This window comes from Sphaerospermopsis aphanizomenoides BCCUSP55, assembly GCF_001586785.1.
Classification (GTDB): Bacteria; Cyanobacteriota; Cyanobacteriia; order Cyanobacteriales; family Nostocaceae; genus Sphaerospermopsis_A; species Sphaerospermopsis_A aphanizomenoides_A.
In genome coordinates this window covers 1-57,671 of sequence record NZ_LUFH02000015.1, presented here as the reverse complement: position 1 = coordinate 57,671, position 57,671 = coordinate 1, and the positions used below count along the sequence as shown (strand labels likewise).

57 protein-coding genes are annotated in these 57,671 nt (G+C 37.2%); 26 read left to right on the top strand and 31 right to left on the bottom strand.

Annotated features, from left to right (window positions below; translation table 11 throughout):
* Positions 1–289: 289 nt before the first annotated feature.
* Complete coding sequence (locus A0J48_RS05980; RefSeq protein ID WP_200321253.1) at positions 290–997, bottom strand: rhomboid family intramembrane serine protease; 708 nt, start codon at positions 995–997, stop codon at positions 290–292.
* A gap of 257 nt (positions 998–1,254) precedes the next feature.
* Here A0J48_RS05980 and A0J48_RS05975 point away from each other — a divergent pair, with 257 nt between their 5' ends.
* Positions 1,255–1,788 carry a CAP family protein gene (locus tag A0J48_RS05975; protein WP_200321252.1) on the top strand — a complete coding sequence of 178 codons (534 nt, stop codon included), beginning with the start codon at positions 1,255–1,257 and terminating at the stop codon, positions 1,786–1,788.
* Positions 1,789–1,910: 122 nt separating this feature from the next.
* Positions 1,911–3,203, top strand: a complete 1,293-nt coding sequence (locus tag A0J48_RS05970; protein ID WP_200321251.1) for a recombinase family protein — start codon at positions 1,911–1,913, stop codon at positions 3,201–3,203.
* A 28-nt stretch (positions 3,204–3,231) separates the two neighbouring features.
* Here A0J48_RS05970 and A0J48_RS05965 read toward each other — a convergent pair whose 3' ends face one another.
* Positions 3,232–4,752 carry a hypothetical protein gene (locus A0J48_RS05965; protein WP_200321250.1) on the bottom strand — a complete coding sequence of 507 codons (1,521 nt, stop codon included), beginning with the start codon at positions 4,750–4,752 and terminating at the stop codon, positions 3,232–3,234.
* A 370-nt stretch (positions 4,753–5,122) separates the two neighbouring features.
* Between A0J48_RS05965 and A0J48_RS05960 the strand changes: the two genes are divergently transcribed.
* Positions 5,123–6,727, top strand: coding sequence for an ArnT family glycosyltransferase (locus A0J48_RS05960; RefSeq protein ID WP_200321249.1), 1,605 nt, complete (start codon positions 5,123–5,125; stop codon positions 6,725–6,727).
* Between the two features lie 318 nt (positions 6,728–7,045).
* Here A0J48_RS05960 and A0J48_RS05955 read toward each other — a convergent pair whose 3' ends face one another.
* The gene (locus A0J48_RS05955; protein ID WP_200321248.1) at positions 7,046–7,417 is read right to left on the bottom strand and encodes a hypothetical protein; all 372 of its coding nucleotides are present in this window, start codon (positions 7,415–7,417) and stop codon (positions 7,046–7,048) included.
* 420 nt (positions 7,418–7,837) lie between these two features.
* On the opposite strand from A0J48_RS05955, the gene A0J48_RS05950 reads away from it, so the two are divergent.
* On the top strand, positions 7,838–9,742 hold the full coding sequence (locus A0J48_RS05950) for a chloride channel protein (RefSeq protein ID WP_200321270.1): 1,905 nt from the start codon (positions 7,838–7,840) through the stop codon (positions 9,740–9,742).
* A gap of 121 nt (positions 9,743–9,863) precedes the next feature.
* Here A0J48_RS05950 and A0J48_RS05945 read toward each other — a convergent pair whose 3' ends face one another.
* Positions 9,864–10,280, bottom strand: coding sequence for an AbrB family transcriptional regulator (locus A0J48_RS05945; RefSeq protein WP_200321247.1), 417 nt, complete (start codon positions 10,278–10,280; stop codon positions 9,864–9,866).
* Positions 10,281–10,752: 472 nt separating this feature from the next.
* Between A0J48_RS05945 and A0J48_RS05940 the strand changes: the two genes are divergently transcribed.
* The 3 genes from A0J48_RS05940 (at position 10,753) to pyrR (ending at position 12,971) form a co-directional block, all read left to right on the top strand.
* The gene (locus tag A0J48_RS05940) at positions 10,753–11,196 is read left to right on the top strand and encodes an Rrf2 family transcriptional regulator (RefSeq protein ID WP_200321246.1); all 444 of its coding nucleotides are present in this window, start codon (positions 10,753–10,755) and stop codon (positions 11,194–11,196) included.
* A 160-nt stretch (positions 11,197–11,356) separates the two neighbouring features.
* Positions 11,357–12,319 (top strand): adenosylcobinamide-phosphate synthase CbiB, encoded by a 963-nt coding sequence (cbiB, locus tag A0J48_RS05935; RefSeq protein ID WP_200321245.1) that lies wholly within the window; start codon positions 11,357–11,359, stop codon positions 12,317–12,319.
* 115 nt (positions 12,320–12,434) lie between these two features.
* Positions 12,435–12,971, top strand: a complete 537-nt coding sequence (gene pyrR / locus A0J48_RS05930) for a bifunctional pyr operon transcriptional regulator/uracil phosphoribosyltransferase PyrR (protein ID WP_200321244.1) — start codon at positions 12,435–12,437, stop codon at positions 12,969–12,971.
* 67 nt (positions 12,972–13,038) lie between these two features.
* On the opposite strand, the gene A0J48_RS05925 is transcribed toward pyrR, so the two are convergent.
* Positions 13,039–14,952, bottom strand: coding sequence for a hybrid sensor histidine kinase/response regulator (locus A0J48_RS05925; RefSeq protein WP_200321243.1), 1,914 nt, complete (start codon positions 14,950–14,952; stop codon positions 13,039–13,041).
* Between the two features lie 457 nt (positions 14,953–15,409).
* Positions 15,410–17,830, bottom strand: a complete 2,421-nt coding sequence (locus A0J48_RS05920; RefSeq protein WP_200321242.1) for a hybrid sensor histidine kinase/response regulator — start codon at positions 17,828–17,830, stop codon at positions 15,410–15,412.
* Positions 17,831–18,097: 267 nt separating this feature from the next.
* On the opposite strand from A0J48_RS05920, the gene A0J48_RS05915 reads away from it, so the two are divergent.
* From A0J48_RS05915 to A0J48_RS05905, 4 genes are all read left to right on the top strand, one after another.
* Complete coding sequence (locus A0J48_RS05915; RefSeq protein WP_200321241.1) at positions 18,098–18,574, top strand: molybdenum cofactor biosynthesis protein MoaE; 477 nt, start codon at positions 18,098–18,100, stop codon at positions 18,572–18,574.
* A 286-nt stretch (positions 18,575–18,860) separates the two neighbouring features.
* Complete coding sequence (locus A0J48_RS26790) at positions 18,861–19,226, top strand: hypothetical protein (RefSeq protein ID WP_234300745.1); 366 nt, start codon at positions 18,861–18,863, stop codon at positions 19,224–19,226.
* Between the two features lie 333 nt (positions 19,227–19,559).
* A complete protein-coding gene (locus A0J48_RS26785; RefSeq protein WP_234300744.1) occupies positions 19,560–20,399 on the top strand; it encodes a hypothetical protein in 840 nt (279 codons plus the stop codon).
* Between the two features lie 181 nt (positions 20,400–20,580).
* Entirely contained in the window at positions 20,581–20,901 is a 321-nt protein-coding gene (locus A0J48_RS05905; protein ID WP_200321240.1) for a hypothetical protein, read from the top strand.
* A gap of 53 nt (positions 20,902–20,954) precedes the next feature.
* Here A0J48_RS05905 and A0J48_RS05900 read toward each other — a convergent pair whose 3' ends face one another.
* The 3 genes from A0J48_RS05900 to A0J48_RS05890 form a co-directional block, all read right to left on the bottom strand.
* Complete coding sequence (locus tag A0J48_RS05900) at positions 20,955–21,251, bottom strand: DUF2103 domain-containing protein (protein ID WP_200321239.1); 297 nt, start codon at positions 21,249–21,251, stop codon at positions 20,955–20,957.
* A 2-nt stretch (positions 21,252–21,253) separates the two neighbouring features.
* Positions 21,254–21,577, bottom strand: coding sequence for an ATP-dependent Clp protease adapter ClpS (gene clpS / locus A0J48_RS05895; protein ID WP_200321238.1), 324 nt, complete (start codon positions 21,575–21,577; stop codon positions 21,254–21,256).
* Positions 21,578–21,987: 410 nt separating this feature from the next.
* Positions 21,988–24,009: an FAD-dependent oxidoreductase gene (locus A0J48_RS05890; RefSeq protein WP_200321237.1), complete on the bottom strand. Its 2,022-nt coding sequence runs from the start codon at positions 24,007–24,009 to the stop codon at positions 21,988–21,990.
* Between the two features lie 132 nt (positions 24,010–24,141).
* Here A0J48_RS05890 and A0J48_RS05885 point away from each other — a divergent pair, with 132 nt between their 5' ends.
* Entirely contained in the window at positions 24,142–24,366 is a 225-nt protein-coding gene (locus A0J48_RS05885; RefSeq protein ID WP_200321236.1) for a helix-turn-helix domain-containing protein, read from the top strand.
* Positions 24,359–25,240: a hypothetical protein gene (locus A0J48_RS05880; RefSeq protein ID WP_200321234.1), complete on the top strand. Its 882-nt coding sequence runs from the start codon at positions 24,359–24,361 to the stop codon at positions 25,238–25,240. Before A0J48_RS05885 ends, A0J48_RS05880 begins: the two co-directional genes overlap by 8 nt.
* Here the strand turns inward: A0J48_RS05880 and A0J48_RS05875 are convergent, their stop codons facing one another.
* Positions 25,241–26,173, bottom strand: coding sequence for a DNA-methyltransferase (locus A0J48_RS05875; RefSeq protein WP_200321232.1), 933 nt, complete (start codon positions 26,171–26,173; stop codon positions 25,241–25,243). It lies immediately after the preceding gene.
* A gap of 81 nt (positions 26,174–26,254) precedes the next feature.
* Complete coding sequence (locus A0J48_RS05870) at positions 26,255–26,395, bottom strand: hypothetical protein (RefSeq protein ID WP_200321230.1); 141 nt, start codon at positions 26,393–26,395, stop codon at positions 26,255–26,257.
* A 59-nt stretch (positions 26,396–26,454) separates the two neighbouring features.
* On the opposite strand from A0J48_RS05870, the gene A0J48_RS05865 reads away from it, so the two are divergent.
* Both A0J48_RS05865 and A0J48_RS05860 read left to right on the top strand, forming a co-directional pair.
* Positions 26,455–26,706, top strand: a complete 252-nt coding sequence (locus A0J48_RS05865; RefSeq protein WP_200321228.1) for a hypothetical protein — start codon at positions 26,455–26,457, stop codon at positions 26,704–26,706.
* A gap of 197 nt (positions 26,707–26,903) precedes the next feature.
* The gene (locus A0J48_RS05860; protein WP_200321227.1) at positions 26,904–29,324 is read left to right on the top strand and encodes a tetratricopeptide repeat protein; all 2,421 of its coding nucleotides are present in this window, start codon (positions 26,904–26,906) and stop codon (positions 29,322–29,324) included.
* Positions 29,325–29,432: 108 nt separating this feature from the next.
* Here A0J48_RS05860 and A0J48_RS05855 read toward each other — a convergent pair whose 3' ends face one another.
* From A0J48_RS05855 to A0J48_RS27380, 3 genes are all read right to left on the bottom strand, one after another.
* A complete protein-coding gene (locus tag A0J48_RS05855; protein WP_200321225.1) occupies positions 29,433–30,065 on the bottom strand; it encodes a hypothetical protein in 633 nt (210 codons plus the stop codon).
* A gap of 454 nt (positions 30,066–30,519) precedes the next feature.
* Positions 30,520–30,846 carry a YbjQ family protein gene (locus A0J48_RS05850; protein ID WP_200321223.1) on the bottom strand — a complete coding sequence of 109 codons (327 nt, stop codon included), beginning with the start codon at positions 30,844–30,846 and terminating at the stop codon, positions 30,520–30,522.
* Between the two features lie 173 nt (positions 30,847–31,019).
* Complete coding sequence (locus A0J48_RS27380) at positions 31,020–31,151, bottom strand: hypothetical protein (RefSeq protein ID WP_267910280.1); 132 nt, start codon at positions 31,149–31,151, stop codon at positions 31,020–31,022.
* A gap of 112 nt (positions 31,152–31,263) precedes the next feature.
* On the opposite strand from A0J48_RS27380, the gene A0J48_RS05845 reads away from it, so the two are divergent.
* The gene (locus A0J48_RS05845) at positions 31,264–31,947 is read left to right on the top strand and encodes a tetratricopeptide repeat protein (RefSeq protein WP_200321221.1); all 684 of its coding nucleotides are present in this window, start codon (positions 31,264–31,266) and stop codon (positions 31,945–31,947) included.
* 139 nt (positions 31,948–32,086) lie between these two features.
* On the opposite strand, the gene A0J48_RS05840 is transcribed toward A0J48_RS05845, so the two are convergent.
* The 7 genes from A0J48_RS05840 to A0J48_RS05810 all read right to left on the bottom strand — a co-directional run bounded on the left by A0J48_RS05840 (position 32,087) and on the right by A0J48_RS05810 (position 39,873).
* Complete coding sequence (locus A0J48_RS05840) at positions 32,087–33,760, bottom strand: NAD+ synthase (RefSeq protein WP_200321219.1); 1,674 nt, start codon at positions 33,758–33,760, stop codon at positions 32,087–32,089.
* Positions 33,761–33,821: 61 nt separating this feature from the next.
* Positions 33,822–34,184 (bottom strand): four helix bundle protein, encoded by a 363-nt coding sequence (locus A0J48_RS05835; protein ID WP_200321218.1) that lies wholly within the window; start codon positions 34,182–34,184, stop codon positions 33,822–33,824.
* 76 nt (positions 34,185–34,260) lie between these two features.
* A complete protein-coding gene (locus A0J48_RS05830) occupies positions 34,261–35,007 on the bottom strand; it encodes an NUDIX hydrolase (RefSeq protein ID WP_200321216.1) in 747 nt (248 codons plus the stop codon).
* The gene (locus tag A0J48_RS05825) at positions 35,008–35,571 is read right to left on the bottom strand and encodes a nicotinate-nucleotide adenylyltransferase (protein ID WP_200321214.1); all 564 of its coding nucleotides are present in this window, start codon (positions 35,569–35,571) and stop codon (positions 35,008–35,010) included.
* A 205-nt stretch (positions 35,572–35,776) separates the two neighbouring features.
* Positions 35,777–37,153, bottom strand: a complete 1,377-nt coding sequence (locus A0J48_RS05820) for a nicotinate phosphoribosyltransferase (protein ID WP_200321212.1) — start codon at positions 37,151–37,153, stop codon at positions 35,777–35,779.
* Positions 37,154–37,486: 333 nt separating this feature from the next.
* On the bottom strand, positions 37,487–39,241 hold the full coding sequence (locus A0J48_RS05815; protein WP_200321210.1) for a PAS domain-containing hybrid sensor histidine kinase/response regulator: 1,755 nt from the start codon (positions 39,239–39,241) through the stop codon (positions 37,487–37,489).
* Between the two features lie 26 nt (positions 39,242–39,267).
* Positions 39,268–39,873, bottom strand: a complete 606-nt coding sequence (locus A0J48_RS05810) for a cysteine hydrolase family protein (protein WP_200321208.1) — start codon at positions 39,871–39,873, stop codon at positions 39,268–39,270.
* Between the two features lie 888 nt (positions 39,874–40,761).
* Here A0J48_RS05810 and A0J48_RS05805 point away from each other — a divergent pair.
* Positions 40,762–40,914, top strand: coding sequence for a nicotinate phosphoribosyltransferase (locus A0J48_RS05805; RefSeq protein ID WP_200321206.1), 153 nt, complete (start codon positions 40,762–40,764; stop codon positions 40,912–40,914).
* A 221-nt stretch (positions 40,915–41,135) separates the two neighbouring features.
* On the opposite strand, the gene A0J48_RS05800 is transcribed toward A0J48_RS05805, so the two are convergent.
* Together A0J48_RS05800 and A0J48_RS05795 are read right to left on the bottom strand one after the other, a co-directional pair.
* Positions 41,136–42,551: an LCP family protein gene (locus A0J48_RS05800; RefSeq protein ID WP_200321204.1), complete on the bottom strand. Its 1,416-nt coding sequence runs from the start codon at positions 42,549–42,551 to the stop codon at positions 41,136–41,138.
* Positions 42,552–42,943: 392 nt separating this feature from the next.
* On the bottom strand, positions 42,944–43,306 hold the full coding sequence (locus A0J48_RS05795; RefSeq protein WP_411841119.1) for a hypothetical protein: 363 nt from the start codon (positions 43,304–43,306) through the stop codon (positions 42,944–42,946).
* 136 nt (positions 43,307–43,442) lie between these two features.
* On the opposite strand from A0J48_RS05795, the gene A0J48_RS05790 reads away from it, so the two are divergent.
* A complete protein-coding gene (locus tag A0J48_RS05790) occupies positions 43,443–44,615 on the top strand; it encodes an AI-2E family transporter (protein WP_200321200.1) in 1,173 nt (390 codons plus the stop codon).
* A 121-nt stretch (positions 44,616–44,736) separates the two neighbouring features.
* Here the strand turns inward: A0J48_RS05790 and A0J48_RS05785 are convergent, their stop codons facing one another.
* A complete protein-coding gene (locus A0J48_RS05785) occupies positions 44,737–44,943 on the bottom strand; it encodes a proteinase inhibitor I4 serpin (RefSeq protein ID WP_200321198.1) in 207 nt (68 codons plus the stop codon).
* 229 nt (positions 44,944–45,172) lie between these two features.
* Here A0J48_RS05785 and A0J48_RS05780 point away from each other — a divergent pair, with 229 nt between their 5' ends.
* Complete coding sequence (locus A0J48_RS05780) at positions 45,173–45,427, top strand: DUF4212 domain-containing protein (RefSeq protein WP_200321196.1); 255 nt, start codon at positions 45,173–45,175, stop codon at positions 45,425–45,427.
* Between the two features lie 9 nt (positions 45,428–45,436).
* Positions 45,437–47,092 carry a sodium:solute symporter family protein gene (locus A0J48_RS05775; RefSeq protein ID WP_200321194.1) on the top strand — a complete coding sequence of 552 codons (1,656 nt, stop codon included), beginning with the start codon at positions 45,437–45,439 and terminating at the stop codon, positions 47,090–47,092.
* Between the two features lie 50 nt (positions 47,093–47,142).
* Here the strand turns inward: A0J48_RS05775 and A0J48_RS05770 are convergent, their stop codons facing one another.
* From A0J48_RS05770 to A0J48_RS05760, 3 genes are all read right to left on the bottom strand, one after another.
* Positions 47,143–47,985 (bottom strand): tetratricopeptide repeat protein, encoded by an 843-nt coding sequence (locus A0J48_RS05770; protein WP_200321192.1) that lies wholly within the window; start codon positions 47,983–47,985, stop codon positions 47,143–47,145.
* Between the two features lie 339 nt (positions 47,986–48,324).
* Positions 48,325–49,248: a ribonuclease D gene (locus tag A0J48_RS05765; protein WP_200321190.1), complete on the bottom strand. Its 924-nt coding sequence runs from the start codon at positions 49,246–49,248 to the stop codon at positions 48,325–48,327.
* Between the two features lie 390 nt (positions 49,249–49,638).
* Positions 49,639–51,231 carry a S8 family serine peptidase gene (locus A0J48_RS05760; RefSeq protein WP_234300742.1) on the bottom strand — a complete coding sequence of 531 codons (1,593 nt, stop codon included), beginning with the start codon at positions 51,229–51,231 and terminating at the stop codon, positions 49,639–49,641.
* A gap of 121 nt (positions 51,232–51,352) precedes the next feature.
* Here A0J48_RS05760 and rpe point away from each other — a divergent pair, with 121 nt between their 5' ends.
* The 6 genes from rpe (at position 51,353) to A0J48_RS05730 (ending at position 55,008) form a co-directional block, all read left to right on the top strand.
* Positions 51,353–52,060: a ribulose-phosphate 3-epimerase gene (gene rpe / locus A0J48_RS05755; RefSeq protein WP_200321186.1), complete on the top strand. Its 708-nt coding sequence runs from the start codon at positions 51,353–51,355 to the stop codon at positions 52,058–52,060.
* 221 nt (positions 52,061–52,281) lie between these two features.
* On the top strand, positions 52,282–52,857 hold the full coding sequence (locus A0J48_RS05750; protein ID WP_200321184.1) for a Uma2 family endonuclease: 576 nt from the start codon (positions 52,282–52,284) through the stop codon (positions 52,855–52,857).
* Positions 52,858–53,442: 585 nt separating this feature from the next.
* Complete coding sequence (locus tag A0J48_RS05745; protein WP_200321182.1) at positions 53,443–53,727, top strand: hypothetical protein; 285 nt, start codon at positions 53,443–53,445, stop codon at positions 53,725–53,727.
* Positions 53,728–53,904: 177 nt separating this feature from the next.
* Positions 53,905–54,129 (top strand): addiction module protein, encoded by a 225-nt coding sequence (locus tag A0J48_RS05740; RefSeq protein WP_200321180.1) that lies wholly within the window; start codon positions 53,905–53,907, stop codon positions 54,127–54,129.
* A complete protein-coding gene (locus A0J48_RS05735; protein ID WP_200321178.1) occupies positions 54,129–54,419 on the top strand; it encodes a type II toxin-antitoxin system RelE/ParE family toxin in 291 nt (96 codons plus the stop codon). The genes A0J48_RS05740 and A0J48_RS05735 overlap by 1 nt, the downstream gene beginning before the upstream one ends.
* A 133-nt stretch (positions 54,420–54,552) precedes the next feature.
* Complete coding sequence (locus tag A0J48_RS05730; protein WP_200321176.1) at positions 54,553–55,008, top strand: DUF29 domain-containing protein; 456 nt, start codon at positions 54,553–54,555, stop codon at positions 55,006–55,008.
* Positions 55,009–55,068: 60 nt separating this feature from the next.
* Here A0J48_RS05730 and A0J48_RS05725 read toward each other — a convergent pair whose 3' ends face one another.
* From A0J48_RS05725 to A0J48_RS05710, 4 genes are all read right to left on the bottom strand, one after another.
* Positions 55,069–55,590, bottom strand: a complete 522-nt coding sequence (locus tag A0J48_RS05725; RefSeq protein ID WP_200321174.1) for a hypothetical protein — start codon at positions 55,588–55,590, stop codon at positions 55,069–55,071.
* A 55-nt stretch (positions 55,591–55,645) separates the two neighbouring features.
* Positions 55,646–56,086 carry a hypothetical protein gene (locus A0J48_RS05720; RefSeq protein ID WP_200321172.1) on the bottom strand — a complete coding sequence of 147 codons (441 nt, stop codon included), beginning with the start codon at positions 56,084–56,086 and terminating at the stop codon, positions 55,646–55,648.
* 70 nt (positions 56,087–56,156) lie between these two features.
* Positions 56,157–56,339 carry a CsbD family protein gene (locus A0J48_RS05715; RefSeq protein ID WP_200321170.1) on the bottom strand — a complete coding sequence of 61 codons (183 nt, stop codon included), beginning with the start codon at positions 56,337–56,339 and terminating at the stop codon, positions 56,157–56,159.
* A gap of 826 nt (positions 56,340–57,165) precedes the next feature.
* Positions 57,166–57,519 (bottom strand): hypothetical protein, encoded by a 354-nt coding sequence (locus tag A0J48_RS05710; RefSeq protein WP_200321168.1) that lies wholly within the window; start codon positions 57,517–57,519, stop codon positions 57,166–57,168.
* Positions 57,520–57,671: the final 152 nt, after the last annotated feature.

The window sequence follows — 57,671 nt, the reverse complement described above, 5'->3', positions numbered from 1 at the left end:
CCTTCACAGGATGGGGATTTAAAGTATTTTAGATTTTGGATTTTGGATTTTGGATTTTGGATTTTGGATTTTGGATTTATTTTCTAGATAAATTGTGCCATATATAGGAATAATATTTGATTTTTGAACAAAAATCCGTACATCTAAATATTCTAAAACCCTTTTGCGTCTTGACTTTAGGCTTTCCCTCCTACCTCCTGCTATATTTTCTAGGATTTATAGCCGTAGACAAGGCGGTTAGGACATTAATCAAAACTAAAACTTAGACACTCAAAGGCTTTTACCACTGTCACCTGTCACCTGCTATATCATTAAACAAACCCAATAAAGGCCCAAGAATTGCCCCAAAGATAAAACCACCCGCATGAGCCCAGTAAGCAATACCCCCGTTTTCCATACCAATGTTAGTAGGTGCGTCTAAACTAGCAATTCCGTAAAAAGCTTGTTGGATAAACCAAAATCCTAAAAAGAAATATGCAGGAACACGAAAAGTAGGGAAGAAAATACCTAAAGGTAGTACAGCGAGAATTTCTGCTTGGGGAAACCGGAGAATATATGCACCCATCACACCCGCAATAGCACCACTGGCACCCAAAGAAGGAACATTGGAATACTGAGCAAAATACCATTGGGTTAATGAAGCCAAAACACCGCAAGATAAATAAAACAGTAAATATTTAAAATGTCCTAATTTATCTTCCACATTGTTACCAAAAATCCACAGAAACAACATATTACCAGCTAGGTGCAGTAAACCACCGTGGAGAAATTGGGCAGTAATTAAAGTAGCCCATTCTGGTACTGGTTGGTTGACAGAAATACCTGCAAAACTTAAAGAAAGTTCCCTGGGTACTACAGCTGCCAAATGTAAAAACCCATTTAATGCTTGGGGAGGAAGACTTGTTTCATATAGAAAAGCCAGAATATTCGCAGCGATGAGTCCATAAGTAACATAAGGTGTAATTTCTGTAGGATTATTGTCTTTAATGGGAACCACAGACTTTTTCCTGATTTTTGCACAACTTACTTTACAGTAACGAATTTGTCAGAATTCAGCTAATATACCAGGGAATAGGGAATAGGGAACAGGGAACAGGGTTTGCAGTCTATTATTTTCTGGCTTTTTTCTCAAAGTTTATTAGTGCCGTTTGACTGAATTGGCAATTGTTAGAATCATCGTGATGCTCTCCTAGTGATTGAGCCAATACGTTTTTTATTTTTTCTAACTTTCTCTGTCTCAACTCCTTGTTAATCATGGCACATTTATTATCTAAAATTACCTATGCTGTATTCACAACAGCAGCTATAGCTATAGCAACGTCTTTACCTCAAACGTCACAAGTCTCAGCGCAAAATGCAACCGGGGCTGCGGAAATTCTCAATGCTCACAATAAATACCGTCAGGAAGTCAATGTTCCTCCGCTGAAATGGTCTAATACTTTAGCGAGTAATGCCCAAAAGTGGGCTAATTACCTGGCTTCTCGTGGTGGAGCATTACAACATAGCCAGAATAGCGGCGAAGGCGAAAATTTGTGGGCTGGGACTGCGGGATATTTCAGTTACACACAAATGGTTGATAGTTGGGGTAAAGAGAAGCAATATTTTGTGAATGGGACTTTTCCTAATGTCAGTTCTACAGGCAACTGGTATGATGTGGGTCACTATACTCAAATAATTTGGCGAAATACTACTGCTGTGGGCTGTGGTGTTGCTCGTGGTGGTGGTAAGGATATCTTGGTGTGTCGTTACAGTCCGCCAGGTAACTATCGAGGACAAAAAGTATATTAAAGCTAGTTGCTAGTTGTGGAGGCAGATGATGAAGGATGTGGGGAAAAAAATTAAAAATTAAAAATTAAAAATTCAAAAACTCTGCCTCTTAACTAGTAACTAACTTTATCAATAAATGACTGATGAAAATTATTGCTTACAGTTACACTGATCCTCTGTTAGAAACTGCTCCCGATGAAAATAGTTGGGGATGGGAGATAGATCGAGTGTATGAAGATTTAGGTAAGCGATCGCAATTACAACAACTACTAACTGATTGTGAAACAAAACCTGCAAATTACTTACTGATTCGCAGATTAGAAGAATTGGGTGATACATTAGAACAAGTGAGCGATCGCCTCAACCAATTAGAAGCGATGGGGGTAATGGTAATTGCGACGGAACAAGCATACACTTCAGAATCTGCTAAATTCCGCGCCCAATTACTGAGTTTACTGCAAGAAATTCAACGTCAACAGCGCAGTCGTCGCATCCGTCAAGGACACGCTAAAAATCGCCTGGAAGCTTCACCACCACCGGGTAAAATCCCTTACGGCTACCGCAGAGGTAAAGGAAAATATACTATTGATCGCGCTACATCACCTATAGTCAAAGATTTTTTTGATAACTTTTTACTGTATGGTTCTCTGCGTGGTTCAGTTCGTTATATAGCCAAAAAATACGGTAAAAAAATCTCTGTCACCACCGGAAGACGCTGGTTAACAAATCCCGTTTATCGTGGAGATACCGCTTATCAAAATGGGGAAATCATTTCTGATACTCATCTGGGTATAATTTCTAGGGAAGAAGCAGCGCAAGTTGACCGACTTTTACGCCGCAATAGCCGTTTACCATCTCGTACCGCTAGTGCGCCCCGTTCTTTAGCTGGTTTGGTTGTCTGTAGCCAGTGTCAGTCGCGGATGATAGTCACTCGTGTTACTCGGCGTTACCAAGACAAGGAGTATTTGTATTTACGCGCCACAGGCTGTCCCCAAAGTCCAAAATGTAGTGCTATTTCCTACTCAGAAGTTTTAGAAAAGACAATTGCAATTGTTTGTCGGGACTTACCTTTAGCAGTTGAGGGGATGAATTTTCCCCAATTAGATGCCATAAAAAATAGTTTAATTAATGCGATCGCACGTCAGCAAGAAATACTGCAACAGTTACCCACCCTCACAGAAACAGGAATTTTAGATGTAGAAACAGCCAAAATCAGAGCCTACAAACTTCACACAGAAATTTCTCAACTCCAAGCGCAGTTAGCAACTCTCCCACCTGTAAACTTGCGTTCTGTGGCTCAAGCTGTTTCTATTGCTCAATTTTGGCTAGATTTATCGGAAGTAGAAAGACGATTCTATCTCCGAGAATTCATTCGCCAAATAGATATAAGTCGCAACGGACAAGATTGGAATTTACAGGTAAGTTTCATTTTTTAATCTGTCACAAATAGGGCTATAAACGGTATTATTTATCATCTTGATTGTTTGCCGATTTTGGTGATTTACCAGCATTTCTCACATTCATAACTTTACTCAGTAAATCAAACCAAAAAGGCGCTCCCATGGCAATAGCAAAACCGCTGACTATCCAACCAGAAATCATGGTTAATACATGGAAAACAGGCCAGCCTTGAATCTTGTTTATTTCCCAGTTTAGCTGTTCTTGTAAATTCTCCTTTGTCCAACCAATTGGTAGATTAATCTCATTGACAATTTCTTGAGGATTGAGATCAGGATTTCCAGAATTAGAATTTTCTAATGTTTGCACAGCTTTATAAACTATCGCTTCTCGCAATACACTATCTTTTGATAACCGATCAATGATATGAAATGTGTCTGCATTTGCACTGACAGCTAAAGTAATACCGATCAAAATTGCTACGCCTTTGGCATTACGTTTGTAAACACCACCTGCTCGCTGCATGGAGCTATCAAAACAGTTCTCCAGTTCTTTCCGTAATATTTTAATACCATCCTCTGTGCTTTTAGCTCTGTATTGCGCTCGTTTAGCTATTGTGCCAATATTATCCACAATCACAGGTGGTAAACTATCAATCAATTCTCTAAGAGTTTGATATGTGGGGCTGTTTTCATCTTGTATGGCTGTTTTTAATTCTGTATAAACAGCACTACTTTGATTCATTAATTGGACAATTTCGTTGATATTTGGTTTCAATCCTCCCACAGTTATTGCTTCATCAATACTTGAAAAGATGTGTTCACGGAGTGTCTGTAATCTCTTCAATGTTTCTCTTAAAAATTCATATTCAGGATCTATATTTGCTTCAAAATTATCTACATATTTGTACAGGCTATCCTTCAGGCGTTGAACAGTGGTATCTATATCAAACTTCTGATATTTAAAATCATTAACAATATCTGTATATTCTTTAGTTAAATTTTTGAAATCATTGCCAATATCCTGGGTGATATCATTAGAAATTTTGGTTATTTCTAAATTTCTGTGCAATCTAATGAGAATATCTCTAACTTCTTGCAACCGTTGTTCTTTAAATTTTTCTAGTCTCACTACAGTTAAGTGATAAATTAATTTAGGTATTTGTAGTTCTTCTATCAGAGACGTAGCAAATGTATCTGCTCCAATATATGAAGGCGCACTATTTTGAGTGCCAAAAGATGTTTGTTTGGGTGAATATTTAGATCTTGATTTTCGCATTGACCGAGTTAGAGTAGCTATAAACCAAGTCAATTTTCTGGGAAAAGTAGCTAACAGTCCTTTGGCTTCTTGGTTAATACTTTTAATTAACGGATTAGTATAAATTCTATTGGTAAGTTCAATAACTTCCTTGGCTTCTGAGTTAGCGACATCTCCAGCTAAGAGAATTTCAATTGATTTTCTTAAATGTACAGCACGCCATTGCAGCACTGTAGCAAGCAGTTCTTGAATTTCTGATGCTAACAAACTTAAGATTAAGTAAATAAATATTAAACCGAGGGCGATATCTAAAATAAAAGGTAGGCGCATTATACAGACTCCTTCAGGATAATTGACCAGTTTAGGGTTGTATTCTTTATATCATTTAAATTGAAAAATGCTTGTTAAATTGTTTAAAAAATAACTAAGAAAAATTTTTTCCAAAAAATTATCATTATCCACAGAAAACTGAGCTAATTTTGGATCTAGCCATTGCTTATAAAAATATTTGGTGATGGTGCAATACTATTCAGGATTTAGAACCTTGAAGTTGTAACTTAGTAAAGCATTAGGCATTGGGAATTGGGAATTGGGTTTCGGGCATTAGGCATTGGACATGGGAAAATTAATCAACTCTTGCCTATTCCCTATTCCCTTACCCATGTAATAGAACCAGTGAGTAAAGTGATTAGCATAAAATATGCCAGAAGGAAGCTACATTTGGAGTCATCTAGAAAAACAGCATCGCACAGTTGACAAAAGGATTGATTGGAGATGGCTGATAGTGTTACTGTTGGCGGCATTGTTGCTGTTTAGCATCAATCTTGGGGAAGTACCCCTGCAAGATTGGGATGAAGGCACTGTAGCCCAAGTTGCTAAAGAAATTTGGCGGGCTCCAGCAGGTTCTATGCGCTGGCTTTACCCCACCTTGGGAGGTGAACCATACTATAACCAGCCACCCCTGATGCATTGGCTAATTGCTGGGGCTTACTCTCTTGGTGGCGTAAATGAATGGACAACTCGCCTACCTGGTGCAATTTTAACAGCTATTTCTGTACCTTTACTGTATTGTATTGGCAGAGAGATATTTCGCCAGCGTTGGTCTGCCATTTATAGCGCCTTAATTTATCTGACCATGCTACCAGTAGTGCGTCATGGTAGGTTAGCAATGTTGGATGGCGTGGTAGTAAGCTTGTTGATGGTGATGATGTTGTGTGTGCTGCGATCGCGCCGAGATTTACGTTATTGCCTGGGTGTAGGTATCAGTTTTGGGCTGATTTGCCTAACTAAAGGCGTAGTAGGGATATCATTAGGTGCGATCGCTGTAGTGTTTCTGTTTTGGGATACACCAAGATTACTCACTTGTTACTATCTGTGGACAGCAGTATTGATTGGTATCCTACCTGTAGTTGGTTGGTACACTGCCCAACTCCTACACTATGGTTATCCCTTCTCTGAGATTGATGTCAATCAACCCCTGCAACAAATTAATATCGTTGTCAACGGTAAAGCCGAACCACCTTGGTACTATCTCATAGAAGTCCTCAAATGGACATGGCCTTGGCTAGTATTTTTACCACACACTGTTCGCTTCACCTGGGAAAATCGTAATCTTAGCTGGGCAAAACTGATCATCGTCTGGACTAGTGTTTATCCGTTGCTGATTTCTCTTGCTAGTATTAAGCTACCTTGGTATATTTTCCCGATTTATCCTAGCTGCGCTTTGGCTTTTGGTTTCCAGGTGACAGAGATAGAAAATATGCGTTTCTTTTCCTCCTATCCCCGTGCTTGGGTAACTAGTTTTGCTATTTTAGCCGTGGTAGCTTCTGCCGGTAGCATTTATTTTAGTTGGGGTACCACAGGCAAAACGGATGTACAAATGATTTTTGCTGCTGCCGCATTAACGATGACTTTAGCAGCAATTTTGGCAGAACGAGGCGATGGGCAATTTTTGAAAATTTTAGTTTGGGGAAGTTATATTTCCCTACTGTTGCTAATGAACTCTAACTACTGGATGTGGGAACCAGGAGAAGCTTATCCTGTCAAACCAGTTGCTGCCATGATAGCGCGTACCAATCCGGCGGTGAAAGAAATCTACACATCTTTTCCCTACCGTCGTTCATCGTTGGATTTTTACAGCGATCGCACTATTATTCCTGCTTCTGTTGGCGATTTACAATTTTATTGGCAGTACAATGAGCAACCCTATTTGCTTTTAAATGCATCTGCTTTAGAGAGTCTGAAACTTCAATCTATCAAGGTAGTTGATCAAGCTCACGATTGGCAATTGATTACTCGGCAATAAATAAAGGGGTGTAGGGGTGTAGGGGGAAGAAAATATCTTTACAGTTGACTCATTAGAGTTAATTTCTTTTCTTGTTCCCATACTTTGTAGGTTGGAAGCGAGATAAAGCTGTTTGCCAACTTAGTATGCAGGTATTTTCACCACACCCTACATACACCCTACATACACCTTACATCCTAGGACTTACGCAGAAAAACGGAAAATTAAAGGTTTGGACAAAGGGGTGAAGTGATATAAAAATTAAGATCGAGAAGAAGAAAACCCCTACACCCTTACACCCAGACCCGACGACAGATTCTATGCGTAAGTCCTGATATCCTATTCTCTGTTCACTTTTTCAGTGCCTGGAAACACTTGTTGTTTATAGTTTGTCATTTCCTGGGTGGCAGCAATTGTAGCCAATAAAATTACACCTCCCATCGCCAAAGCAACTAACGGACGCTGAATCAGCACTAAATCTCTAATCATTCTCGCTAAAGGTCGGCTTTGACGACGTAAGGCTGAAGCCATGAGAATTTGTTTCCAAATAAATGGATCACGGACGTAGTGACCACTTTGACAAACGACAAGCCTTTCCTGACAATAGGGACAAGTAAATAACCCGATGTAGGTCTTAACAGGCTTTGTCCTATTATTTCTCTGACAAATCGGGCAAGTAACATAATTATTATCAAAAGTGTGTATATTCATCTAGATTGAACTTTAATCACTGATTTGAAAATAGGTGACAGTTAAAAAGTTACAAGCCAAAAGGCAAAAGGCAAGAGGCAGAAGTAAGAATTAAGTTTTCCCCTACACCCCTACACCCCTACACCCTTACACCCTTGCGTCTTAAAAGGCTGTTGCAACTGATCATAGCTAGATTGTCGTACAACGAGTATAGCTAGATTTGGAAAAAGATAACTCCTAGAGAATTTACAACACATTGCAGGTTGCTCTAAGCACAAACTTTAATTACAAAGCCTTGTAGCAAGAGGATTTTACTGCTGACTGCTGACTGCTGACCGCTGATAGCTTTTGTATATAGTTGTCTGGTTGCTAAATCATGCCTCACAATGGGAATTAACAGATAAAAAATTAAATTTTTTCCTACATTTACCCCGTCTCTCCATGACTCTCTTGCCTCCTACTCAACTCAGGAAGGTAACGGAAGTACCTGCCTTTTCCAAACCTCCTGCCCGTTTAACTCATCTGATTAATCTTTTTCAACCATCTCCAGAAACAGTAGTGCTGTTTTTAGCCATGCTCATTGGTGGTGGTACTGGTATGGGTGTAGTCACCTTTCACTATTTAATCCAGCTGATTCATGACCTGATGCTGGAAGATTTTATGGGACAGATAGGAGTTTGGGGTGCTTGGACTTTAGCTTGTGTTCCCACTTTGGGTGGCCTAATTGTAGGCTTAATGCGTTGGCGCACTCAAGACTTTGGCCCTGGACTTTCATCTTTAATCGCTGTTGCTCAAGGTAGAGAAGTGAAGCGACAACTCCGACCTGTTACCAAAATGATAGCTGCTGCTGTGTCTTTAGGTAGTGGTGCATCTTTAGGTCCAGAAGGCCCAAGTGTAGAAATTGGTGCTAATTTTGGGATGTTGTTGTCGGATGTATTGCAAGTTTCTCAAGAAAGACAACGGTTACTTCTGGGCGCTGGTGCTGCGGCTGGTTTAGCTGCTGGATTTAATGCTCCCATTGCCGGGGTATTTTTTGCCTTAGAGGTGGTGATGGGCGCTACATCTTTTGCTACTTCTGCTGTGAGTGTGGTCTTACTGGCAGCAGTAGTAGCATCCTTGATTGCTCAGATTGGTTTAGGGTCTCAACCTGCTTTTGCTTTGCCTGCTTACCAAGTCCGCAGTCCTTTGGAATTACCGCTTTATCTGGGTTTGGGTTTGGGTGCAAGTTTAGTTGCCCTGACTTACACTCAATCCATTGGTTTAGCTAAAGCGGTTTTTGATGGTCGAGTGAAAGGGTTTGAATTGATCAGAAAAATTCCTATGCCGATTCAACCAATTATTGGTGGGGGAATAGTTGGAGTTGTGGCTTTGCAGTACCCACAAATTTTAGGTATTGGTTATGGAACTGTACAAGCAATGTTGCAAGATCAGGAGTTTTCTTTGAACTTGTTACTTGTACTTATGGTCTTGAAAGTGTTGATAACAGCAGTTAGTTCTGCTAGTGGTTTTGTGGGTGGTTTGTTTGCACCAGCAATGTTTTTAGGTGCATCCTTTGGTTCTGCTTATGCCAAAGTTTTGGCTGTGATAGTGCCAACAATCGCTGAATATATGGCTGCGCCTCCAGCTTATGCAATGGTGGGTATGGCTGCTGTTTTAGCGGGAAGTGTAAGAGCGCCTTTAACAGCTATTTTAATGCTGTTTGAATTAACCCGCGACTACCGGATTGTTTTACCTTTGATGGCGGCAGTAGGTTTAAGTGTATGGTTAGTAGAGCGAATCAAGCCAACCGTTAATTCTAATTCCAATCTGCAACAGATTGGTCTTGCAGCATTAAAAGATGATCAGGTAGAAATAGTACAGCAAATTTTTGTAGCAGATGCTATGGGATCATACCCCAAAAAAATGCCTGCGAATCTTGGGGTTTTAGAAGCTGCTATGGAAATGATCCGCGATCGCACAAGTAGTGCTTTAGTAATTGATACCGCAGAAAAATTAGTTGGCATTCTGTCTCTGGACGATATTAACCGTACCCTTTCTCTTTGGGAAAGTTTCCAGAATTCTCCTAATCAAATACAGACTAATTTTTACCATCAAACAGTGATAGACATTTGTACAACTGATCTTCTCTATGCTTGGCAGGATGAACCCTTATCGGAAGCTTTAGACCGGATGACATTGCGTGGTTTGCATCAGTTACCAGTGGTAGCAAGAGACAACCCCGATTGCATTTTAGGTTTATTAGAGAAGGAGCAAATTGCTTTGACTTGTAATTTGGCAGCTACACGCAAAGCAATACAGCAATACTTACCAGTCTTGCCAATCACAGATATAGTTATTGGTCATTAGTAACACGGAATAGGTAATAGGGAACAGGGCAATTAAAAATTTAAAACCTCCTGTTTATTCCCCTATTGCCTCTTCCTGCTGACAACTGACTAATGACTAATGACTAATAACTAATAACTATTTATTCATCTGTAGCTTCTACTTCAGCATCATCTTCCCGATCTTCTGGGTCTACTTGCCGTAGTCGAATATGCTTTTTACCCAAAGTTATGATAAATTCATCTCCAGGTTTCAGATTCATCTGTTTTGTATAAGCCGAACCTATCAATAAGTTGTTGTTCGACTGCACACTAATTCTATAGCTGGCACTACGTCCACCACGACCATTGGCACTTGGTGTACTATCCAACTGAATGCCCTCAGCATCAATTAGGGCATTTAAGAATTTCATCATATTGACGCGCTCTATACCATTTTTGGTAACAGTATAGTAGCCACACTGTTTAGCTTTGTCTTCCTTGCTCTCGTTCTCTAGCTCCTTAACTTTTTTGAGCAGTTCTTCACCGACAAGGGGGTCAATTTTTTTCTGTTTAGGCATCAACTTAGGTCGAAAATGAATGTTTGAAGTGGTTGAATCGATTTTATTTTAACTGATACTGAGCTAACAGGAACAGAATCCTTTATTTTTTATCTCAGCATAGCCAAGTATATTACACTTACAGGAAAAATTGTTGCACAATTACCAATCTTGTCAAGATATTTTCTAAAATAAAATTCTGATCTTGCTGATATCTATATATATAGCCATCCGATGTGATTTGTGAATTTACTCGTCTTGGTAGTGAATATGGAAAGAACGTTGCTAGATGTGTACGGAATTTGTATGGCTACGCCACGCAAGCTATCAAAAATCAGATAGGATTCCTATAGTTTGTGAATTACTGGTAGACTGTATTTGTTTAAGTTTTTTAAAGTTCCGCAAACAAGTTGTCTGCTTACCTAAGATGATATTGAAGTCATTAGTCATTAGTAATTTATTACCCTGTTCCCTGTTCCTTATTCCCTGATAGATGAAACTAACGACTAGAGGACATTATAGTGTGAAGGCGTTGCTGGATTTGAGTTTACAGCCAAAATATGGCCCGGTATCTGTAAGAGCGATCGCCCAACGTCAAGATATTCCAGCTGCCTATTTAGAGAAACTGCTAATAGAAATGCGTCGTGCTGGATTAGTAAAATCTATTCGCGGCAGCATCGGTGGCTATCAATTAGCAAGAAAACCTGCTCAAATCTCTATAGGACAAATTTTAGAGGCAGTTGGGGAAAACATAACTCACTTACCTCTTTCCAATTCACCACCTGCACAAGCGGAAGATTGGGTAACTTTTACGCTATGGCAAAGATTGAACCAAAAGCTCAAAGAAGCATTGTACAGTATTACTTTGGCAGACCTTTATTATGATGCTCGTAGTTGGCAGGCATCTTTAGGTGAAGAAGCTAGTTTTGTAGTTTAGTCAGTTGACAGGTGACAGGTGACAGTGATTAGGTGACAGGTGACAGGAAGAAGAAGCAGGGGAGCAGGGAGCTTTCTAGCAGGCAGCAGGGAGAGAATAAATTTCTATACTATTTCCTATTCCCTTTCCCCAATGACTAATGACTAATGACCAATGACCAATGACGAATAACATCTATATATTAATTATTGCTGCCTTATTAGATTACTTAATTGGAGATCCTTGGGGTTGGCCTCATCCAGTGCGAGTGATGGGGTGGATAATTTCTGGTTTAAGTAAATTTTTTTTGCAGCACTGTCAGAGTCAAATAAAACAGCGTCTAGCTGGAATTATACTCGCTATTATCCCTATTATAGGCAGTGGTTTGTGTGGCTGGCTAATCATTCAAATTAGCAGATGGCTACATCCATGGTTAGGAATAATTTTAGAGAGTATTTTTCTAGCCAGTTGTTTTGCTCTTCATAGTTTACGGTCTGCGGCTGTAGATGTTATCAAACCTTTAACAACAGGAAATTTAGCACAAGCAAGAAAGATTTTAAGTCATTATGTGGGTCGAGATACAGAAAATCTCTCAGAAGCAGAAGTTTTGCGAGCAGTTGTAGAAACAGTGACAGAAAATGCGACTGATGGGGTGATGGCTCCTTTGTTTTATGCCATCTTGGGTGCATTAGTGCCTTTTGTCGGCCCAGTTCCTTTCGCTCTAGCATACAAAGCTAGTAGTACCCTTGATTCAATGGTGGGTTATCGGGAAGCACCCTACACTTATATTGGCTGGTTCAGTGCTAAGTTAGAGGACTGTTTAACTTGGGTTCCTTGTCGGTTAACAGTGATGACTTTGGCGCTAATATCAGCTAAACCTTTATATGTTTGGCGTATTTGTCACCGGGATGCTATTCAAGATCCCAGTCCTAATTCTGGTTGGAGCGAATGCGCCTATGCTGCTATTTTGGGTATACAGATGGGAGGGATAAACTACTATAGTGGAGTAGCTAAAAATAAACCATTACTAGGAGATGCTATTTATCCCATCACTCCAGATGCAATTTACAAAGCGTTGCAATTAACTAAATACTCATTTCTATTGTGGTTAGGATTAGCGATATTTTTAATATATAGTTTGTAATTGAAAGCAGGAGTCAGGAGATAGTAGGCAAAAAAAGATCAATATTCCCCCTTATTTGCGTGTTTTTCCTATTCTCCCCTACACTCCAAACTCTACACCCTCTTCCCTAGTAATTATGTCTACCAAAGTAGTTGAAATTCTGTCATCAGAAGAACTGCGTCGTACCTTGACCCGCCTTGCTTCTCAAATTATCGAAAGAACTCGTGATTTATCCCAATTGGTACTACTGGGCATTTATACTAGAGGAGTTCCACTGGCTAATTTATTAGCACGTCAAATAGAAGCTCTTGAAGGTGTAAGTGTAGCTGTTGGAGCATTAGATATCACATTCTATCGTGATGATTTAGACCAGATTGGATTAAGAACTCCAGCTAAAACTGATATCCCTTTTGATTTGACTGGTAAAACAGTTGTTTTGATAGATGATGTCATTTTCAAAGGCAGAACAATTCGTGCTGCTTTAAATGCAGTCAATGAGTATGGTAGACCAGAGGTAATTCGTTTGGCTGTATTGGTAGATAGGGGTCATCGGGAGTTACCAATACATCCAGATTTTGTAGGTAAGAAATTACCCACTGCTAAAGAAGAAATTGTCAGAGTTTACTTACAAGATGGGGATGGACGGGATGCGGTGGAATTGATTGGTAATTGAGGTGACAGGGAGAAAAAAAGTCAAAATCCAAAATCCAAAATTAAGAACTTTTGCCTCTTGCCTTTTGCTACTGATAACTGAGAACTGTAGTAATAGTTTGTAATAATTGAGTTGCTGTATAAGGTTTAGATAAAAAAGCTTTAACGCCAATATCATCAGCTGCACTGATTTTATCGCTGGTTGCCAGTCCACTAACAGCAATAATTTTGACATAGGGATTAATTTTTTGGATGGTACGGATAGTGGTTAATCCATCCATCGACGGCATAAATATATCAGTTAACACTAAGGATATTTCATTTTGATATTCTACATATAAAGCAATAGCTTCAATGCCATTGTGGGCTATAATTACTTTATAGTTATAGGCTTCTAATGATTTTTTGGTAATATCACAAATAGCAGTTTCGTCATCTACCACTAATATGAGTTCTCCCTTACCTTGAGTTAAAGATATTTTGGGGTCTTCAATAATTTCAGTGGAATTTTGTGCTGGTAAATAAACTTTAAATTGACTACCTTTTTTTTCTTCACTATAAACATGAATAAAACCACCATGACTTTTAATAATTCCTAAAACTGTAGAAAGACCTAAACCAGTACCTTTGCCAAATTCCTTAGTAGTAAAAAACGGTTCAAATATCCGGTCTATTATTGCTGGTTGAATGCCAATACCAGTATCAGTTACAGTAATGATAACGTAAGGTTTGATTTCAGCATCAATGTGCATTTGGGCGTAATTTTCATCAACTAAGAGATTTTCCGCAGTAATCTTTAAAAGGCCACCGTTGGGCATAGCATCACGAGCATTGACATATAAATTCATTAATACTTGATGTAGTTGAGTAGCATCACCAGAAACCGTCCAAAGATTTTGATTAATTTGGGTAATAATTTCGATATTTTTAGGAAATGTTTCTTTAACTATTTGTTCAATTTCTATAAGTAAATGTTTTAATTGGATCAGGGTGTATTGACCTGATCCACTACAGGTATTGCTATTTAGTCCATGAGCGAAAGATAATACTTGTTTAACTAAATTTGCACCGCGTTTAGCATTGGTAATTAATATTGGTATCAGTTGTCGAGAACGTTCATCTTTAACTTGAGTTTCCAAAAGTTGAGCAGTCATCAAAATGGGTGCAAGGACATTATTTAAGTCGTGGGCAATACCACTAGCTAAAGTACCAATGCTCTCTAATCTTTGGGCGCGTAAAAACTGCTGTTCTAGTTGCTTTTTTTGAGTAATATCAGTGTTAACAACTAAAATAGACTGGTATTTTTCACCGAATGTTGGTAATAATGTCCAACGACTTTCTACAATGATTTCTTGTCCATATTTAGTAGTTTGACATAATTCTCCTTTCCAGGAGTGATTTGTAGTCAGAAGTTGGAGTCCTTGTGCAAATTGAAAAAAGTTGTTTTCTGGAAAGAGATGGCAGATTTTTTTTGTTATTGCTTCTTCTCGACTCCAACCATACAAATGTTCAGCAGCTTTGTTCCAAAATAAAATTTGTTCATCTACATCAGCTACAAAAATTGCATCGGTAACAACATCAAGTAAAGCAGCTTGTTGACGGATTTTTTGTTCTGTTTGTTTGCGTTCAATGGCATAGCGAATTGAACGTTCTAATAAAGGTGCAGTTAATTGACTTTTTTCTAAATAATCTACTGCACCAGCTTTCATTGCTTCCAAGTCTATTTCTCTATCTCCATGACCTGTAAGTAAAATAAAGGGACAAGTACAACCATTGTTAATAGCTTCACGCAACAATTCTAGTCCGTTATCTGCCCCTAAACGGTAGTCTACTAGATAGATATCATGTTGGTTTTTAGCAATTTCTTTTCTAGCTAGTTGATAGCTCTCCACCCATTCTAAGTCACAACCAGTTTCCTGAAATTCATTGAACCAATCACGAGTTAAAATATAATCATCTTCATCATCATCAATTAACAAAACTTTAATTTTAATTTTTTTCATCCTTGCCTCCCACAGCTTATAGGGGCAGTTTTAATATGTAAGCATTTTAGTTATATAGCAAATGACAGGTGACAGTGATATAAACTCTTCGCTTCATTTGTACAATTAACCTCATTTTGGGGTGTAGTAGTAATCCCTCTAAAGGAAGAAAAATGCTAAGAATTCAGGAGTCAGAAGTGAGGAGTCAGAATATTTGTTTGTAGCAATGAGCTACAGAAGTACGTTTTCTCATCAATTATCAAGAATAACTCGAACACTCTAATTCATTCTGAATGCTGTAGGAAATAAATATTTTTCCTGCTTCCATGAATGATATCAGGGGCTTTAGACCTATTTGTGTTGAGTTCTAAGTAGGGATTTTATTCATTACTCGTTACTCAGTAATCAGCACTATTTCGGTAAGGCTTTTTCTCCAAAATTTAAAATATGCAAATTAAATGTCACCCTGGTGATGAGATTACTGTGATAAATTTTTGACTGTATGAAGAGTTTTCAATAGTTCTTGTGCTGTGAATGGTTTGGGTAAAAAAGTTATATGATTAAGTTTTTGTTGCATAGATAAATGTTCGCTGGTAATCAGTCCACTCATGGCAATAATTGTTAAGTTTGGATTAATATTTCTCAATTTTTGAATAGTGGTGATGCCATCAATATTTGGCATCATCATATCAATTATTGCTGTTCTGATTTGATCTTGATTGTGGCTGTACAGTTCTATGGCTTTGACTCCATCACTAGCAGTAATTACTGTGTAATTATGGTTTTCTAATGTAGTTTTAGTAATTTGCTGAATAGAAACTTCGTCATCTACTAACAAAATCCATTCTCCATTGCCAATAGGGTTTTCTATTTCTGGTAATGATTCCTTAATTTCTGTAGAAACTGCTGGTAAATATACATGAAATTCTGTACCTTTACCTAGTGAACTAGAGACAGTGATGAATCCACTATGACCTTTAATAATGCCTATGACTGTTGATAAACCGAGTCCCGTTCCTTTACCAAATTCTTTAGTTGTAAAAAATGGTTCAAATATTCTATCTAATATGCTGCTGGAAATACCTGTTCCTGTGTCGATTACCTTAATCACAATATAAGAACCAACTTGCGCGTCTAGGTGTATTTTTGTAAATGTTTCATCAATGCAAATATTATCAGCAATGATTGTTAAATCACCACCGTTGGGCATGGCATCACGAGCATTAAGACATAAATTAATTAATACTTGTTCTAATTGGGTAATATCACCATAAACGGGAGATAAGTTTTGCTGAATTTCTGCCTTGACTGTAATTGTTTTAGGGAATGTTTGTTCAACAATTTGTTGCAGTTCTGCCATCAAATACTTGACTTGAATTACTGTGCGATTACCTTGAATTCCCCTGGCGAATGATAACACTTGTTTAACTAAGTTAGCGCCACGTTTAGCATTAGTTTCTACGATGGCTAATACCTGTTGGGATTGGGAATTTAGAGCTTGATTTTGTAGTAGATGTGCTGCCATTAAAATGGGCGAAAATACATTATTTAAATCATGGGCAATTCCACTAGCGAGAGTACCAATACTTTCCATGCGTTGAGCGCGTAAAAATTGCTGTTCTAGTTGTTTTTTTTGAGTGATATCTGTCTCAACTATCAAAATAGATTTAGCTTGAAAATTTTCATCATAAACTAAGTTCCAGCAACTTTCTACAATTATTTCTGTGCCAAATTTTGTATTTTTATTTAATTCTCCTTGCCATGAACCATACTTCAATACAGTTTGATAAATTTCCTGTTGTTGGGATACAGGTTCACCAAACCAGATTTGACTAGCATTTTTATTGATAACTTCTTCAACTTTCCAACCATAAAGCTTCTCTGCACTTTTGTTCCATAAGAATATATTGTTTTCTAAATCTCGCACAACAATAGCATCGGTAACAATGTCTATTAATGCTGCTTGTTCGCGCAGTTTCTGTTCTACCTGTTTACGATTTGTGATGTCTTCTACTATATAGGCAAATTGTTGACGATTGTGATGATTTTTAGCGATGGGAGAGACTGTGGCTGATAACCAGACTTGTTGATTGGAAATTTTGTGAACATATTCAAATCTGACAGGTGCTTGAGCTAATTCTGCTTGACGATAGTATTTAATCCACTGGTTTAAATGGGTAATATCTACACCCATTTCTCTTGCTAGACGATTTTGCATTGCTTGTGGAGTAAGTCCAAAAAATTTCGCGCTATTAGGATTATCAGCAATATGCAGAATATCGTTATCTACTAACTCGACAATTCCCATCATCATTGGCGCACTCTCAAAGAAACTATGTAACGTAGATTCACTATGAACAAGTGCTTCTTGTGCTTGTTTATAATCTAAATTAATGCGTGCCAATTCTTTTAAATTGCGGCGAATTTCTAATTGTCTGACGATGAGACGACTAATAGATTGCAGTCCTGCTAACTGTTGAGGAGTAATTTGGCGTGGTACTTGATCTGCTATACACAAAGTACCAATAATGTATTCTCCTGATCCCACTAAAGGTACGCCAGCATAAAATCTGATGTATGGTTCGGATGTGACTATATTTGATGTGGCAAACTGTTCATCTGCTAAGGTATCAGGAATAATTAAAACATCTTTATTTTCAAGACAAACTCGACAAAAGCCTTCATCCAAGGCCATTTCCTGGTGATCTAACCCTACTTTTGCTTTAAACCATTGACGGTGAGCATCTATCAGATTAATCACAGCAATTGGTGTATTGCAAAGGAGTGCGGCTAAAGATACTAAATCATCAAAAGTTTGCTCTGGTTCAGTATCTAGAATTTCATACTGATAGAGAGTATCAAGTCTTGCTGCTTCATAGTTAGATACTGAGAAGATCATGAAAATTTTCCTACTTGTAGCAATCTGATTTGATTTATAAACTTATACCAATTTGAAAAATGATGGCAACAGATGGTTGTACAGAACCAGTACAAAGAAAGGGATTCCCAATCCAAAATCCAAAATCTCAAATCCAAAATGGTATTACTCGTAGAGTCAGGGAATAGGGAATGGAGGACAGATAATAGAGAATAAATAGAGAGTGATTATTTTCTCATCCCTACACCCTGTCATCACGTACTTTTATCAAGATTAATTTGGGTTATTATGAGCATCACAATGATTTTTCCTATCAAACGTAAAGCTGAAGATAGTTTTGGTATTACTTTAGCCCCATTGTCTATTGAAGAAATTTATACTAAGGCAGACAACCCTGCTAATGGTGCAGTGGTGGTAATGAGTGGAATGGTTCGTAATCAAACCGATGGTAAAGCTGTGGTAGCTTTAGAGTACCAAGCGTATGAACCAATGGCTTTACAGATATTTTATCAAATTGCTGCTGATATTCGCTGTAATTGGACTGATGTGAATCGGGTAGCAATATATCATCGCATTGGACGGTTAAAAATCGGGGAAATCAGTGTTTTAGTAGCGGTGGGATGTCCCCATCGGAGTGAGGCTTTTGCAGCTTGTCAATATGCTATTGATACACTTAAACATAATGCACCTATTTGGAAAAAGGAACATTGGCAAGATGGTTCTAGTTCCTGGGTAAGTATTGGTGCTTGTGAACAAGAATGCTGATGTAGAGAAGGTGACAGGGAACAGAGTAGAGATAAATTTACAACAACTTTAAAAAGCACTAACTATTTTATGGTAATATTTTGGCCTAGTAGACGCAAATTAATGGTTGCTGGCGTAATCGCTGCTATTGGCTAACCTATATGTTGTTATTCAAGATATTACTACCATGTTTAAATTTAACTCAGAGTCACAGAGTCTTAGGTCAATTAATTTGATAGGATATAGCTTGATAGTTATAGCAATTTTAATTGGTTTTATAACAAGAATTATAGCTGTTTTCCAATATATGTCATTTGATATCGGACAAGATTCCGATCAAGTTAGAGATGCCTTTGTAGTTATTAATATGTGGAAAGGAGACTGGCCAACTCTGGGTTCTCAAGTCACTACAATTGTGGGATACCATATCTTACCTCTTTATTATTATCTTTGTTTTCCTTTTACCATTTTCGGCGCAGATCCAGTTTTTCAAGCCTTACCAAATGCTTTATTTTCTTTTTTATCTATTCCGCTATTCACTTATCTAGTTTATCTACTTCTAGAAAATGTTGAACCACAAGTAAGAATTTTTTTCAGTGGTTTAGCTGGATTTTGGTATAGCGTTTTGTATGGAGAAATATTTATTAGTAAAATGCAATGGAATCCTAGATAAATTCCTTTAAATTTGCTGGCTTATACAGGACTCTATTAACAGAAAATAGAGGGAAAATTTTCTTAAAACAAACAAGTTATTTTATGGTTTAGCTATGGAGTAGTTTTAGCTATATTAATCAGTTTGCATTCTTCTACACTATTTGTCATGCCAATAGTGTTTGTCCTTAGCTGCTCAATTTTTATATATAAAAAAGTTATAAAAAGGAAACTCTATTCATTAATAAGTCTACCTATAATTAGCATTTTATCCGCTGTCATTGCTTTACTGCCATATTGGATAGGTGAATTTGGTCGTGGTTTCCGGAATACAAAAAGTATTATTAAAATTGTAATGACTGCTTCTTCTTCCTCAAACAATTCTTTATTGATGAGTTTTGGAAAAAGACTGAGTAATCTTTTCTTAAATTACTATAAACTTTTCCAAGAAGTTTACTTATGGAATTCTTCATGGATTTATTTTTTAATATCTGTTCTTTTTCTATCTCTAGTGACATATTTAGGAATTACTAAATTTAAAGGTAACAAATCTATTTGGTGTATTTGGTGTTCTACATGGTTAATTTATATGTATGCAGCATCAAATCTTGATTCAGAAAAAACAGTGTTTCATTATAAGTTACTGATATTATTTGCTCCTATTGTCTTCACAATTACATCTTGTGCATACGTTAATCTGGCTAAAAACAAAAAACTAATTTTTTATATATTTACTGGCATGATTGTTTTGATTTCATGCTTGAGTAATTTATTCTATGATTATCAGTTTATGCTTAGTAAATATGGCAATAACCGAGTCATAAATACAGCAGATATCGCTGGAATAATCAATCATTTACCATCCGGTGCAGTCATTTGCGATCCCAGAGTTAGGAGTAGAAGAACAGTTAATAATCAATATAATTATATTGATACTAATATGACGCACAAGGGTATTCAAGTTGTGAATGTTTGTGCATCGGGTAATTACGTCATTCATCCGAAAAGATTATTCCTTATAGACGGTACTTTCCTTAATGATACAGGTTATGAAAAGCCTTATTATATGAAATATAATTCATCAGATTCAGAGAAGCTATGGCCAATATTTAAAATTACAGATAATGGCATAATCACCAGACCTGGAAAGCTTGTTTTAGAAACAGATACAGCCCAGGTTTATGTTCTAAATTAGGTATGAATAGGTTTATAGTATCAAAAATGAAAATTTTCTTGTAAAAATACTTAATAAATCTAGCAATTCTTGTTGTAATTATTTACATTATTTCAGTTTGTAACTATTTTGTGCTGTCGTTGGGAATATGCCTTTAGACTAATTTGCGATACCGACATCATGAAAATAGGGATAAAAGCAAATGTGTTTAACAAATCTATTTTGTCACGAGTTTGTAGTTGCTGTTTCCTTTGTGGCTTGTATTGCTGGCTTATTATTGTTGTGGGATAGCAATAAAGATCAGGATGAATCTCAAGCAACAGAAGAAGTTTTATTAAGAATGAGCTTTGCTTATTGGTTAGTTTATTGTGTTGCTTTCGGGATTGAGAAAATGGTTGTACCGAATTGGGAAGGTTTAACCATGACTTTAAAAATTACTACAGCTTTGTCATATTTTTTAACTTTTTCTTGTATTCTCAGTTTACCATTACATAAATTTGCAGTACATGAAGTTGAGGAATAGTCAAACATCAAAAGAGGAGTGTTTTGAACTCCTCCTTTGATTAATTGTCATATTCATGCAATTTTCATAGCCACAGCGATCGCATTTTCCAATTGATCCTGTGATAGATTAGTGAGAACAAACACCTCTTGCACTGTTTTACCCTGGCGTGCAATAATTTTATAACCCCCACGAATCGGTACAGACACACGCAACTGCATTTTTGGCGCATGGCCTTTGACTCTACCAATGACTGCCGGTGTCACAGTACCAATACCATCATGTTGACACAGACGCTCTAAAATGGGTATGAGTCCAGGAATGTGGGTAGAATGATTCCAAACAAGTCTGCCATCAGTGGGTTTAGGCATAATTAAGCTGCTTCCAGAGGTGCCATTGTTAACCCAGCACGTCGCAGCTGTTGGTGGTACAATTCTGCTGGTTCTTGGGGACCAACCCACACTATTGCTTGTCCTTCATAGTGTACCTGATTGGTGAGATCCCAAGCGCGATCGCCTGACATTCCCGGAATATACTTCATCAAACACTCAGCCACGTGCTGAAAAGTATTGAAATCGTCGTTTAAGACAATCACCTTATAATTAGGATAGGTTTTCCGAGTAACTTGATTAACCCGCTCAGGTGTGACAGTTGGTGCTGTGGCCATATCGTAAACAGCTGCAAGTCTTGTCTCCATAAATCAAAAACTACGTTTTACAAAACTACACTTCAAATATCTAGTTTAATTCATAAGGAACAGGTGACAGGTGACAGGTGACAGGTGACAGGGAACAGGGAACAGGGAACAGGTGACAGGTGACAGGTGACAGGTGACAGTAAAGAAACGTTGGTATAGGGTTTCCTAGTCTGGTGAATTACAAAATCATCTGCGTTTATCTGCGTCCATCTGCGTTGAATTATTACAGCTTGTACCTCACTTGAATGGTAATTACTATATGACAATTAACAATGGATAATTGACAATTAAATCTACCTGGAAGTGAGAGGATTTGCAAAGACAAATTGTTTATTTTTTTCCTGGAAAGTAGAGTTTTTAAACCTGGAATGAAACAATTGTCAATTGTCAATTATCAATTGTCAATTAATTTACTTCCAATCTTCCCAATTTTGGTTAAAAATAGATGTATCAGGAAAAGCTGTAGGATTACCATTTTGTTCCAACAACCGTTTTAAAACTTGTAACTTTGGTTCTGGTTTCGGTAAATTATCAACTAATTGATAAGGTGCAATATTTTCTTTCAGCGCAAAACTAGCTACAGTTCCCGCAGCAGCACCAGAAGACCATTCAAAGGAATGTACTCGGTAAGCAGCAGCAGCTATGTGACTAGTAGCAATACTTTTACCCCCTACTAATAAGTTATCAATTTTTTGGGGAATCATCGCTCTTAGGGCAATTTGGAAAGGATAAGCGTTACCTGCACCCCTTCTTTCTCCTGGACGTTCTTTATTTCCCGGTGCTTCTGCTGGACTGTTTTCCATGCAAGGATGAAAATCTATAGCGTAGTGACCGATACCTACAGCATCAGGGAAAATAGTAGAACGACTGCGCTTCATGGCTTTATCTGGTGGAACTTCACCCCTAATTACTGATGTCGCCTCTAAACCTGCAAGTGTCGCTCTTAACTGACGATACATATCTGCGGGTAGAGTTTTCCGGTAATATTCATCATTATAGTTACGGCGGGAAATATCAACTTCCCAAATACCAAACCCTTCCGGTTGTCCCCAACTGGGACGGCCGATAATACGTCTCCCTTCCCGCATATATGGGTATTTAGATAACCCGTGTACTGTTCCCATTGGGGAATTTAAACCTGTTAAGAAACGGTTATTGGGTTGGGGTTGTTTCACATTTGCACCGAGTTGAGAATCAGTATTTCCCGCAACTAACCAGTAATAATAAGCTAAAGCATTTTCTTCACCTTTGCGGAGGGTTTCGGTTCTCAGTCCTCCCATCCAGCTACCTGGTTGTAGTTGACCTGTGGCTTGTAATTGTTGGCGTGTATAAATTAAATTATCTTTGCTTGTCCCCGGACGGTAGTCATTACCCCAAGTCCAGTTTTGCATAGATATGTCCCCTGGAGTGGGAGTGGTAAAATTGACACCACCGAATTTACTTTGTTTTCCCTGTTGCGGACTCCAAATACGACGATAGGTAAAAACTAAATCAAAATTGGCTAATCTTGATAGTTCATAGCTAAAATAAGGGGCATATTGATTATAAAATGGGGGCATTATTTGGTTTTGCTGTTCTTTTGTAGCCTCCATTGCAAAGGTGTAAGTAAAACCTTGGGTACAATAGGGGTCATTAGTGGTGCTAGAAGCTGAAGGTTCGAGATAGGAACGCGCATCAATTCCTAGACGGTAAGGTACATCTGCTAAAGCGATAATTTCCCCAGTTTCACTTGCGTCTACAAGATACCATTTTGAGGTTTTTTTAGATTGTTTGGGCAGAAAACGAATGATAGTTTTAGTGAAGCGGGGTGAGTTTTGGTAACTATAAGCGTCTTCAATGGTTTGGGATAAGGTGAAGGTATTGAGAGGTGGTGCGTTTTTTGCTGGTTGATGTTGAATTGCGATCGCACCATTTATAATCTTACCATCTTGGCTAATTTGTAAATCTTTAATTACTGTATTGGGAAACCATTGCAATTTTCCTTTTCCCTCTTTTTCAGCGTCTTTTAACATTTGGGTGATGATATTGTGAGCATCACGGGGAAGAAAACAGGAGTCGCTTACCCAACAGTCACCGGGGTTAAGTTGGCCATATTTGCGTTGAATGCGGTTTCTTAATTCTAAATATCCGCGTGAATAGAATTGTTTAGCACGTTGGGTAGGTCTTTCATCTAACGCAGATGTACCTTGAGAAGATATTTGTCCACCCAACCAGTCGGTAATTTCTGTTAAACAAACTGTGTTTCCTGCGAGTAAACTTTCGTAAGCTGTCGCAACTCCTGAGAGTCCACCACCCACAACGAGAATTTCACAGTTGACGGTTTTATCAGGGTTTCTGGGTGGGGTTGCGGTGACAGAATAGGGAGTGAGGAAGGTGGTTAGTAAGGTGATGCTGATGAGTTGGTGACAAGCCTTTTTTTGTCTGTTTTTCATGGTTGATGCACTTTGTAAACTACGTCAAATTGTAGACGGTGCATTTGGGGGAAAGGTTCATACCTGATTTTATATAACTATGGTACTTAAAGTCCGTGGACTTAAAATCATCAATAACTTTTAATTGTTTTTATGACAACACCTGATAATAAAAATATTCAACAAAAATTTGGTAGTAGGCTACGTCAAATTCGACAAAATCTACAACTATCTCAAGAAGAATTAGCACATCTGTGTAACTTAGATCGCAGTTATATTGGAGGAGTAGAACGTGGTGAAAGAAATATTAGTCTTGTGAATATCCATAAAATTGCAGATGCGTTAAATATTTCACCCAAAGAGTTTTTTGATGAATAATATTCCTGAGAACATTCGACTGAAAGAACTAGCAATAATCGCTAATTCAAATAAACCTTTTTTTGATGATTTCCTTAGCTTTTTAAACTCAGAGAGTTATACGAGTCTATATGAATTTGTTATTGAAAAAGATTCATCTAAAGCACAAGAAGTTTTACTAAAGTATTTCAATCGTAAAGTTCCCAAAGACGTAAATTTATATGACGGTATTGCTCGTCCATATAGTCAATGCGATGCTAAATGGCGTTTTGTGGGTTGGATTTTTAGAGATGCTCCCATACAAAGACTACAAACATTATTCAAAAATATTGATGGGACAGCTATTGAACGTAAACCATTACTTCAAATTCACGTTCTTAAATATGTATCTACAATTTTACCCGAACCGGAAATATGGGAATGGTTTCCGAATTGTGAAGTAATTATGGAACAGTTAGAAGGAAGTAGTCGAGCTATAAAAGGAACTTTGGTTGAGGCAATTGTGATGGTAAATTTAAAAGAAATATTTAAAAATAACAATATAAATCTAATAGTTGGCGAAACTCAGATTAAACTTGCTGGAGAGACTTACGATGTTACCGTTACAGGAAATAAAGGAACAATATTAATTCCAGTAAAAACAAGAGAAACTACTGGTGGTGGACATGCTTTGCTTTTTACTAGAGATATTAACCAAGCAATTGAAAAAGCAAATAATGAAGAATACAAGTGTATTCCTATTATTATAGCCGAAGCTTGGAAAATAGATTTTGATTCATTGAAATGTAAGGAATTTATTCACATTGATAAAAACCCTAATCAAATAACTGAAGTAGAACCAATACTGAATAATAAACTCAAAGAAATCTTACATATTTTTGAATCTATTAAATAATCAATTATTAAAAATTCTCTTACTAGCAATTTGACAATAATCTTCATTAATATCAATCCCAATAAATTTACGTCCTTTCTTCATCGCCACTAACCCGACAGTACCAGCACCAAAAAAAGGATCAAGAACTATTTCCCCCTCAGATGAACCTGCTAAAATACATGGTTCTATTAATTGTTCTGGAAAGACTGCAAAATGTGCATCTCTAAATTTAGATAAAGGAACTTCCCAAACAGTCCGCTTATTTCTTCCTTTGGGATGAAATGCTTGATCCCATCTACCGTTATGTAAATTAGAATTACCTGCATTTTTACCCTGTTCTGGAGTTCCACCTTTTTTACCCAAATGATTTCGTCCACCCCGCATTTTACTATTTTCAGAAAAAGTTACATGAGGTTCACGAATAGCATCAGCATCATAGTAATATTTTGAACTTTTAGCCAATAAAAAAATATATTCATGGTCAGTTGTAGGACGATTTTTAACAGAAGATGGCATAGCATTAGGTTTATACCAAATAATATCTGACCTTAAAATCCATCCTCTTTCTTTAAGTGCTAATGCCAATTTCCAAGGTAAACCTGCTAAATTTCCATCTATATATTTATCACCTAAATTTAACCAGAGTGTACCATCTTCTTTTAATACTCTTTTGACTTCATCAAATATTTCTACAAGTCGGTTTATATATTCATATTCACTTTCTTCAATACCAATTTGTTTTTCTGCACAATAGTCACGCTGACCATAATAAGGGGGACTGGTAACAACTGTTTGCACTAAAGAATCTGGTAGCTTTTTCAGACAATCTAAAGCTTCTCCATTGATGATAAAATTAGACTGCTCAAAATCAACTTTCTCTTCTATTTTCACTATCAACTTTCGATCCAAATCAGCAAACAATGGAAGATTAGCAGTGATATAATCCAGCACAGAATTTACTTTAAATTTTAGATGGTAATTATATTGATCTTAAACTATTACCGACTTAACAGCAACCTGGTATTAAGATTTTTACTTTGTCTTACTGTTGCGACTAAGTGCTAATTTAATTTCTACTAAAGCTGCTTCTTCAGGAGTTAGTTCCAGAAATTCTGCAACTGTTCCCACTATCCAACCTTTAGCTTCTAGACGTTCTATCTTTAATTTTTCCATATTTCCATCCTGATGCTCTCTCTTTTGACACACAATTAGACTAAAATAAAATTACAATAATGTCAAACTGCATGATCAACACGGAAAATACAACAATTTATATTCCTGTCGATGTTGCTACAGCACAGGCTTACACTAAATCATCACAAGAAGAACAAAAAAAGATACAATTTATCTTAGCCTTACGCATGAAAGAATTATTAGATAAACCTCCTATTTCTTTGAGTCAATTAATGGATGAAATCGCCACAAAAGCAGAAGTAAGGGGATTGACTCCTGAAATTTTAGAGGATTTACTAAATGACGAATAACGCACGTTTTATCAATCAACTATCGTCACACTTTTTATACAATTTCATCAAATACATTTACAAGCTTATTGATAGATCCCTTGTTTTCCCCTAATCTGCTAATATCAAACAACCACCCTAAAATCCAGTAACCCCACATCCATCATCTATCATAGACATACCGCTGCAAAAACTAACTAACGGATAGGGAAGGTGTTATGAACAGCAAAAAACCCATTTTCTCGAAAATAGCTTTAAAAAGCGCCATTTTATTGTCACCCTTGCTGATATCCACTGGTTTTGTCAGTGGAAAATTTGAACTATCTGCTAATGCTCAGGTATTATCAAATCAGGAACGGGAAGAGTTAACCAAACTGCGAACAGAAAACCGCATTCAAAAGCAAGTACAGTCAGATTTTGAGCGTGCTTTTAATCGCACTAATACCCTGCTCAATATCTGGTTAACTGTTTTAAGTTTATTTCCTGTAGTTTTAATTGCTACATTATGGTTGTTGCGGAAAGCTATAATTAAGGATATTGTTGACCGAGCAATGCAACAAGTAGAAGGAATAGAAAAGTTGCAAACTCAGTTAATTACTGTTAATCAAGATGCTGAAAGTTTGATTAAAACATCTCAAAATATTACTCAAGAATTAGTACAGGAAGTTAATCAACTCAAACAAGGAATTCAAGGTGAACAAGAAAATTTATCTATTTTATTATCTGATTTACCCAAATCAAAACAAGAATTTTTAACGGCTCTAGAACGTGAAGTTGAATCTGCTCAAGAAAATATCAGCAATTTAGAATTTAAATTAAACACTCAATTAGAACAAGTAACTCTATCTGCTCAACAACAAAAAATTACTATTGAAAATGTCAAGAAATTGGAAACTGATTTAATCTCTCAGTTAAATAAACTGAAATTAGAAGTAGAAACGGAAAAACATACTGCTGTGAGTGATATTGAACAATCTCGTTCTCAGTTGATATCTTTACTTCATGGATTAGAGGCGGAGACTTTACAACAAAAAGAACAGACTTTTGAAAGTATATCACAATCGCGGTCAGAATTTACTGATCAATTATTTCAATTTCAGTCAGATGCTCAACATCAAAAAGATATATTTATAGATAATCTAGAAAAAATCAATAATCTCTTTAAATCACAACTTGCTGAATTCCAAAGCGATGCTCAAAACCAAAAAGACAATGTAGTTGCTGGTTTGGTGCAATTACAATTAGAATTTTCTCAGCAAATTAGAGAATTACAGAATGTTGCACAACAGCGTCAACAACAAATAATTAACAATTTAGAAGCATCTGGTAGTGAATTTACTTCTCAGTTTTCACATATTCAGACTGATGTGCAGCAAGATATTAAAAAACAGCAAGTTATCATTCAACAAACTCTCCGAAATTTAGAAACTCAACTTATCAACGAACTTTCAGCATTACAGAATGTTGCACAACAGCGTCAACAACAAATTATTGACAATTTAGAAGCATCTGGTAGTGAATTTACTTCTCAATTCTCAGATATTCAAACTGATGTACAGCAACAGAAATCGAAGATTTTAGAAAAATTAGAAAATTTAAAATCTGAATTTATCAACCAACTGAAAGAATTACAGAATACTGCTCAAATTCGTCAACAGGAAATTATTGAAAATCTAGAAGTATCTGGTCAGGAATTTACCTCTCAGTTTTCAGATATTCAAACTGATGTGCAGCAACAGAAATTGAAGATTTTTGAGAAGTTAGAAAGATTAGAAAATTTAGAATCTGAATTTGTTGCTCAACTTTCAGAATTACAATTAAATGCTCAAAAACAGAAAGATGCGATTTTGCAAGAGTTAGCAGAAATTAAACCTCAACCTACCCCAGAACCAGAAACAAGACCAGAAAAAGCACCCAAAAAATTACCAGAACCCACACAACCAGAAGTTTCTGCTGATGATTATATCAAAGAAGCGGAAATGCTATTTTCAGAAAAACGCTATGAAGATGCTTTAGCTATTTATGAACAAGTAGTTAAAATTCAACCTGACAATGCAGAAGTTTGGCTGAAACGCGGTTTAATTTTGAATAGATTAAAACGCTATAAAGATGCGATTATGTCTTACAATAAAGCCATTAAAATTAACCCTGAATATCATCAAGCTTGGTGTGATATCGGTGTTGCTTGTGGTTATTTAGGTAAGCATCAAGAAGCTTTTAACTGTTTTGATAAAGCTACCCAAATTAAACCTGATGATGGTGTAGCTTGGTTAAATCGCGGTTTGTCATTAGTAGAATTAGAACGTTATGAAGATGCAATTTCTTCCTTTGATAAAGCTTTAGAATTTCAACCGAACTCCCCCAAAATCTGGGATAAGCGCGGTTATACATTGGTGAGATTGGGAAAAGATAATGAAGCAATTACCAACTTTGATAAAGCACTGGAAATAAATCCAGATTATCATAGTGCTTATTACAATAAAGCAGCTTGTTTTGCACTACAAAGAGAAATTGAACTAGCTTTAGAAAATCTCCAAACAGCTATTCAACTTAAACCTAGCTATAAGGAAGATGCCGCAACTGATATAGACTTTGATGATATTAACCAAGATCCAATTTTTCAACAGTTAATTAGGTGATTGGTAATTGGTAAAAAGTAAGTACCAGGGTAATAAAGTAATCCCCAAATTATCAAATAATTCGGGGATATATGATTTAAAATCCCAAATTTAAAATCTCAAATTCGATTAATGATTGTAATTATTATTCCGAGGTGTGCGAGCGCCTGCAACTGCACCCATTAATGCTGCTGCTAAACTCAACAAAGAACCTAAGACAAACCACCACAAAGTTCTAGAAGTTGCTGCTGCTATTTCACGAGTTTGGGTGGGAGTTAATGCAGGTAAATTTGGTGATATGGTAGTACCTTGTAATCGCATTTGATTCATGACTTCAGCAGCATTGTAAGCAGCAACACCAAAAGCTCCCCACACGCCATTTGCTAATAGAAATGAACTAATTGCTAAGGTTGTTCCCCAAAGAATTGCGCCATTAAGTAGGGCTGTATCTCGGTGCATTGGCCCACAAGCGCGAGTTGTTACCCAACCACCAAGAAATAGAGAAAGTAATAAAGCGACAGTTGACCAAATTCCTACATTACTAATAATACCTGGGGCAATTGATCTTGGTGCTAACGAGTCCGCTATTCTACCCGCACCAAGCGCACCGAAAAATGAACTCAAAATTAACTGAATAGCCAAAGCCAGCAAAACGCCGGAAATTACTGGACCCCAGCGCACGCGATCGCGGTATTCTGTTACTCTTGTTGCTACCGTAGATTCAGGAATAATCTCATCACCTACACGATTTACGTATGACATAGTTTATTTGCTCCCTTGCTATTTCAGCAAAGTATTTCAGGTATATTTATCAATGGACAATTGATAATTGATAATTGATAATTGGTTAATTTGGTTGAAAACCTCTCTTTTTAAAGAAAAAGAGAAACCTTCCCGTACTTTCAATCCTCTACCCTTGAGGGAGAGGTAATAGTCCATAGTTTATTGTTCATTGTCAATTGTTGAAGCTTATATCTAAAATTAAATTGCCATTTTGGCTTTTTAATATCTATCAGTAGTAAGAGTTAATTACTATCTCTTTGGTGAGAATCAAGATAATTAATGAATAATTCCACAACTTCTACCTCTTACGGCATTTTTCATGTATTTATACTACGCTCTTGATTCTCTTCTGTGTCTCTGCACCTCTGCGTGAAAAAAAATGTGGTTTATTTACTGGAAAATTGCTGTAAATTTTGAATTTTGCTCCGTGATACTAGCGGATTTTTACTGCCGTACCTGTGGCAGTTATTAGTAATAACACTCCAGATTGATCAACATTGATTGTACCAGTATCAATTCCAATGCCAATGACAGCATTTGCTCCTAGACGTTGCGCTCGTTGTTCTAGTTCTTCTAGTGCCTTGCGTTGTCCTTCTTCAAATAAACGTTCATAACTGCCAGTGCGTCCACCAACAATATCACGAATGCTTGCTAAAAAATCCCGCAGGAAATTGCTACCATAAACAACTTCTGCTGTTACTATGCCTAAATAGGAATCAATTACAGCACCTTGAATGACATCAGTGGTACTTAAAAGCATATATTTACCTCATAAATAGCTAATAGCTTGACTTTTTTTTATTTTGCATTTTTTTAATGACGAAGGCAAGAAGACCTGGAACTTTATAGATGTTGTTGTCATCCTAATGACCAATAATTCCTTAATGGTACAAGCTTGCTGATTTATCCGTGAGGTGAATCCAAAATCGAATGTTAGTTAGCAGCAACCGCACTGACGGCGCAACCACTCGCTATGAATAGAAGAAGCTGGCTTTTATATTCCATCGTGCTTCTTATTTGTTCTTCCTGAACTTCTAGGAAGTGACACTCCTGAACCCATAGCATGACTTCATACTCCTTGAATGTTTTGAAAATGTGAATAAACACAGTTTTCAAATTTCAAAATTTTTGTTTTAATGTGTAAACAAAAACTTAACTAAAATTTAAGGAATTTATTGTGTATAAACGGACATCTTTTTTAGTGACTGTTTTATTATTAGGAAGCTTCGTGACTACCACTCCTTTGGTAGCCAGGGGTGAAGAAGTATTAGTTGCTCAAGCCAGCAACCCCAGGTTAAAGGATCTGCTAGAAGAAGGACGGAGGCTTGTAGATGCAGGGGATTATAATGGGGCGATCGCTGTTTATCAGGAAGCAGGAAGATTAGATCCTAGAAATGCCAAAATTCATTCGGGGATTGGCTATTTATATGCTCAACAAGGTAACTTTCAATTGGCCTTAGCCTCCTACCGGCGAGCGATCGCTATTGACCCCAATAATAGTGATTTTTATTACGCCGTAGGTTACATTAAAGGTAACGTAGGAGACACTAACGGAGCGAAAGAAGCTTATCGGCGTGCTATTCAGTTAAACCGTAATAATTTTAATGCCTATTTAGGTTTAGGTGTCACCCAAACTTCTTTGGGAGACTACGAATCAGCTATGTGGGCTTACGAACAAGCTATAAACTTAGATAGAAATAATCCCCGCACCTATGAGTTAATGGGTTCAATGTTTAAACAAAGACGACAAACTCAACAGGCCAGCAATGTATTAAGAAAAGCCCTGAATTTATATCGTAGTAGTAATGATTCAGAAGGTGCAGATCGGGTAGAAGCCATGCTGCGAGAAATAGGTGGTTAATTGATGAAGGTGTGATTAAAGTATGGTGTGCAGGAGTTTAAGGGTGTAGGGTGTAGGGTGTAGGGAAAGAAGAAAAAAACTGAATTCTTGCTACTGACAAATAACAAATGACAAATGAAAAATGCCCAATAACTACTAACTACTGACTACTAACTGCTTTAGCAATAGGCATTCTCCAACCAGTACCAAAAGCACGATCAGTAATTTTCAGTCCTGGGGGTGCTTGTCGGCGTTTAAATTCGGCAATAGAAACCATTTTCAACACTCGATTGACTATAGCTGAATCATGTCCTGCGGCAACTATTTGTTCTGCTGATTGGTGGTCATGAATCAGACGTTTTAAAATATCATCTAATATTTCATAAGCAGGAAGAGAATCTTGATCAACTTGACCTGGTTTTAGTTCTGCACTTGGCGCTTTTGTAATGATATTTTGGGGAATAATTTCCCTATTGCTATGAGCATTTAACCAATTACAAAGAGAATAAACACGAGTTTTAGGGACATCTGCAATTACCGCTAAACCGCCATTCATATCACCATAGAGAGTGCAGTAACCAACTGCCATTTCTGATTTATTTCCTGTTGATAAAAGCAGATGGCCAAATTTATTGGCTATGGCCATTAATAAATTACCTCTAATGCGGGATTGAATATTTTCTTCCGCAATACCAAACTCTGTTCCTGAAAATAAATCAACTAAAGTATTGTCAAAACCTGCCATCAATTCCCCAATAGGTAAAGTATGGGTTTTAATTCCCAAATTATCCGCCAATGCCAAAGCATCACTAATAGAATGTTCAGAACTATAGGGAGAAGGCATTAAAATACCCAACACATTATCCTTCCCTAATGCAGCGGTAGCAATAGCCGCGACTAAAGCCGAATCAACACCACCACTTAAACCTAAAACTACTTGAGAAAAACGACATTTATTAACATAATCTCGCACACCCAAAACCAAAGCGTGCCAAATTTCCTCATCTTCTGATTCATAAACTGGGGAAACAGAACTCAATTGTAAATCTCGTTGTGTTTCCTCAAATTCCACAATTAAGAAATCGGTGTCAAAGCCTTTAGCACGACAAATAATTTCTCCTTGCCGATTCAAAGCAAAACTGCGTCCATCAAAAATTAAATCATCATTGCCACCAATTTGATTGGTATAAATTAAAGGTTGTTGAAAATTTACGGCACTATGTTTTAACATTGCTTCCCGTAAATTCTGCTTACCAACGGTGTAAGGTGAAGCCGATAAATTGACAATTAAATCTACACCTAAAATTGATAAATCAGCAATAGGGTTAATGGCATAACTGCGTTTACCCCAAAATTCTTCATCATTCCATAAATCTTCACAAATTGTCACACCAATATTGATATCGTTCAAGGAAAAATAATTAGCTTGTAACCCAGGCTCAAAATATCGTTTTTCATCAAATACATCGTAAGTTGGTAATAGTCGCTTGTGAAAATACTGCTGAATTTTTCCTGCTTCTAACAAAGCAATGCTGTTAAATAAAGTTTTACCACCAGTAATATGTGCATCAGAATTTTTGACAACAGTTCCCACTAATACAGCTAAATTAGGTGGTAAATCCTGAGCTAATTTTTTTAATGTGATATCCATTGCTTTCACAAAACTAGGATTGAGTAATAAATCCCGTGGTGGATATCCACATAAAGAAAGTTCTGGTGTTAATAATAAACGTACACCTGATGATGCTGCCTGTTTTGCTGTTTCCAGGATTTTTTGGGCATTACCAGACAAGTCACCAATGATAGGATTAAGTTGAGCAATTGCAATTTTCATATAAAAAGGGAATAGGGAATAGGGAATAGGGAATAGGGAATAGGGAATAGGAAAATTATTTTTATTGTTCTAATTTTTTTATTAAAGCAATAATCATCCTAGTTTCTTCCTGAAGATTTTGAAAAATTAAATCTATATCCTTAACATCACATAATCCAACTCTTTCTGATAAAATAAGATGTGTTTGTAATTCATTAATCGAACCTTGAGCTATATTTAGGAATCTGATATATTCACCAGTAGTTCTTCTACCATAACCTTCGGCAATATTAGCTGGAATAGAAGCGGATGAGCGTCTGATTTGTTGAACCATACCATAAAGTTCTTCCTTGGGAAAATTTTTGGTTAGGAAATAGCATTTCTCAGCTATATCCATACCTTTCTGCCAAATTTGTAAATCTTTAAAATCTTTAATCTCTGACATTTTTTATTTTCTCCATGCGAATCAAATAATATTATATTCCCTATTCCCTATTCCCTATTCCCTATTCCCTATTCCCTTAAATAAACACTAATGGTTTATCTTTGAACGGTGCAAAAGCTGCCGCATCAAATTTATACAAACTAGCGGGACGACCTGCACCTCTTGATACTTTAATTCCGGTATCGGATAGAAAACCTAGTTTGAGTAGACGCGCTCGAAAATTAGAATAATCGGAAAAGTTTTCCCCTAAAACTGTAGTGTATAACTGATACAAATCATTGAGAGTAAAGGTTTCGGGTAAAACTTCAAAAGCTACAGGACTGTACTCCAATTTATTTTTCAGTCTTCTGTGTCCATAGGTGATAATTTCATTATGGTCAAATGCTAATTGAGGGATTTGTTTAACTGGATACCAAGCAATACCAGCAACTTTATCAGCAATTAATTCTGCTTCTTCAAATCTAACTAAAGCAAAATAACTGACTGATAAATAACGCACTCCATAACTATCAGTTTTTTCTCGTGGATCACGATTTGGCCCACCAAAAGTATAGAGTTGTTCTAGATAGAGATTATTGACCTTGATTTTTTCTGCCATAATGCGATAAGCAGCATCTTCTAAAGATTCTCCTTGACGTACTAAAGTACCGGGAAGACTCCAAGAATTTAAAAATGGTTCTTGCTGTCGCATTACTAATAAAACTAACAGCCGATTTTGGGCAGTATCTACAGAAAAAATTACATTATCTACACCGACTTTGAAATCAGCTAACGGTTGTTGATGATTCAGATTGGGATTTTTTTTATGGTTGTGTGCTGGCATTTAAACGTACAAATGCTCTCGATGAATATAAGCGACAACAGGGGGTGTGAGAGTTTCGGGATCTTTTTGTTCACGAAAAGCTGTGGAAGAGACATCCAAACCAGTTAAACTGGCGATCGCAATTTTTCCTCCTAACTGTCTCACTCCCTCCAAACTAGAATTATCTATGACATAACCTGGACGGGGAATTACCAGTAGTTGCACTTGTTTGAGCAAATCTTCAATATGATACCAACGGGGTAGCTGAGTCAGCAAATCTGAACCAATTACCAAAGTATATTCAGCATCTTCTCCCCAACGTAATTTGGCTTTTTTGACAGTTTCCAAAGTTCGCCAACTGCTCAAATCTTGCTCTAAAGTAATATTATCTTTAGGCGCTTCTATGTCTGTAATTAGTAGTTGTAACATAGCAGCCCGATGAGCTAAAAGAGTTTGCTGAGATTTAAAAGGATTATCAGCAGCCCAAACAGCAACCCAATCAAAATCTTCAGATAACCATTTGAGAATTTTTTGATGTCCAGCAGTCGGTGGATCAGCACTTGTACCAAATAAAGCGATGTTCATAAGAATAGGAGTTCAGGAAATAGGTGATAGTTATGAATTGATAATTGATAATTGATAATTGACAATAGTTTCATTCCAGGTTTAAAACCTCTCTTAGAAAGGAGAAGAAATCAAACAATTCTTATCGCCCATTCCTCCCACTTCTGGGGAAAGGTAATTGTCAATTGTCAATTATTAATTGTCCATTGTTTAACTGCGTTCATAATTAGTATTTTGATTTCGTCTCGTCAGTCAAATTCTGCAACATTTCCGAAATCTCCACATTTACAGAAATCGGATTTTCTAATCTTCTTGCTTCCTCTGATAAACTCGCCACAGAATTAGCAGTTCGCTGACGAATTGTTGTTAAACTTTCCGGTGGTTGTAATTGTTTACCCTCTTTCATTACCAACTGTAATAAAGGTTTTTCTTCACCAAAACTTTCAGCCAATAAACCTAATTTATCTGCTTGTAACTTACCTCCTTTAAAAGTACGAAAAATTTGCTTCTGCCCTGGATAAGTAAACTTACCACTAGACATTTTCATCACGGGAATGCCATCAATATCCACTAATTTATAAACTCCATTCACAGGAGAACCTGTAACTAATTTTGTGCCTAAACCATAACCATCAATTTCCGCACCTGCTGTTTTTAGTCGTTGTATTTCCCATTCATCTAAATCACCACTAGCGAAAATTGCAACTTCTGGAAGGAGCGATCGCACTTGTTTTGATAAACTAACTAAATCTCCAGAATCTAAACGCACCCCCGTTAATTTCATTTCTCCCGTTCTGACTTTCAAAGCCAACCTTTGAGCCGCAGTCACAGTATCATAAGTATCAATTAATAACGGCGCACCAGGAAAATATTGATGAAAAGCTGTAAAAGCTTGTTCTTCACTTCCTTCTAAAGCTGACAAAGCCATGACTAAAGCGTGTGCCATAGTACCACTTGGTTTTTCACCTAGCTGTAGTGCTGCTAACACATTGGAAGTTGCATCTAAACCACCAGCCAAAGCCGCCCTCGCCGCCCATAAAGACCCTTGGGGACTAAAAGCCCTGCGTGTGCCAAATTCTAAAAGAGTTGCTTTTTCCCCCGCAATATCACGTAATCTAGCTGCTTTTGTAGCGATTAAAGTTTGATAATTAATAGTATTGAGAAGATAGGTTTCTACTAACTGTGCTTGCCATAAAGGTGCTTCAATTCTTAACAATGGCTCATTGGCGAATACCGCAGTACCTTCTGGTACAGCCCACACATCTCCAGTAAAAGTTCCTTCAGCTAGTAATGACCAGAAACGCTCAGGTGCATGAGTAAAAATTCCTGTTCTCTGTAAAGCAGCTATTTGGGCAGAATTAAACCGGAATTTCGCCAAATATTCCACAGCTTGCGCCAAACCCATTGCTATTAAATAGCCAAAACCTTCAGGTAAGCGCCTGACAAATAACTCAAAGCTGGCTCGTTTTTGTTCTATCCCCTCACCTGTGTAACAAGCTGCCATTGTCAGCTGGTAAAGATCCGTCAGCAAGCTGTAATCTTCTTGACTGACAGTCAATTCTGGGTTTTGGTAGCCATAGCCCACATCCATACAAGTGGTCATATAACTCTAGCCTTAGCAAAAGTGCTTTCTTTAATTATGGTACTTTTTACCATAATTTATGTCAAGCCTTGAGCGTAAAATGGCGAAAAATGCCTTGTAAGCCTAGATTTACAAGCCAATAATATTTTGAAGGTAAGTAAGTTAATATTTTTTAATAGTTATTTCTTATCTAACTATGGTCAGGTTACTTGGAAAATTTTGGATTTGGGATTTACGTTAGCGAAGCGTACGCAGCGCAGCGATTATTTTTCTGTCCTGAAAAACCAGATTCTATACCCCAAATTTTTTAATCTAAAATCTAAAATCTCAAATCTAAAATCTCAAATCTAAAATCTAAAATTCCTGGTCAGACAGCAATTGTTGAATTGTCTCTGCTAAAAATTTCATTCTGACAGGTTTGGTTAAGTATTCATTTGCTCCAGCACTGAAACATTTAGCACGATCATCTGGCATCGCCAATGCAGTTAAAGCAATAATAGGAATATGATTCAAATGAGGAAAAGTACGAATCTGGCGAATTGCTTCCAGTCCGTCCATAATTGGCATTTGAATATCCATCAAAATTAAATTTGGCTGTGCGGTTTGAGCTAGAGAAACTGCTTCTGCTCCATTTTGAGCCAAAATTAGCTTATAACCCCGGTTTTCTAAATAAAAAGCAATGGTACTTATATTTGCTTCATTATCCTCTGCAATTAAAATCAAAGGAGATTGAGAATCCTGGTTGAGAGTTGATGTCATGCTTGCAGACTGTTGCTTAACCTTGAGTGGAGGGGATGGGATATTTTGCCGTGGTGCTTTTAAGTAGGGTAAACGGACTGTAAAACAACTTCCTTTACCCAGTTCACTAGTTAATGTAATTGTACCACCATGCATTTTAGTTATGCTGTTAACTAAGGCTAATCCTAATCCTGTACCGTTATATTTACGGTTCAGTTTACTATCAATCTGAACAAAAGGCTGAAATAATTTCGGTAAATCTTCTGGTGCTATACCTATTCCTGTATCAGTAATGGAAAAACAAAGAAATTCCTGCTGGTGGTCGAAGTTATAATCACTGTTAGAGGTAGTAAAATGAGGTTCTTTCAGTGTCTCCTCGTATGTCTGATTTAACCCTTCTTCCCTATCCACAATTAACTTAATCCGACCCCCTTCAGGCGTAAATTTAACAGCATTATTGAGTAAATTAATTAAAACCTGACGCATACGCCTTTCGTCCACCATAATATCAGGTAAGTCAAGAGGGATATCTAGACTGAGTTTCAGATTTTTTTTAATCGCTTGTTGTTTAACAAAAGTGAGACTGAATTCACACAGATGTTTACAATTAACAGGAGTTAATTCTAACTCTAACTTGCCCGATTCAACTTTGGAGAGTTCCAGAATATCGTTAATCAATTCCAGCAGATGTTTACCACTACGTTCTATTGTACAAATTACTGATTTTTGGCTTTCATTCAATGTTCCATAAACTTCATCCATCAATGCTTCTGAAATTCCTAAAATCGCATTTAATGGAGTACGTAATTCATGGCTCATATTTGCTAAAAACTCATCCTTGAGGCGAGTAGCACGATCTAATTCGGCATTAGTAATCATTAATTTATCATTAGTAAATGCCATTTTTTCTCTCATTTTTTTTTCTTTTAATAATGCTTGATTAGTTGCTACTTCTGCTTTTTTGCGTTGAGTAATATCGACCAATGTGCCAGATAAATAATTGAGCGAATTAAATCTACCAGACAATTGTATCCACACTATCATTCCTTGCTGATGATAAAATCTCAATTCTTGGCTCACATTTATATTTAAACCTTGATTATCTTTATGATTGATTAAGTGTAAATATTTTTCCTTATCTTCTGGATGAATAAAATCAACAAATTCTAAACCAATTGAATCAGAAAAGCTATAACCAAAAATTTCCGTCCATGCCTGATTGACAAATATAATTTTTTGGTCTTGATCAATTGTAAAAACTATTGCTTGTAGGTTCTCAACTAAATCACGATATCTTTTTTCTGATTCCGACAATTTTTCAATTAAACGATATTGTATTTGGGTGTGTAACTCGATTTGTTCATATTCCATATTCTTTAATGTTGTAGATGGCAAAATTAGCATAATTGTAAATCTATCAACAGTTGTGAAGATGTAGAAACTTGGGCATATAGTGGAAATATTTGGCTAGTATAAAATTCGTGTTCAAATATGGTTCTAGAAGAAGTACAATCAGAAAGAATTTGCACTTGATAACCTTGCTCATGAGCATAACGTCCTGTAGAATCAATACAAATAGAAGTCACCGTACCTGCTAATATGACGTTAGTAATGTTCTTACTTTTGAGTACACTATCAAGGTCTGTATTGGAAAAAGCATTAAGACCTCTTTTACCAGGAATTTCTAGAATTCGATCTTCAAATTCCCTGAACTCGGCAATCATTTCTGCTCCTTTAGTTCCCTGTCGAAAAGCTTTCATCTCTTTAATCGTTTTGAGAATTCCTACAGGCTCAAATAACTCACTATAGTCAGGAGTAAAAAAAATAGGAGTTGTAATTATCAAAATCGGAGTAGCTATTATTTTTCTGAGTAAATTAACTGTATTGTTGACAACATCATTAGCTTGGGATGATTCTTCAATCACAGAATATAAAATACCATCCCGATCAAAATAGTCATTCTGAAAACCTATTAAAATTAATGCGCTTTGACTGATATTCATAATGTAAATTATCCTTAAAAAATGCAAAAATAAACTCAGCAATAATAAAAACTTTCGTCAACCCTCTTAACTTTGTGTGCTTTGCGTTCTTTGCGGTAATGCCTCCGGTTGTCAGGGATACATTCATATCAAGCCTTCAACTTACACATTTGGGATACTCCCGGATATTAGGAGAGTAATGTCAAGACTTATGAGTCAAAAATAAGGAATAAAAAGTTTGATAAAGCTGTAAATTATCAATATAGTAAGTTTGGGTGTAACCATTGAATAGATGACTGCTATTTTGGCAAAATTGTTATATCTACAATTTTGACGATTACACGAGGATAAGTCAATTTTATAGATTAAATATTAATCATGTAAATGTGATATTTACCATTATATTGACAAGTTAGCCCAAGTGAATATACTGAATGGGTTAATGAGAAAATTACGGTTACTCAAAATATAAGGTTTCCGTGTTCACCTACGGAACATATCACGGGCAACAGATCAAGTTAATTGCCGCTCATCGTTAAGTTTTGAATTGTCTAGGAATCTGCTTGGATGACTGTACCGAGCTTTACAAAAATATATAGCTGTAGCCAGGATAATTAGGACATTAAGGCAGGAAATAGGGAATAGGGTTTTAGAGGATTTGGATGTACGGAGTTTTGTATGGCTACGCCACGCAAGCTATCAATAATCAAATATTATTCCGATAGGAGTCCTATAGTATTTCTATACATATTAAGTAGTAGAAGTATGAGATTTGTTGAAGAAATGCAAATAAATACTAATAAAGATTGCATATATTAGAAATATATTGCGAATATGAGCAAGTAATAAATATCAGGATTAAAGTATAGATATGAAAGATAAAAGGCATAAAAAAGGAGTCAAAAGATTATGGCTATCACTAAAATGCTTGCTAGTATGATTCAATTTCTTTCTGAAGCCTTCATGCGTATTTTTAGCCCTACAGATGATGCCTATCCTGTAATTGGTTTTCAACCTTTTACTGGTATTCCCTATAAGAGAGGTAAGGCTGCATCTTGGTAGATATTACTTTAAAAAACTTCACATCAGGAGAAGTAATAACGATAAAGGCGTGAGAACAAATTTCACGCCTTTTTGTTAATAGGGAATAGGTGAAAGGTGACAGGTGACAGGTGACAGGTGACAGGGAAGAAAATTTTAGATTTTAGATTGAAGTTGCTCAAAACAATCCAAAATCTAAAATCCAAAATCCAAAATTCAAAATTAAGAACACCCAGCACCCTCTACCTAGTTCCGGCTTCAAACAAGGCTTTGTTATCTAACCAATCTTTACCCACCTGAATACTAATATCTGAACCGATATTACCAGTGCTTTCTACTCGCACTTCACCAAATCCTAGGGTATTACGAATTGATTCGGCACTTTCGGTATCTCCTTGTTGGGCGACAATGTGGGTAATTTCTAAAGGTTCACCCCAGGGTTTAGAGATAAAGATATTGCGATATCCGGCTTTTTCCAAAGCTGTAATCAGGGGACGGATTTGAGAGCGATCGCCACCTGTGCTATCTTGAATTGCCACACGCAATCTAGCCGGATCTATAATTTCGGTGTCTAATAATTCTGATTCTAGACCAAAATTCTGAACCATTAATTTCTGAATTGCTCGTTTTTGTGGTATCCAATAACTAGCATCATATTCGCCATTCTCACTAAAACGACCAGGCAGCATTAACATCTGCATATTGGAACGATTAGTTCGAGAACCAAAACCAACTAATGCAACTAATTCTTCAACGGTTAAGTTAGTGTCAATATTATCTTTAACTACATTCAGAATTTGGGGTAATTGCGTTAAAGTTGTGGGATTGAGACTTTGTTCAATCAAAGCACGCAATACCATTTGCTGACGTTGAATTCTACCTATATCCCCTAACTCATCATGGCGAAAGCGCAGCAGTTGTAGAGCCTGTTCACCTTTAAGATGCTGTTTACCTGCCTTTAAATTAATATATAAATGTTGTGAGTCATCCTGATATTTCATGTCTTTGGGAACATAGACTGTTACCCCACCCAAAGCATCTATCAGCTTGGCAACTCCCAGGACATTAATGCGGACATAACGATCTATTCCCACCCCACCCAAAAGATTACTGACTGTTTTAGCAGTTAAAGCAGGACCACCATCAACATTGGCGGCGTTAATTTTTTTGACTCCAAACCCTTCAACCTCTGTGCGAGTATCTCTGGGAACAGAAAGCATAACTATTTTTTTTGTCTCTGGATCAAATTTGATCAAGAGCATCACATCAGCAAGACCGTCAAAAGAGTTGATTTGGGGGAGATACTTGAGTTCTTTGGTTTCACTAGGCGGGTTTTGGACATCTGGTGGCAGTACACTCATGCCCATAACTAAGATATTGACAGGGCGAGTTAATTGGGAAAATTGAAACCCATTTCCAGAAATGCGATCGCCATCAAAAACTGCTGCATCCTGTGGACTTAGCTGCGCCTGTTGCAAAGGCGTACTATCCCAAGAAACTGCTAACAAAGCCCCTGCCATACCTGACACCATTGCAATCCCACCCATACCCACCGCAAACCATAACCAGCGCCCTGATTTAGATTTGCGAGGCTTTTTGCCTCGGATTTTGGTTTTTGCTGATTTATTATCTTCTGCTGATGTTCTTTGACTAGTCACAAATTCCCTCACACTGACTGATAGAATACCGTAAATTTGCCGAATCAATATATATTTTATGTAGACAAATCAGACTATGATAGACTAATCCTCATTAATAGTGCTGATTTTTCTGCTCTTGGGAACTACAAAACCTTTACCCGGATTTCTCTTAATTTATTGTTAATCCGGAGAAGTTGCTAGAGTAGGGCAATCATAAACCAGATTTGATCATATTTAACTCATGTAGGAGTTGAGGGTGTGGGGTGTAGGGTGTAGGGTGTAGGGTGTAGGGTGTAGGGTGTAGGGGGAAATTTTAATTCTTTCTTCTTACTCCTGGAACTACTGAACTACTGAACTACTGAACTACTGAACTACTGAACTACTGAACTCCTATTCCCGAAGGGAGCAACTTACTTGAGTATGCGTTCGGCAAAATTGCTCAATCCTTGTAAACGGTAAGATTTTCCTTGGATGATACGAACCATTAACCAAATGTTGACCAGAAAGTAACCAGATGTGAAAAAACTGTTAAGAATTAACAACCTCATTGCCAGAAAATCGGAAGTAGTTGCCCCAGAAGCTAACAAACTATAGCCTAACATCCATATAAAGCCCAAAGTAATCGACAGACGACTCACAGCTAGTTGTTCCCGGCTACCCTGACCATGATAGAGAGTCCAGAGGGATGGAAAAAAGCCGAACACAGGAATCAAGTATAAAAGTAGCAGTCTTCTAGAGGCTGTCTTGTCTTGAGGATGTGGGTAATTATCCATTGGTGGTAGATTGTGCATTATGGCTGGTCTGTTTATAAACTAGAGGAATGAAAGAGACTGATATAGTTAGAGATAATAGTCTGTAAAGAAAAATTTAACTGAGTTCTATTTAGTTGTATCCCCAATTATTTTAAAAATGCAGACACGCAAGCTACTCGACTGGTGGCAAACATTGACACCAATAGCGCGAATCGGGGCGATCGCGCTGTTCGCTCCTCTATTAGTTCTCAATGGTTGGGCGATATCGGCTATTTTCAATTATTTCCACTCTTTGATAGTCATTTTAGTTGGAGCCTCAGTCCTAGCTTTTCTTCTCAACTACCCAGTTAGTTGGATGGAAAGACACGGTGCCAGGCGAGAACAAGTTGCTATCTTAGTATTTTTATTAGCTTTATCCATTTTATTGGCGCTGGGTGTCACCCTCTTTCCTCTAGCACTCACCCAAGCCCAGCAACTGGTAGCCCGTCTACCAGAGTGGATTGACTCCGGGCGATCGCAATTAATGATCTTAAACGAAAAAGCCGAAAGCATGGGCTTACCAATAAACCTTGATGCTATCGTCGTGCAAATTAATGATCGCGTCAAGAGTCAATTACAAGCTATTGCTGGACAAGTTTTAAATTTAGCGGTTGTCACCTTTACTAGCTTGCTGGACTTTCTGCTAACAATGGTTTTAACCTTCTATCTATTGCAGCATGGTGGTGAACTCTGGGAAAGTTTAGTAGAATGGCTACCCACGAGATTTCGTGAACCTTTTTCTAGAACAGTACGCCTCAGCTTTCAAAACTTCTTCATCAGCCAACTAATTCTCTCCGTTTGTATGGCATCTGCCCTGATACCCAGCTTTTTGTGGTTGAAAGTGCCTTATGGATTATTATTTGGTTTAACCATTGGTCTGATGGCTCTAATTCCCTTTGGCGGTTCTGTGGGAATTGCGGCGACAACCTTATTAGTTTCCTTACAGGATATTTGGATGGGTGCTAGAGTCTTAGCTGCATCTGTCATTGTCCAGCAAATTCTGGAAAACTTGATTGCACCCCGGATTTTAGGAAGTTTTACAGGTTTAAATCCAGTTTGGGTGCTAATTTCTATCTTAACTGGAGCAAGAATAGGCGGACTTTTGGGTGTTATTGTTGCGGTTCCCTGCGCTGTAGTTATTAAAACGGTGATTAGCGCCATCCGTCTACCAATCATTAACCATGATACAGAAAATTCTTCATCTGAGGAAATAGTTACACCCATGACACCAGAAGAATCTGCCAAAGCGGAAGCGAAAAAATCCCTTAGTGTTTCTGATAGCGTCGCTTGAGAATTTTGGATTTTGGATTTTGGATTTTGGATTTTGGATTTTGGATTTTGGATTTTGGGTTTTGGATTTAACTATCTAAAATCTAAAATTTTCCATCCAAAATTGAATATACAAGAAAATTTTAGAGATTGTCTTTTGTAAACTCAGTTTCAGAACTAGGTAGATGATATTTATTCATAAATTTGTTACCTTGATCAACTTGGGAACATCCCAATACACTCAACATCACAAAACTGGCTGCGGCTAAAACATACCGTCTACCCAAATTTACGCCATAACGTCTTTGTAAAAAGTTTTTTTGTACAGCACTAAACTTTTGTCGGTTCATCTGCTACCTCATTTGTGGTTTTAGCGGTTCATTAAGTTAGACGCTTATGATGTGTCAGATGTTTACTATCGCATTTACCAGCACATAAACAGTTGGCGGTTACAGTTTTGGTAACGGCAAAAAGCGGTAAAAATAAATCCGTTTAAAAAAATTAACATCAAAACACCCAAGTCAGGCTAGATAATAACGGCTGATTGAAATTATCTATGATGCACCCCGGAAAAGAACAATGGATGAAGAACAACGCCGTGCTTATTGGCGTGCTAACACTGCTTTAATCAGAAATCTTTTAATTATTTGGGCTTTAGCTTCGATTGTTTTTAGTATTTTGTTGGTTCAACCTTTAAATACCATTAAGTTTTTTGGAGTGCCTTTTGGCTTTTGGATGGCACAACAAGGATCTATTTTGATTTTTGTGGGTTTGATTTTTACCTATGCTTTCCAAATGGATAAATTAGACCGCAAATATAAGATTAAGAAGTGAGGAGAAACGGTGTCAGTTGAACTTTGGACGATTTTAATAGTAGGACTTTCTTTTGTTCTCTACATTTACATTGGTTGGCAGTCACGGGTAGAAAATACCAAAGATTTCTTTATTGCCGGTCAAGGTATTCCTTCTATTGCTAACGGTGCAGCGACAGCAGCAGATTGGATGTCTGCGGCTTCGTTTATTTCGATGGCTGGGTTAATTTCAACCCTGGGTTATGATGGTTCAATTTATTTGATGGGTTGGACCGGTGGCTATGTTTTATTAGCTTTATTATTAGCCCCATATTTACGGAAGTTTGGTAAATATACTGTACCAGATTTTGTAGGCGATCGCTATAAATCAAATCTCGCTCGTTTAGTTGCGGTAGTTGCAGCCATTTTCGTTTCCCTCACCTATGTTGCAGGACAAATGCGCGGTGTGGGGATTGTATTTAGCCGCTTTTTACAAGTTGATATCAATACTGGTGTGATTATCGGTATTGTTATCGTTGGTTTTTTTGCAGTTTTGGGAGGAATGAAAGGTATTACTTGGACACAAGTTGCCCAATACTGTATTTTGATTTTAGCTTATTTAATTCCTGCCATTGCCATTGCCTTTATTCTCACAGGAAATCCTGTTCCCCAATTAGCATTTACCTTTAGTGATGTTGCTGACAACTTAAATAAAATTCAGACAGATTTAGGATTTCAAGAATATACCCAACCGTTTGCTAATAAAACGATGTTGGATGTATTGTTTACCACTGTGGCTTTGATGGTAGGTACTGCTGGTTTACCCCATATTATTGTCCGATTTTACACTGTTCCTAATGTGCGGGCAGCGAGATTTTCTGCTGGTTGGGCATTATTATTTATTGCCATTCTTTACACCACAGCCCCGGCTTTATCTATGTTTGCCCGTTACAATTTAATTCAGTCTCTCCACAACCATACAGTTGAAGAAGTCAGACAATTAGACTGGGCTAATAAATGGGAAAAAACCAAATTACTCACTTTTGAAGATAAAAACCAAGATGGTAAATTACAGTTAACTCCCAAAAAAGATACCAACGAAATTACCATCGACAACGATATTATTGTTCTCTCTACTCCAGAAGTTGCTAAACTTGCACCTTGGGTAATAGCTTTAGTGGCAGCAGGTGGTTTAGCCGCAGCATTATCAACAGCTTCGGGTTTATTATTGGTAATTTCTAGTTCCGTTGCCCATGACCTTTATTATCGGATTTTTGATGAAACAGCTTCGGAAGAAAAACGGGTATTTGTGGGGCGGGTTGTTGTTGGTTTTGCCTTAGTTCTTGCGGGTTATTTTGGTGTTAACCCTCCTGGTTTTGTGTCTCAAGTTGTAGCTTTTGCCTTTGGTTTAGCTGCTGCTAGTTTCTTCCCGGTGATAGTTTTAGGAATTTTTGATAAACGCACAAATTCTCAAGGTGCTATTGCGGGAATGTTAACAGGTTTAATTTTCACCATTATCTATATTGTTGGGGTGAAATTTGGTGGAATGACACCTTGGTTTTTTGGAGTTTCTGCTGAAGGTATCGGTACTTTAGGAATGGTGATTAATTTTGTAGTCACCCTGATAGTTTCTCGTTTAACACCACCTCCACCAGCAGATATTCAAGCTTTGGTGGAAGATTTACGTACTCCAAGTTTTGAAGAATAGATTATTGGGGACTGGGGACTGGGTAGTAATTTATAATTACGAATTACGAATTACTTTCCCAATTCCTCAATATTTTTCATTACTTGTTGATACAATTGTTTGTTGCCTTCTTTATCAAATATCGCTGCTGCCCGTTGTAAGTCTTGTAGCGCACTCCGTTTATCTCCACTAGCAGCAAAGGCATTTCCGCGATTATTGAAAGCAGGGCCGAAGTTGGGATTGAGGCGGATAGCTTCATTATAATCTGCGATCGCTTTCTGTTGTTCTCCCTGGGAAGCATAGGTATTGCCCCGGTTATTGTAGGCAACAGAATAGTTTTGATCGATCCGAATCGCTTGAGTATAATCTTCCAGCGCCCCACTTTTATCTCCCTGGGTAGCGCGGGCATTTCCTCTGTTATTATAAGCTTCGGCGTAGTTATTAGCTAGGCGAATAGCTTCATTATAATCTGCGATTGCATTTTGTTGATCTCCCAGTGATGCACGGGCATTTCCTCTATTATTATAGGTTTCTGCATCATTGGGATTGAGACGCAATGCTTGATTATAATCTGCAATCGCCCCCTGTTTATTCCCAATATCAAAATATGCTAACCCTCGACTTTTGAAAGCCGGTGCATATTGAGAATTAAGGCTAATCGATCTACTATAGGCAGCAATAGCAGCTTGGGAATTACCTTTAGCGTGCTGATTCTGTCCTTGAATATAGAATTCTCCAGCTTTGGATGTTTTTTGTGTGAGACGATTCGGAGGACTGACCCCTATTTCTGTCACTAAAACATCCTGACCCCTATTGCAAGAAACGCATAAAATTCCACTGAAACCAGTAACCACTGCTATCGTGAATATTCTGCCTAACAATTGCCGTTTGTGTGTCAATAACTGCCCTTTCATAAGTTCTTATAAATCGCTTTCATACCGTAAGGAAATCATTACCATAATCTAATTTATTGGTGTTACTCCACAATAATTCTAACTTGTGCTAGAGATTTTGACTCAATTGACAAGCTTTCCTGATATTTTTCAAATATAGTTAAACTTTTTTTCAAATTAAACTAAAAATATGAAAATTAATGTATAAATACGCTCATTTTAAAAATATGAAATTGTTTATGTCTTACCATTTTATTATCTAGTTTAAAATTTCCGAATGGGAATGACGTTAAAGATGGTATGCCTTAGAGGATTCATTCCCATAGCATGAGAGTAAAAATTTATTACTGCTACTGTAATTTATGACTCATCACTAGCATCATTCTCCTGAGTTTTAGCAATTAATCGCCAAACAGAAGTTTTTTCAACATCTACATCTAACTGTTCCAAATTTCTGCCTAATTCTTTTTGCAATTTCTCTGTCAGAGTAATTGGAAAATCCAAATCAATATCTTGATTTTCCACCAATCGCATCAGTTCTGTAAATTTCACCTTGACAGATTTACGTTCATATCCAGACAGCTTACAATATTCAGTTTCTGATATATTTTGCATTTGCATTGCTTTTTTTAATCGCTCTTGTAAATAATCAAATTCAGAATTTATTAACTTGCGTTGCTGTTCCACTTCTGTATATCTTTCAGAAAGCTTAGTTAAATCTTCTGTGGCTGGGTCTGTGTGCATCTTTGACTGCAATGCTAATAATTGCAAATGTATTTGCGCCAAATAAATACAATCGAAATAAGCATATTCTATTTGTTCATCAGTTAATGGTCTTTGACCCCAATCGCTTCCTTGTTCTCCTTTATCAATACTGTGGAAATTACAAAGTACAGCAGCCAGAGTTTTTAATTGATAGTTAGGCAAAGGTAGAATATGATAGGGTATACTTTTAGCCATTTCTAAAGTGCAAGTAATATTTTTTGCTTTTTTATTTCCTAAAAATTTCACATCATAACTAGCATTATGAAAAACCTTTTCGATAGCTGCATTCATCATTATTTGCTCAATAAAATCAGCAATCACATCAGGCTGTTCTAGGACATCCAAAATATAAACACTGTCACCAGTCATATCTTGAGGATTATCCAATATTTGAATCAGCGATAAGCGAGAATTACGACTTTTGAAGTCGGCAACTTCTGTATCTATCCACAGAGTTTGAGAGTTGGTATATTTAGTAATCAGGGAACGAATATCCCTAGCAGCAGTAAGATAAGGCATTGGTAGATGTAGGGCAGTAAAACTTAGTCATAGTTTTCTAAATTAACATTTTGTGACTAATTTTGCTCTGACCTACTGCCCCATTATTATGATGAGTTTTAGGAAAAATGTCTGCCAATATGCCAAAATACTCCCCATAGAGGATGCTGTTATTTTGCAAATCTGGACAAATCAAATTTATACCCAGCAAAGCTAGTGATGCTGCTACCCCTAGGACAAAGCATTCAGCTATCAGCAGTCAGCAGTCAGCTAAAACTGTTTCTCAGGCTAAGTTTAAAGGATTTTTAAGGTAAACCGATACCAAAATCAATTCCTCATTCCTCGCTAAAAATGCTCATAAATTCCAGATAATAGCTGATTACTGATTACTGATTACTGATTACTTACTTCTCACTTAACAGATGCAGTCCACCAAGCTAAACCATAGGTTTGAGTTTTTTCATTCACCTGTTGTTTAAACTGCACGCGAATTTTATATTTACCCGTTACAGGAACTGGACAAAAAATATGCTCTACATTATCAATTTCACTAGTTGATGCACAAACAACTCCAGATTCTAAATTTTTAGCATCTTCCTTAACTAAATAAAGGTCGAGATTATTTAATCCCTTATCTTCAAAACTTTCATCCACATCATATTGTTGATTTTGATTTGTATCTTTTAATTCAACTAATCTATCCCAAGTTAAAGTAATCGTTACAAAACTATTCTGTGCTAAAGGTTTGTCTAAATTATATTCTACAGATGAGGCAGTATTGATGTTATTATAATCCCAGCCAACTGGAGGAATAGCAGTGGTAGGTTGCCATTGACCGGGAAGAAATTGTTGATAAGCACGAAAAGCATTTAAATGTCCAGAACCCATTTGATCATCTAAAGGAATTTTGGTATTTTTGTAAGCATCAGAAGCAAACCAATCTCGATTTTGTTTATCAACTAAAGTCCTAGTCATTCCCAACCATAAACCATCTCCTCGGTCTTGGATTTTATCGGCTGAATTTAATAATACAGCTTTCATTACTTGATGAGATCGAGAATTAATATTCCAATTTGGTTGTTTTAACTTTAACTGTCGGTCAGCAAATTCTTGTAATAAAGCCACAGTAGCTGTAACGTGAGGTGCGGCAAAACTAGAACCTGTAGATTTATTCAATTTGCCATCAGGATTGAGTAAAGGAATATTAGTACCAGGTGCGACTAAACTAATTGATCTGCGTCCATCAATATTAAATTCTTGACCTGCTAGGCGATCGCCTATTCCTTGATTATTACCTGCTAAGTTAGAAACATGAACTTTATTAAAAATCCCTGCTCTTGGCGATGAAAAAGCCACGTTAATTGCGTTAAAATTATCTGTAGGAATGGGAATCCCGCCTTTGCCTTGGTTGCCTGCGATCGCATACACGACATCATGCACCCGACTCGACCAGTCAATACACATAGTTAGTAAAGCTTTTCCATCCAAAACAGCTTCTGGTCTAGGGTCACGATTTAAAGGCTCACCAAAACTAAAGTTAATCGCACGAACATCATCACCGTTTTGTAATGCTATATGTTGTGCTGACAAACATTCTTCTGCCTGACCCATATTTTTCGTAGATCCCACAGCGGAAGAATACAGCTTTGCATCTGGTGCAACTCCTGGCCAAGCTTTATCTTTGCTCACCATCACCGCAGCCACATTATAAGCATGGGGATCGACACCAGTGTTTGATTTAGCTGGTACAGTGCGTAAAAACACCGCCACAGGGGAAATAGCACGATTTTTAGACACGGCTTTATCCAAGCCAAACATACCAGGACGACCAATTTCTACCTGACCGATCGCAATTTTGCGGCCAGTTAAATTGTAAGGAGGTTGATGTAATTTCAGCGCATCAATACCATTACTTCCTAATGAACTGCCAAACTGCACAGATGCCAAAACTGGCACAGTTAAGCAGGAAACACCCAAACCGCAAATTATCCAAGTCTTTTTCATAGTCAATTTTCAGGCAAAAGCTTTATAGAAAATTTTGAAATTTGACATTTAAAATTTGAATAGATTTCTCCATATTTTGTTACAATGCTTACAGACGAGGACGCTTAAGAACCCACTAGCCATGACCCAAAACCCATCTAAAAAGCCCATAGTTATCTCTCCATCTATCCTATCAGCGGATTTTAGTCGTCTGGGTGACGACATTCGTGCAGTAGATAAAGCGGGAGCAGATTGGATTCACGTTGATGTAATGGACGGACGTTTTGTACCTAATATTACAATAGGTCCTCTGGTTGTGGAGGCGATTCGTCCAGTTACAACCAAGCCTCTGGATGTCCACTTAATGATTGTGGAACCTGAGAAATATGTAGAAGGGTTTGCTAAGGCTGGTGCGGATATCATTTCTGTACACGCTGAACATAACGCTTCACCTCACCTCCACCGCACTTTGGGACAAATCAAAGAACTCGGTAAACAAGCTGGTGTTGTACTCAACCCCGGTACACCTTTAGAATTAATTGAATATGTACTGGATCTGTGTGATTTAGTGCTAATTATGAGCGTTAACCCCGGTTTCGGTGGACAAAGCTTTATTCCTGGTGTAGTTCCTAAAATTCGCAAGTTGCGTCAAATGTGCGATGAACGCGGTTTAGATCCTTGGATTGAAGTTGATGGTGGATTGAAAGCCAATAACACCTGGCAAGTTTTGGAAGCCGGCGCTAATGCTATTGTAGCTGGTTCTGCTGTCTTTAATGCTCCTGATTATGCGGAAGCAATCAATAATATTCGTAACAGCAAGCGTCCTACCAAGGAATTAGCGGCTGTTTAATTGAATACTGCCAACTAAATAATACTTAAATCCTCGATTTCTTTAGGAAGTCGGGGGTTTATTTTATCAATTGATAATTGACAATTGACAATTGATAATTGAATATTAGATCCCCGACTTCTTTTTTAAACTTGTCAAGAAATTATAAATTGATGTCAGAAGTCGGGGATCTGGGTATTGCAGAGTTAATATATAAATAGCTCTGTAATTCTGTAACTTTTATGACTGTAGTTACTGCTAAACGCTTCACCATCGCTGAATATCACCGTCTAGCGGAACTCGGCTTCTTTAGAGAAGATGAGCGAGTTGAATTAATCAAAGGTGAAATAATTCAAATGGCTGCAAAAGGTAAATCGCATTCAACCTTCAATAGACGATTAATCAGAGAGTTAACACAATTACTAGGTAATCGCGCAACTTTACAAAATCAAGATCCTATATCTATACCTCCAAACAGTGAACCAGAACCGGATTTAGCAATTCTCCGCAATCGTGCTGATGACTATTTTATAGATCATCCCACACCATCTGATATTTTACTGTTAATTGAAATTTCTAACTCTACTTTGAAATATGACCAAGAAGTGAAATTACCTTTATATGCAGAAGCAGCTATTTCTGATTATTGGATTTTTAATTTAATCAATCATCGTTTAGATTGCTACAGTGAACCTTATCAAGATTCTCAAGGCAATTTTGATTATCGTCGTAAGTTAATTTTGTTACCTCATGAGTCTGTTAAATTGCCACATTTCCCTGATTTAGTTTTAGATTTATCAAAGGTGTTTCCTAGCTGATATATAGAGATATTTACACTTGATGATTGATACTGCTGCTTTGGTACGCAGTGATAGAATTTTAGATTACTTGATCAAGCAATCAGGTGGTCAGGGTGAAGGTTGGATGGTGGTGTAGGCGATCGCAAATCCCACAACCAAAACAATCAACATCAGATCCCGACTTCTTTTTTGATCTTGTCAATAAATTATCAATTGATCATAGAAGTCGGGTGTTTATTTGATGAACCATAGAAACCAGAATTTCAGAATTTTAGAAACAGGTATGATATAGTAGATAGCGCGGCTTGAAATTATAAATATATTTAACACCACAAACCAGTTGACAATATGGAATAGATAGTGTATATTGTCTAATAGGATATATAAAATAAGAAATAGTGCTTTTTCTTGACAGCCAGAGACTAGCTGTGGTAGATTACTTATGGCACTGGTGTTAAAGCTTTCTTAACATTTTTGAATTAAAAGTCAGACTACCTGGACTGGTACACCAGGTAGCAGTGCTGACGGTTCTTTATCGTATCTTTTGCCAGATACGTCAAAATCACTTAACTCCAATTCCTTAGAAAAAATAGGAGTCAATTTATGATGCCACAAAATACCGACTCTCAGCAACCGCAATATCTTGATGAAGATGTACTACGTAAAATACTTTGTCGAGAAACTGGAGGAGAATGGAGTCTAGAAAGTTTTTACACGATGGTAGCAAATCTAGGATACATCGAAAAAATTAAGGAGGACTGGCAATGGCAACCTACTAAAAAAGCAAAGCCATTTGGAGATTTTCGCAATGGAGTCATCAAATGGAATAAAGATTTTGTTGATTTAATTTTACAACAGCTACCAAAACAGCTAACCTTAGACATCTGAACCATAGCATCTAAGATTTGATTTTTGCAACTATCCCATAATAGGAGACTTACTATTTACCTGAGTTTCTAACAGGGTTATATTTGCACGCGCTTAATTTTCGCCCCTAGCCTGTAGGGTGGGTTAAGCGCATTTATGCTAAGATGTCATTACCGCACTCTGTCAGGAGTTTTCTGTATGGCTGACGTTACTTACGACGAAATTTTTGGAGCAGTATTAACCTTACCTCCTCTATACAGAGCGATGCTTGCTGAACATCTTCTCAAAAGTCTTGATGAAATTAATCCTGAAGTCGAGGCCGCTTGGGAAACAGAAATTGCAAATCGCATTCAGGCAATAGATGAAGGTCAAGTTACGTTAATACCAGCCGATGAAGTATTACAAAGATTAAGGAATCGGTGATGTTGATTGAATTTGATCCTTATGCACAAATAGAACTTGAAGAAGCGACTTTATATTACGATAACATTAGTTCTAAACTTGGCAATACTTTTCTTAATGCGGTTGAAAAAACACTTAACCGCATAGTTAATTTCCCAAATGCTTGGACACTAATGATTCAAAATACTAGACGTTGCCATATTGATGGATTTCCCTATGGCATAGTTTACAGAGTTTATGGTGATAAAATTCAAATCTTAGCTGTAATGCACCTTCAACGCAAGCCAAACTATTGGATAGATAGAAAATAGGAATAATCCTTTCTGAGAGTATTTCTCAAAATTTATGACTTGAGATTCGATAGAGCATCGCTAACTAATCAGTTTGTCCTTTTTATTCCTCGTACAATATTGTTAACCATAACTTGAGTCAGGAGAAAAATTTATGCTGACAGTTGATAACAACAAAAAATTATATGATCAAGATTTTTACCTATGGATACAAACCACAGTTCAACAGTTGAAAGAAAGAGATTTAGAACAACTAGATATTGAGAACTTGATTGAAGAAATTGATAGTATGGGACGGAGGGAAAAGAAAGAACTAAAAACTCGCCTAGTTGTCCTAATTGAACATTTATTAAAACTACAATATTGGACAGAAGAAAAAGATTATAACGCTAGGGGTTGGCGTAATACAGTTGTTGAACAAAGACGACAAATAGCATATACTCTGGCAGATAGTCCTAGTTTAAAAGCTATTTTAAATGATGTTTTTCTAGACTGTTATCAAGATGCTAGAAAAGACACAATTAATAAATATCAGCTTTCCTCAAATCTATTCCCCGAAGAGCCGCCTTTTTCCGTAACAGAAGTTCTTGATGCAGATTTTATACCCTAAGTCTGAACTGATGATCAGGGTGTAGAGTGAGCATTACCCACCCTACAAAATTACAGATGATCACTTCCGACTACCCAACCATTTAGCCGCCGCAATCCCAATAATTCCTGCCACAATAGGATTACTGAGAAACTTGATAATTCCTGGTTGTTCCGCTAACACCTCACGAAAAACATCAGGATGATTATGATAGGTGAAAGATGCCAGATTACTCACATCATCAGCAGTCATGCGGTTAGGGTTGTGAGTAGAAAGATTTAACTGTTGTTCTAACCTTTTTTCGTCCAGTCCTCGTTCTTTTAACTGTTTGAAAAATGCCTTTGCTACATCATCCCGTTCATTGGGTTTAATTTGAGCAATTGCCTTTTGTAATTCTGGCTCCATTTGACTAGGAGGAATGCGTTCTGGATGCAAAGATTGACTAAATAATTGCCGACGTTGGTCTGTTGTTGTCCGTTGAGCGAAATCATCAAATGTTTCATATTCATTTGTTGTATCTGTCGGCATATTATCCAAAGATTCTACGTTTCCCTGAGCCAAATCTTTCATTATGTCGCGTTTATATTCTTCACTACTTCTCACGTGACTTATCTCCTGTTTTATATTTACACTATTTACACAATGAAAATCTTTATGGTTAGCTATACCTAATTTGATTAGTTTGAGCAATATAATCAGCAGTCAAAATTAATTTTTTATCAGGTGCATATATCAAAACCTTCAAATCTTGATTAGGAAAATTCTTTCTAAAACCTTGCACCAAAGAATTTGCTAAAGGTCGCACGTCATTCGGACTAACTTGCGGAGAAATAACCACACCTAGCTTGTTATTATCTCGCACATAAGCATCAGTAACTAATCCTTTAGAAGTTTGCACAACCCAGTTACCGAAATTTTGTCCCCCTGGAGTATTACCACGCTCTAATTCAGCATAAGTAACATCTCTACCCACTGCTGATGGGGTAATAGTACGGTTTGATTCTGCAACTCTTCCACCACCGCAAGCTGTAGTTAAAGTGAGGATTAAAATCAAAACTAAAGCCGTCAATATTTTGCGACTCTGCTGTAACAAAATCATAATTTACCTCCTCAGAAAACATATTTATTCGTAGTTGCATTTTGTTTTTAATACAACTACGAACTCTTATTTAATCAAGTTTTTGTTTGACATTATCTTTTACGTCTTCAACACCATGACGTACTTCGCTTTCGGCTTGCTTGGCTTTACCTTCAGCTTTATCTTCTGGATCACCAGTAATATTTCCTAATGCTTCTTGTGCTTTACCTTCAATATTTTTACCTGTGGCTTTTGCCCGTTTTTCTAAGCTCATTTTTTTTACCTATATTTGCTAATTACCATACCAAATTAGCTTGAATATTACCTTAAAACTTCCACCACAAGGTATACAAGATATAATAGTTATCTATGTAAAAAGGAGTAATTAAATAGAGTTTAAATAGAGTTTAAATAGAGTTTAAAATGCGACAGATGAGTAGGTTGGGTTGAACAAAGTGAAACCCAACTTCCACAAAGTTTTGAAACTTTGGTTTATGCCTACGGCACGCTACGCTAACGTACCTCAACCCAACCTACATCTGTAACAATCATTTTTAAAATTGGTATGACTTTAAATTTATATTCCTATTCCTAGATTGACACTCTGCGTCCTAAAGGAGCGCAGATTCTTAGTTCAACGAGTCTACTTAGTTTAGATCCCTTGCGGTGTCTAACCCAGAGGTGGTTCTCTCCCTAAGCGTTACTTTCCCCCAGCGGGCGAGGTAGTTGCATCACTGCAAATTTTGTTTGAGTTAAATTCTGTGTCGTCTAGTACCTGTAAATCTTTTACCTACTTCCAGGTGATACTAGAACTACGAAGTAGAACCCCATAGATTTAGTTGTCAAGGTACAGATTGCCGTTAGGCAGTTAGGTTTTTATACAGGTTAATTACCGTTCCTGTTGAAAACAAATATATCATGACTGCCCCTAAAGGAGCAATCCGTTCGCCTACATCCACTGTTTCTTAGCACGATAAAGTATCAATGCCTTGCTCCGATACTTTATCTCGGTGGTTGTGGCTCACTCGATTTTCTTATAATAAAAAACCCAGTTTATTGATCAAACCGGGTTAATTAGGATATGGGGGTAAGTTTTGAGATTAATCGAGAAAACCCATCAGGCTATCAGAATCATCAATAGTATTTGATGCTACTGGACGATTGCCAAATATGGAATAGTTTTCTGAAACTACCAATGCACTAGAACTGATGGGACGAATACCAGATAAGTTAATACTGCTCACAACTTGGAAAGTGTTAGCACTAATGGGACGAATACCCATTACATTGTAAGTCTCAACTACTTGTAAACTACTTGTTGTGATAGGACGTAAGCCAGCAATTGATACTGTTTCTGCAACTTGTAAGTCGCTGCTACCAATAGGGCGCTCTCCAGCAACTACAATTGTTCCCTGAGAACCTTGTTCTGTATTACCTTGGTTATTTTCTTCCACTTTTGTGTCTCCTTTGCAGCTGAGGCGTTTTGTAAACTAACACCCCTAGCTTATTACGTGAATTTTACAATATTTAAGGAAAGATGTATTGGTTGAGTCGATGGGAGGTATTATCCTCCGCACCTCTCAGTTAAATCTGGGCGTGCGACTTT

Bases quoted from the DNA above. Each gene is read 5' to 3' on its own strand.
- A0J48_RS05785 (WP_200321198.1), bottom strand. From the start codon at position 44,943: ATGAACCGACAAAAGTTTAGTGCTGTACAAAAAAACTTTTTACAAAGA.
- A0J48_RS05945 (WP_200321247.1), bottom strand. From the start codon at position 10,280: ATGCCTAAACAGAAAAAAATTGACCCCCTTGTCGGTGAAGAACTGCTC.
- A0J48_RS05795 (WP_411841119.1), bottom strand. From the start codon at position 43,306: ATGGATAATTACCCACATCCTCAAGACAAGACAGCCTCTAGAAGACTG.
- A0J48_RS05715 (WP_200321170.1), bottom strand. From the start codon at position 56,339: ATGAGCTTAGAAAAACGGGCAAAAGCCACAGGTAAAAATATTGAAGGT.
- A0J48_RS05950 (WP_200321270.1), top strand. From the start codon at position 7,838: ATGACTCTCTTGCCTCCTACTCAACTCAGGAAGGTAACGGAAGTACCT.
- A0J48_RS05915 (WP_200321241.1), top strand. From the start codon at position 18,098: ATGAGCATCACAATGATTTTTCCTATCAAACGTAAAGCTGAAGATAGT.
- A0J48_RS05805 (WP_200321206.1), top strand. From the start codon at position 40,762: ATGGCTATCACTAAAATGCTTGCTAGTATGATTCAATTTCTTTCTGAA.
- A0J48_RS05850 (WP_200321223.1), bottom strand. From the start codon at position 30,846: ATGCTTTTAAGTACCACTGATGTCATTCAAGGTGCTGTAATTGATTCC.
- A0J48_RS26785 (WP_234300744.1), top strand. From the start codon at position 19,560: ATGACTGCTTCTTCTTCCTCAAACAATTCTTTATTGATGAGTTTTGGA.
- cbiB (WP_200321245.1), top strand. From the start codon at position 11,357: ATGACGAATAACATCTATATATTAATTATTGCTGCCTTATTAGATTAC.
- A0J48_RS05900 (WP_200321239.1), bottom strand. From the start codon at position 21,251: ATGCCTAAACCCACTGATGGCAGACTTGTTTGGAATCATTCTACCCAC.
- A0J48_RS05855 (WP_200321225.1), bottom strand. From the start codon at position 30,065: ATGTCATACGTAAATCGTGTAGGTGATGAGATTATTCCTGAATCTACG.
- A0J48_RS05970 (WP_200321251.1), top strand. From the start codon at position 1,911: ATGAAAATTATTGCTTACAGTTACACTGATCCTCTGTTAGAAACTGCT.
- A0J48_RS05965 (WP_200321250.1), bottom strand. From the start codon at position 4,752: ATGCGCCTACCTTTTATTTTAGATATCGCCCTCGGTTTAATATTTATT.
- A0J48_RS05975 (WP_200321252.1), top strand. From the start codon at position 1,255: ATGGCACATTTATTATCTAAAATTACCTATGCTGTATTCACAACAGCA.
- clpS (WP_200321238.1), bottom strand. From the start codon at position 21,577: ATGGAGACAAGACTTGCAGCTGTTTACGATATGGCCACAGCACCAACT.
- A0J48_RS05905 (WP_200321240.1), top strand. From the start codon at position 20,581: ATGTGTTTAACAAATCTATTTTGTCACGAGTTTGTAGTTGCTGTTTCC.
- A0J48_RS26790 (WP_234300745.1), top strand. From the start codon at position 18,861: ATGTCATTTGATATCGGACAAGATTCCGATCAAGTTAGAGATGCCTTT.
- A0J48_RS05920 (WP_200321242.1), bottom strand. From the start codon at position 17,830: ATGATCTTCTCAGTATCTAACTATGAAGCAGCAAGACTTGATACTCTC.
- rpe (WP_200321186.1), top strand. From the start codon at position 51,353: ATGACCCAAAACCCATCTAAAAAGCCCATAGTTATCTCTCCATCTATC.
- A0J48_RS27380 (WP_267910280.1), bottom strand. From the start codon at position 31,151: ATGCTATGGGTTCAGGAGTGTCACTTCCTAGAAGTTCAGGAAGAACAA.
- A0J48_RS05890 (WP_200321237.1), bottom strand. From the start codon at position 24,009: ATGAAAAACAGACAAAAAAAGGCTTGTCACCAACTCATCAGCATCACC.
- A0J48_RS05780 (WP_200321196.1), top strand. From the start codon at position 45,173: ATGGATGAAGAACAACGCCGTGCTTATTGGCGTGCTAACACTGCTTTA.
- A0J48_RS05770 (WP_200321192.1), bottom strand. From the start codon at position 47,985: ATGAAAGGGCAGTTATTGACACACAAACGGCAATTGTTAGGCAGAATA.
- A0J48_RS05820 (WP_200321212.1), bottom strand. From the start codon at position 37,153: ATGACCACTTGTATGGATGTGGGCTATGGCTACCAAAACCCAGAATTG.
- A0J48_RS05730 (WP_200321176.1), top strand. From the start codon at position 54,553: ATGCTGACAGTTGATAACAACAAAAAATTATATGATCAAGATTTTTAC.
- A0J48_RS05885 (WP_200321236.1), top strand. From the start codon at position 24,142: ATGACAACACCTGATAATAAAAATATTCAACAAAAATTTGGTAGTAGG.
- A0J48_RS05765 (WP_200321190.1), bottom strand. From the start codon at position 49,248: ATGCCTTATCTTACTGCTGCTAGGGATATTCGTTCCCTGATTACTAAA.
- A0J48_RS05750 (WP_200321184.1), top strand. From the start codon at position 52,282: ATGACTGTAGTTACTGCTAAACGCTTCACCATCGCTGAATATCACCGT.
- A0J48_RS05860 (WP_200321227.1), top strand. From the start codon at position 26,904: ATGAACAGCAAAAAACCCATTTTCTCGAAAATAGCTTTAAAAAGCGCC.
- A0J48_RS05865 (WP_200321228.1), top strand. From the start codon at position 26,455: ATGTCAAACTGCATGATCAACACGGAAAATACAACAATTTATATTCCT.
- A0J48_RS05740 (WP_200321180.1), top strand. From the start codon at position 53,905: ATGGCTGACGTTACTTACGACGAAATTTTTGGAGCAGTATTAACCTTA.
- A0J48_RS05735 (WP_200321178.1), top strand. From the start codon at position 54,129: ATGTTGATTGAATTTGATCCTTATGCACAAATAGAACTTGAAGAAGCG.
- A0J48_RS05745 (WP_200321182.1), top strand. From the start codon at position 53,443: ATGATGCCACAAAATACCGACTCTCAGCAACCGCAATATCTTGATGAA.
- pyrR (WP_200321244.1), top strand. From the start codon at position 12,435: ATGTCTACCAAAGTAGTTGAAATTCTGTCATCAGAAGAACTGCGTCGT.
- A0J48_RS05940 (WP_200321246.1), top strand. From the start codon at position 10,753: ATGAAACTAACGACTAGAGGACATTATAGTGTGAAGGCGTTGCTGGAT.
- A0J48_RS05925 (WP_200321243.1), bottom strand. From the start codon at position 14,952: ATGAAAAAAATTAAAATTAAAGTTTTGTTAATTGATGATGATGAAGAT.
- A0J48_RS05955 (WP_200321248.1), bottom strand. From the start codon at position 7,417: ATGAATATACACACTTTTGATAATAATTATGTTACTTGCCCGATTTGT.
- A0J48_RS05815 (WP_200321210.1), bottom strand. From the start codon at position 39,241: ATGGAATATGAACAAATCGAGTTACACACCCAAATACAATATCGTTTA.
- A0J48_RS05810 (WP_200321208.1), bottom strand. From the start codon at position 39,873: ATGAATATCAGTCAAAGCGCATTAATTTTAATAGGTTTTCAGAATGAC.
- A0J48_RS05760 (WP_234300742.1), bottom strand. From the start codon at position 51,231: ATGAAAAAGACTTGGATAATTTGCGGTTTGGGTGTTTCCTGCTTAACT.
- A0J48_RS05825 (WP_200321214.1), bottom strand. From the start codon at position 35,571: ATGAACATCGCTTTATTTGGTACAAGTGCTGATCCACCGACTGCTGGA.
- A0J48_RS05790 (WP_200321200.1), top strand. From the start codon at position 43,443: ATGCAGACACGCAAGCTACTCGACTGGTGGCAAACATTGACACCAATA.
- A0J48_RS05720 (WP_200321172.1), bottom strand. From the start codon at position 56,086: ATGATTTTGTTACAGCAGAGTCGCAAAATATTGACGGCTTTAGTTTTG.
- A0J48_RS05870 (WP_200321230.1), bottom strand. From the start codon at position 26,395: ATGGAAAAATTAAAGATAGAACGTCTAGAAGCTAAAGGTTGGATAGTG.
- A0J48_RS05880 (WP_200321234.1), top strand. From the start codon at position 24,359: ATGAATAATATTCCTGAGAACATTCGACTGAAAGAACTAGCAATAATC.
- A0J48_RS05830 (WP_200321216.1), bottom strand. From the start codon at position 35,007: ATGCCAGCACACAACCATAAAAAAAATCCCAATCTGAATCATCAACAA.
- A0J48_RS05840 (WP_200321219.1), bottom strand. From the start codon at position 33,760: ATGAAAATTGCAATTGCTCAACTTAATCCTATCATTGGTGACTTGTCT.
- A0J48_RS05960 (WP_200321249.1), top strand. From the start codon at position 5,123: ATGCCAGAAGGAAGCTACATTTGGAGTCATCTAGAAAAACAGCATCGC.
- A0J48_RS05835 (WP_200321218.1), bottom strand. From the start codon at position 34,184: ATGTCAGAGATTAAAGATTTTAAAGATTTACAAATTTGGCAGAAAGGT.